Origin of the sequence: Streptomyces sp. SDT5-1, from assembly GCF_052245995.1 — a bacterium.
Lineage (GTDB): Bacteria > Actinomycetota > Actinomycetes > Streptomycetales > Streptomycetaceae > Streptomyces.
In genome coordinates, this window is record NZ_CM125963.1 from 6,360,500 (window position 1) to 6,416,798 (window position 56,299).

Annotated in this window: 48 protein-coding genes (2 of these 48 cut by a window edge); 20 read left to right on the forward strand and 28 right to left on the reverse strand. The window is 72.1% G+C overall.

Going from position 1 to position 56,299, the window contains the following annotated elements:
* Positions 1 to 1,071 carry the 3' portion of a cytochrome P450 gene (locus ACTWJ8_RS29225; RefSeq protein WP_443260687.1) on the forward strand. Its footprint begins 12 nt before the window's first position, so only the last 1,071 of its 1,083 coding nucleotides appear in the window; its start codon lies off the left edge, out of view; it ends in the stop codon at positions 1,069 to 1,071.
* Here ACTWJ8_RS29225 and treY read toward each other — a convergent pair.
* The gene (gene treY, locus ACTWJ8_RS29230) at positions 1,031 to 3,472 is read right to left on the reverse strand and encodes a malto-oligosyltrehalose synthase (protein WP_443260688.1); all 2,442 of its coding nucleotides are present in this window, start codon (positions 3,470 to 3,472) and stop codon (positions 1,031 to 1,033) included. The two genes, ACTWJ8_RS29225 and treY, sit on opposite strands and share 41 nt — an antisense overlap.
* Before the next feature lie 81 nt (positions 3,473 to 3,553).
* Between treY and ACTWJ8_RS29235 the strand changes: the two genes are divergently transcribed.
* Complete coding sequence (locus ACTWJ8_RS29235; protein WP_443260689.1) at positions 3,554 to 4,822, forward strand: MFS transporter; 1,269 nt, start codon at positions 3,554 to 3,556, stop codon at positions 4,820 to 4,822.
* Here ACTWJ8_RS29235 and glgX read toward each other — a convergent pair.
* A complete protein-coding gene (glgX, locus tag ACTWJ8_RS29240) occupies positions 4,797 to 6,914 on the reverse strand; it encodes a glycogen debranching protein GlgX (RefSeq protein WP_356378671.1) in 2,118 nt (705 codons plus the stop codon). The genes ACTWJ8_RS29235 and glgX overlap by 26 nt on opposite strands.
* Positions 6,915 to 7,073: 159 nt before the next feature.
* Here glgX and ACTWJ8_RS29245 point away from each other — a divergent pair, with 159 nt between their 5' ends.
* The 4 genes from ACTWJ8_RS29245 (at position 7,074) to ACTWJ8_RS29260 (ending at position 11,434) form a co-directional block, all read left to right on the forward strand.
* Positions 7,074 to 7,862 carry a Tat pathway signal sequence domain protein gene (locus ACTWJ8_RS29245; RefSeq protein ID WP_356378674.1) on the forward strand — a complete coding sequence of 263 codons (789 nt, stop codon included), beginning with the start codon at positions 7,074 to 7,076 and terminating at the stop codon, positions 7,860 to 7,862.
* A 43-nt stretch (positions 7,863 to 7,905) separates the two neighbouring features.
* Positions 7,906 to 9,225, forward strand: a complete 1,320-nt coding sequence (locus ACTWJ8_RS29250; RefSeq protein WP_356378677.1) for a copper amine oxidase — start codon at positions 7,906 to 7,908, stop codon at positions 9,223 to 9,225.
* A gap of 114 nt (positions 9,226 to 9,339) precedes the next feature.
* Complete coding sequence (locus tag ACTWJ8_RS29255) at positions 9,340 to 10,608, forward strand: SAV2148 family HEPN domain-containing protein (RefSeq protein WP_356378680.1); 1,269 nt, start codon at positions 9,340 to 9,342, stop codon at positions 10,606 to 10,608.
* A gap of 100 nt (positions 10,609 to 10,708) precedes the next feature.
* Entirely contained in the window at positions 10,709 to 11,434 is a 726-nt protein-coding gene (locus ACTWJ8_RS29260; RefSeq protein WP_443260690.1) for a 3'-5' exonuclease, read from the forward strand.
* Between the two features lie 25 nt (positions 11,435 to 11,459).
* Here the strand turns inward: ACTWJ8_RS29260 and ACTWJ8_RS29265 are convergent, their stop codons facing one another.
* Entirely contained in the window at positions 11,460 to 12,332 is an 873-nt protein-coding gene (locus ACTWJ8_RS29265) for a phosphotransferase enzyme family protein (RefSeq protein ID WP_356378686.1), read from the reverse strand.
* Between the two features lie 496 nt (positions 12,333 to 12,828).
* Here ACTWJ8_RS29265 and erm point away from each other — a divergent pair, with 496 nt between their 5' ends.
* The 3 genes from erm (at position 12,829) to ACTWJ8_RS29280 (ending at position 16,155) form a co-directional block, all read left to right on the forward strand.
* Positions 12,829 to 13,620: an ErmE/ErmH/ErmO/ErmR family 23S rRNA (adenine(2058)-N(6))-methyltransferase gene (erm, locus tag ACTWJ8_RS29270; RefSeq protein WP_443260691.1), complete on the forward strand. Its 792-nt coding sequence runs from the start codon at positions 12,829 to 12,831 to the stop codon at positions 13,618 to 13,620.
* A gap of 40 nt (positions 13,621 to 13,660) precedes the next feature.
* Entirely contained in the window at positions 13,661 to 14,881 is a 1,221-nt protein-coding gene (gene mgt / locus ACTWJ8_RS29275; protein WP_443260692.1) for a macrolide-inactivating glycosyltransferase, read from the forward strand.
* Positions 14,882 to 15,087: 206 nt separating this feature from the next.
* A complete protein-coding gene (locus ACTWJ8_RS29280; protein ID WP_443260693.1) occupies positions 15,088 to 16,155 on the forward strand; it encodes a CDP-alcohol phosphatidyltransferase family protein in 1,068 nt (355 codons plus the stop codon).
* Between the two features lie 42 nt (positions 16,156 to 16,197).
* Here ACTWJ8_RS29280 and ACTWJ8_RS29285 read toward each other — a convergent pair whose 3' ends face one another.
* Positions 16,198 to 18,474, reverse strand: a complete 2,277-nt coding sequence (locus ACTWJ8_RS29285; protein WP_443260694.1) for an MMPL family transporter — start codon at positions 18,472 to 18,474, stop codon at positions 16,198 to 16,200.
* 338 nt (positions 18,475 to 18,812) lie between these two features.
* Here ACTWJ8_RS29285 and ACTWJ8_RS29290 point away from each other — a divergent pair, with 338 nt between their 5' ends.
* From ACTWJ8_RS29290 to ACTWJ8_RS29305, 4 genes are all read left to right on the forward strand, one after another.
* Positions 18,813 to 20,018, forward strand: coding sequence for a S8 family peptidase (locus tag ACTWJ8_RS29290; RefSeq protein WP_356378701.1), 1,206 nt, complete (start codon positions 18,813 to 18,815; stop codon positions 20,016 to 20,018).
* Positions 20,019 to 20,092: 74 nt separating this feature from the next.
* Positions 20,093 to 20,659, forward strand: a complete 567-nt coding sequence (locus tag ACTWJ8_RS29295) for a DUF1697 domain-containing protein (protein ID WP_356378704.1) — start codon at positions 20,093 to 20,095, stop codon at positions 20,657 to 20,659.
* Between the two features lie 24 nt (positions 20,660 to 20,683).
* Positions 20,684 to 21,700, forward strand: a complete 1,017-nt coding sequence (locus tag ACTWJ8_RS29300; RefSeq protein ID WP_443260695.1) for a ketopantoate reductase family protein — start codon at positions 20,684 to 20,686, stop codon at positions 21,698 to 21,700.
* A gap of 56 nt (positions 21,701 to 21,756) precedes the next feature.
* Complete coding sequence (locus tag ACTWJ8_RS29305; RefSeq protein WP_443260696.1) at positions 21,757 to 22,341, forward strand: TIGR03086 family metal-binding protein; 585 nt, start codon at positions 21,757 to 21,759, stop codon at positions 22,339 to 22,341.
* A 3-nt stretch (positions 22,342 to 22,344) separates the two neighbouring features.
* Here ACTWJ8_RS29305 and ACTWJ8_RS29310 read toward each other — a convergent pair whose 3' ends face one another.
* The 9 genes from ACTWJ8_RS29310 to ACTWJ8_RS29350 all read right to left on the reverse strand — a co-directional run bounded on the left by ACTWJ8_RS29310 (position 22,345) and on the right by ACTWJ8_RS29350 (position 30,040).
* Positions 22,345 to 23,085: a sirohydrochlorin chelatase gene (locus ACTWJ8_RS29310; RefSeq protein ID WP_443260697.1), complete on the reverse strand. Its 741-nt coding sequence runs from the start codon at positions 23,083 to 23,085 to the stop codon at positions 22,345 to 22,347.
* 21 nt (positions 23,086 to 23,106) lie between these two features.
* Complete coding sequence (locus ACTWJ8_RS29315) at positions 23,107 to 23,622, reverse strand: hypothetical protein (protein ID WP_443260698.1); 516 nt, start codon at positions 23,620 to 23,622, stop codon at positions 23,107 to 23,109.
* Positions 23,623 to 23,647: 25 nt separating this feature from the next.
* On the reverse strand, positions 23,648 to 24,997 hold the full coding sequence (locus tag ACTWJ8_RS29320) for a sulfate adenylyltransferase subunit 1 (protein ID WP_356378718.1): 1,350 nt from the start codon (positions 24,995 to 24,997) through the stop codon (positions 23,648 to 23,650).
* Between the two features lie 2 nt (positions 24,998 to 24,999).
* A complete protein-coding gene (gene cysD / locus ACTWJ8_RS29325; RefSeq protein WP_356378721.1) occupies positions 25,000 to 25,947 on the reverse strand; it encodes a sulfate adenylyltransferase subunit CysD in 948 nt (315 codons plus the stop codon).
* A complete protein-coding gene (cysC, locus tag ACTWJ8_RS29330; RefSeq protein ID WP_356378724.1) occupies positions 25,944 to 26,510 on the reverse strand; it encodes an adenylyl-sulfate kinase in 567 nt (188 codons plus the stop codon). The genes cysD and cysC overlap by 4 nt, the downstream gene beginning before the upstream one ends.
* 5 nt (positions 26,511 to 26,515) lie before the next feature.
* Positions 26,516 to 27,226 carry a phosphoadenylyl-sulfate reductase gene (locus ACTWJ8_RS29335; RefSeq protein WP_356378727.1) on the reverse strand — a complete coding sequence of 237 codons (711 nt, stop codon included), beginning with the start codon at positions 27,224 to 27,226 and terminating at the stop codon, positions 26,516 to 26,518.
* Entirely contained in the window at positions 27,223 to 27,402 is a 180-nt protein-coding gene (locus ACTWJ8_RS29340) for a hypothetical protein (RefSeq protein ID WP_356378729.1), read from the reverse strand. The genes ACTWJ8_RS29335 and ACTWJ8_RS29340 overlap by 4 nt, the downstream gene beginning before the upstream one ends.
* Entirely contained in the window at positions 27,399 to 29,096 is a 1,698-nt protein-coding gene (locus tag ACTWJ8_RS29345; RefSeq protein ID WP_356378732.1) for a nitrite/sulfite reductase, read from the reverse strand. Before ACTWJ8_RS29345 ends, ACTWJ8_RS29340 begins: the two co-directional genes overlap by 4 nt.
* Positions 29,097 to 29,428: 332 nt before the next feature.
* Positions 29,429 to 30,040: a GNAT family N-acetyltransferase gene (locus ACTWJ8_RS29350; protein WP_443260699.1), complete on the reverse strand. Its 612-nt coding sequence runs from the start codon at positions 30,038 to 30,040 to the stop codon at positions 29,429 to 29,431.
* 127 nt (positions 30,041 to 30,167) lie between these two features.
* Between ACTWJ8_RS29350 and ACTWJ8_RS29355 the strand changes: the two genes are divergently transcribed.
* Positions 30,168 to 31,199: a M36 family metallopeptidase gene (locus ACTWJ8_RS29355; RefSeq protein ID WP_443260700.1), complete on the forward strand. Its 1,032-nt coding sequence runs from the start codon at positions 30,168 to 30,170 to the stop codon at positions 31,197 to 31,199.
* A 43-nt stretch (positions 31,200 to 31,242) separates the two neighbouring features.
* Here the strand turns inward: ACTWJ8_RS29355 and ACTWJ8_RS29360 are convergent, their stop codons facing one another.
* The 12 genes from ACTWJ8_RS29360 to ACTWJ8_RS29415 form a co-directional block, all read right to left on the reverse strand.
* The gene (locus ACTWJ8_RS29360; protein ID WP_443260701.1) at positions 31,243 to 32,238 is read right to left on the reverse strand and encodes a hypothetical protein; all 996 of its coding nucleotides are present in this window, start codon (positions 32,236 to 32,238) and stop codon (positions 31,243 to 31,245) included.
* A complete protein-coding gene (locus tag ACTWJ8_RS29365) occupies positions 32,235 to 33,830 on the reverse strand; it encodes a hypothetical protein (protein ID WP_443260702.1) in 1,596 nt (531 codons plus the stop codon). The genes ACTWJ8_RS29360 and ACTWJ8_RS29365 overlap by 4 nt, the downstream gene beginning before the upstream one ends.
* Complete coding sequence (locus ACTWJ8_RS29370) at positions 33,827 to 36,847, reverse strand: hypothetical protein (RefSeq protein WP_443260703.1); 3,021 nt, start codon at positions 36,845 to 36,847, stop codon at positions 33,827 to 33,829. Before ACTWJ8_RS29370 ends, ACTWJ8_RS29365 begins: the two co-directional genes overlap by 4 nt.
* Positions 36,848 to 36,850: 3 nt before the next feature.
* Complete coding sequence (locus tag ACTWJ8_RS29375; protein ID WP_443260704.1) at positions 36,851 to 37,753, reverse strand: hypothetical protein; 903 nt, start codon at positions 37,751 to 37,753, stop codon at positions 36,851 to 36,853.
* 174 nt (positions 37,754 to 37,927) lie between these two features.
* On the reverse strand, positions 37,928 to 40,018 hold the full coding sequence (locus tag ACTWJ8_RS29380) for an MMPL family transporter (RefSeq protein WP_443260705.1): 2,091 nt from the start codon (positions 40,016 to 40,018) through the stop codon (positions 37,928 to 37,930).
* 137 nt (positions 40,019 to 40,155) lie between these two features.
* Positions 40,156 to 40,650 carry a MarR family winged helix-turn-helix transcriptional regulator gene (locus tag ACTWJ8_RS29385; protein WP_443260706.1) on the reverse strand — a complete coding sequence of 165 codons (495 nt, stop codon included), beginning with the start codon at positions 40,648 to 40,650 and terminating at the stop codon, positions 40,156 to 40,158.
* A 43-nt stretch (positions 40,651 to 40,693) separates the two neighbouring features.
* A complete protein-coding gene (locus ACTWJ8_RS29390) occupies positions 40,694 to 41,308 on the reverse strand; it encodes a DUF1266 domain-containing protein (RefSeq protein ID WP_356378747.1) in 615 nt (204 codons plus the stop codon).
* A 55-nt stretch (positions 41,309 to 41,363) separates the two neighbouring features.
* Positions 41,364 to 42,338 (reverse strand): 4-hydroxythreonine-4-phosphate dehydrogenase PdxA, encoded by a 975-nt coding sequence (locus tag ACTWJ8_RS29395; protein WP_443260707.1) that lies wholly within the window; start codon positions 42,336 to 42,338, stop codon positions 41,364 to 41,366.
* Positions 42,335 to 43,867 carry a tripartite tricarboxylate transporter permease gene (locus ACTWJ8_RS29400; RefSeq protein WP_443260708.1) on the reverse strand — a complete coding sequence of 511 codons (1,533 nt, stop codon included), beginning with the start codon at positions 43,865 to 43,867 and terminating at the stop codon, positions 42,335 to 42,337. The genes ACTWJ8_RS29395 and ACTWJ8_RS29400 overlap by 4 nt, the downstream gene beginning before the upstream one ends.
* Complete coding sequence (locus ACTWJ8_RS29405; RefSeq protein ID WP_356378756.1) at positions 43,864 to 44,397, reverse strand: tripartite tricarboxylate transporter TctB family protein; 534 nt, start codon at positions 44,395 to 44,397, stop codon at positions 43,864 to 43,866. The genes ACTWJ8_RS29400 and ACTWJ8_RS29405 overlap by 4 nt, the downstream gene beginning before the upstream one ends.
* Positions 44,394 to 45,368: a tripartite tricarboxylate transporter substrate binding protein gene (locus ACTWJ8_RS29410; protein ID WP_443260709.1), complete on the reverse strand. Its 975-nt coding sequence runs from the start codon at positions 45,366 to 45,368 to the stop codon at positions 44,394 to 44,396. The genes ACTWJ8_RS29405 and ACTWJ8_RS29410 overlap by 4 nt, the downstream gene beginning before the upstream one ends.
* A gap of 124 nt (positions 45,369 to 45,492) precedes the next feature.
* Entirely contained in the window at positions 45,493 to 46,215 is a 723-nt protein-coding gene (locus ACTWJ8_RS29415; RefSeq protein ID WP_443260710.1) for a GntR family transcriptional regulator, read from the reverse strand.
* Between the two features lie 138 nt (positions 46,216 to 46,353).
* Here ACTWJ8_RS29415 and ACTWJ8_RS29420 point away from each other — a divergent pair, with 138 nt between their 5' ends.
* Genes ACTWJ8_RS29420 through ACTWJ8_RS29435 form a run of 4 tightly spaced genes read left to right on the forward strand, consistent with a single transcriptional unit; the run spans position 46,354 to position 50,175 of the window.
* Complete coding sequence (locus ACTWJ8_RS29420) at positions 46,354 to 47,295, forward strand: sugar phosphate isomerase/epimerase family protein (protein ID WP_443260711.1); 942 nt, start codon at positions 46,354 to 46,356, stop codon at positions 47,293 to 47,295.
* Positions 47,296 to 47,300: 5 nt separating this feature from the next.
* Positions 47,301 to 48,986 carry a dihydroxyacetone kinase family protein gene (locus tag ACTWJ8_RS29425; protein ID WP_443260712.1) on the forward strand — a complete coding sequence of 562 codons (1,686 nt, stop codon included), beginning with the start codon at positions 47,301 to 47,303 and terminating at the stop codon, positions 48,984 to 48,986.
* Positions 48,983 to 49,453, forward strand: a complete 471-nt coding sequence (locus ACTWJ8_RS29430; RefSeq protein WP_356378770.1) for a ribose-5-phosphate isomerase — start codon at positions 48,983 to 48,985, stop codon at positions 49,451 to 49,453. Before ACTWJ8_RS29425 ends, ACTWJ8_RS29430 begins: the two co-directional genes overlap by 4 nt.
* The gene (locus ACTWJ8_RS29435; RefSeq protein ID WP_356378773.1) at positions 49,450 to 50,175 is read left to right on the forward strand and encodes a triose-phosphate isomerase; all 726 of its coding nucleotides are present in this window, start codon (positions 49,450 to 49,452) and stop codon (positions 50,173 to 50,175) included. The genes ACTWJ8_RS29430 and ACTWJ8_RS29435 overlap by 4 nt, the downstream gene beginning before the upstream one ends.
* A 3-nt stretch (positions 50,176 to 50,178) precedes the next feature.
* On the opposite strand, the gene ACTWJ8_RS29440 is transcribed toward ACTWJ8_RS29435, so the two are convergent.
* Positions 50,179 to 51,471 (reverse strand): helix-turn-helix domain-containing protein, encoded by a 1,293-nt coding sequence (locus tag ACTWJ8_RS29440; RefSeq protein WP_356378776.1) that lies wholly within the window; start codon positions 51,469 to 51,471, stop codon positions 50,179 to 50,181.
* Between the two features lie 234 nt (positions 51,472 to 51,705).
* A complete protein-coding gene (locus ACTWJ8_RS29445; RefSeq protein ID WP_356378779.1) occupies positions 51,706 to 53,340 on the reverse strand; it encodes an acyl-CoA dehydrogenase family protein in 1,635 nt (544 codons plus the stop codon).
* An 89-nt stretch (positions 53,341 to 53,429) separates the two neighbouring features.
* Here ACTWJ8_RS29445 and ACTWJ8_RS29450 point away from each other — a divergent pair, with 89 nt between their 5' ends.
* Entirely contained in the window at positions 53,430 to 54,599 is a 1,170-nt protein-coding gene (locus tag ACTWJ8_RS29450) for a YihY/virulence factor BrkB family protein (RefSeq protein WP_356378782.1), read from the forward strand.
* Positions 54,600 to 54,617: 18 nt separating this feature from the next.
* On the opposite strand, the gene ACTWJ8_RS29455 is transcribed toward ACTWJ8_RS29450, so the two are convergent.
* On the reverse strand, positions 54,618 to 55,463 hold the full coding sequence (locus tag ACTWJ8_RS29455) for an NmrA family NAD(P)-binding protein (RefSeq protein ID WP_443260713.1): 846 nt from the start codon (positions 55,461 to 55,463) through the stop codon (positions 54,618 to 54,620).
* Positions 55,464 to 55,543: 80 nt separating this feature from the next.
* On the opposite strand from ACTWJ8_RS29455, the gene ACTWJ8_RS29460 reads away from it, so the two are divergent.
* Positions 55,544 to 56,299: the 5' portion of a cupin domain-containing protein gene (locus ACTWJ8_RS29460; RefSeq protein ID WP_443260714.1), read on the forward strand. 177 nt of this gene lie beyond the right edge of the window; the window shows 756 of its 933 coding nt (coding positions 1–756); its start codon is at positions 55,544 to 55,546; its stop codon lies off the right edge, out of view.

The window sequence follows — 56,299 nt, forward strand, 5'->3', positions numbered from 1 at the left end:
ATCGTCGACGACCCGTTCCCCCTGTACCGCACGCTGCGGGCCAGGCATCCGCTGCACCACGACGAGCCGTTCGGCGCGTGGCTGCTCAGTCGCTACGCCGACGTCGGCGCGGCGCTCGCCGATCCCCGCCTGGTGGCCCCGCCGCCCGGCCGCACCCTGACCCATCTGGAATCGGCCACGCACACGGCCCACCGCGCGCTCCTCGCACCGGCCCTCCAGGAACGCGCGCTCGACGCCTTGAAAGCGGGCGTCGAACGCACCGCCTACGTGCTCGCGCGCCGCATCGCCCGCCGCGACGAGGCCGACCTCGTCGAGGAGTTCTGCCACTGGCTGCCCGCCGTAGCCGTCGTCCGCGCGCTCGGCCTGCCCTACGAGGGCACCGCGCACGTCGCCGCCCTGTGCCGCGCGGGCCTCACCCACCTGGGCGGTGCCCCCGAGGCCCTGGACGTTTTCCTGCGCCCGCACATCGTCCGCCGCCGCGCCCACCCCACGGACGACCTCCTGGGCGCCCTGTGCGCCGCGCGGACCGACGGGAGGCCGCTGTCCGACGAGACGGTGTGCGGGCTCGCCGCGACGTTCCTCGGCGCCGGCGGCCACACCACCGGCAGGGCACTCGCCGCGCTCCTCGCCAACCTCCTCGACCACCCCGAGCAACTGGCGCTCGTACGGGCCGGACCCGAACTCGCCGACGCCGCCTGGGCCGAGTCGCTGCGCCGCGACCCCGCCGCCCACATCGTCCTGCGCCGCGCCACGGAACCGGTGCGGGTGAGCGGCGGCACGATACCGGCGGGCGCCACGGTCGCCTGCCTGATGGGCGCGGCGGGCCGGGACCCCGACCGGTTCCCCGACCCGGACCGCTACGACCTGTTCCGCACGGACCCCGGAGGGCTCGCCTTCGGCGCGGGGCGGCACCGCTGCCCCGGCGCCCGGCTCGCCCGCCTCACCGCCGACGCGGGACTGCGCGCCCTGCTGACGGAGCTGCCCGCGATGACCTGGGCCCCGGGCTTCAGGCCCGTCGGCACGGGCCTGCTCACCCGTTCTCCGGCTGCCCTTCGGGTACGTCTGGGGTGAGCGCCGGCACGTCGTCGGCGCGCACGAGGAGGGCGACCGGAAGCCGCTCGAAAAGCTCCGCCACGCGCGCGTGGCCGCTGAAGCGGTGCTTCGGGGCGAGCAGGTCCGCCCACTCGCCCTCGGGGAGCGGCAGTTCGGTGTCCCGCCAGCCCCCGGCGTCCGCGAGCCGCAGCGACAGACGGGTCACCGCGACGACGACACGGCCCGCGCGGGCGTACGCGAGGCAGTGCGCCGCGGCGGGGCCGCGGGCGGCGAGCGGCTCGTAGGCGGCGGCCCCGCCGAACCATTCGGGCCGCGCGCGGCGCAGGCGCAGCGCCGTCCGGGTGAGCGCTTCCTTGATGCTCTCCTTGTCGTCAGAAGCACTCTTCTTGTCGTCCGAAGCGCTCTTCGCGATCCGCAGGGGCGCCCGGTTGTCCGGGTCCACCAGGGCCCGGTACTCGTGCTCGGTCCCCTGGTAGACGTCCGGCACGCCCGGCATCGTGAGGTGGACGAGGGCGCCGCCCCAGATGTTCGCCCGCACGTGCGGCTCCAAGGCGTCCATGAAGCGCAGCACTTCATCGCCCGGTGGACCGCACGGCCCCGCCGCCACGAAGTCCGCCACCGCCCGCTCGTAGTCCGCGTCCTGCTCCGTCCACGTCGTGAACAGGCCCGCCTCGCGCGCGTGCTTGAGCATCGCCTGCTGGACGCGTTCGGGCTCCGCGGGGCCGAGCCCGGCCACCGTCTGCCAGGCGGCCCACGCCAGTTGGGGGCCGGGGGCGTCGGCATCGCCGCCGCGCGCGGTCGGCCCGGCGATCCGGGTGAGCAGCGCCTCCCACTCCTCGGGGCACTGCGTGAGCACGGAGATCCCGGCGCGGACGTCGGCGCTGCGCTTGGTGTCGTGCGTCGAGAGCACCGTGGACGTGCCGGGCCAGTCGCGCGCGATGCGCGCGCAGTACGCGTGGAACGCCTCGGGCGACACGGCGGGCTCGCCCGGCGAGCCGCCCACCTCCAGCGCCGAGAGCAGCGGCGTGAACCGGTAGAAGGCGGTGTCCTCCACCGACTTGGCGTGCAGCGCCGACGCGGTCTGCGCGAACCGGGCGAAGAACCCCGCGCTCCCTTCGCGGCGCCCGAGCGCGAGCTCCCGCACCGTGTCGACCGCGGCCGCCTCTTCGGGCACCGCGAACGCGGCCCGCGCCTCGTCGGCCGCCGATGCCGTCAGAACCGTCTCAGGGGCGTCGCCACCGCGCGCGTAGGGCCGGTACACAGGAACCCGCACCAGCAGCTCGCACAGGGCCGTACGCAGCGCCCAGGGCGCGTGATCGCGCGTCAGTGGATCGGCCGCGCACAGCGCCTGCGCCTCGCGGGTCAGGCGGTCCACCTCGGCCGCCAGATCGTGCGAGACGACCCGCCGCGCGGCCTGCCGCGCCGTCGCCTCCCACTGGCCGCCCCTGTCGTCCGCCGCTCCGGTGAACCGCCGGAAGGAGCCCAGGAGTTGTTCGGCGCCCGCCGGATCCGTCAACAGGCCGTCGACGTGCCGCAGCGCGTCGTACCCGGTCGTGCCGGCGACGGGCCACGCGGCCGGCAGCCGCTCGTCGTCCTGGAGGATCTTCTCGACGACGGTCCACCGGCCGCCGCTCGCCTCGCTGAGCCGCCGCAGATAGCCGCCCGGGTCGGCGAGCCCGTCGGGGTGGTCGATCCGCAGCCCGTCGACCACGCCCTCGCGCAGCAGCCCGAGCACGGTGTCGTGCGTCGCCGCGAAGACCTCCGGGTCCTTCACGCGCACGGCGATCAGGTCCGAGATCGTGAAGAAGCGCCGGTAGTTCAGCTCGGTGCGGGCGAGACGCCACCAGCAGAGCCGGTACCACTGGGCCTCCAGGAGTTCCGGCAGCGGCAGCGAGGCGGTGCCCTCCCGCAGCGGGAACGCGTGCTCGTAGTAGCGCAGTACGTCGCCGTCCACCGACAGGTGCTCCAGCTCCGCGCCCACCGGCCCGCCGAGCACCGGCAGCAGCAGCCGCCCGCCGTGCGCCGCCCAGTCGATGTCGAACCAGCGCGCGTACGGCGACGTGGGGCCCTCGCGCAGCACCTCGTAGAGCACCCGGTTGTGCGACACGGACGCCGCCATATGGTTGGGCACCAGGTCCACGATCAGGCCGAGACCGTGCGCGTGGGCCGTCCGGGCGAGCTCCCGCAGCCCCTCCTCCCCGCCCAGCTCGGCGCGCACGCGCGCGTGGTCCACCACGTCGTAGCCGTGCGTCGACCCCGGCACCGCCTCGAGGATCGGCGACAGATGCAGATGGGAGACCCCCAGGGAGGCCAGCCGGGGCACGGCCGCCGCCGCGTCGGCGAACCCGAAGCCGGGTTGCAGCTGGATCCGGTAGGTGGCGGTCGGCGTCGCGCGCGGCGACGGGTGCGGAGACGTCATGCGAACCTACGTACCCGCACCGCCGCCTTTCGTGTCATCGGCGCATGCGTGCACGCGCGCGTGCCTCGTTAACGTCGGAAGATGCCTGGTACATCCAACAAGGCCGAGGGAACGCTCGACTCGTACCGCAGGGTGCTCGCGGCGACCGGGCGGGCGCTGCCCGTCGTGTCGTTCCTCGGGCGGCTGCCGGTCGCGGTGATCCAGTTCGGCAGCGTCCTCCTGGTGACCCGTACCAGCGGCTCCCTCGCCACCGGGGGCGTCGTCGCCTGCGGCCTCGCGCTCGGCCAGGTGGCCATGGGGCCCTTCGTCGGGCGGCTCGCGGACCGGCGGGGCCAGCGGCCCGTCGTCCTCGCCTTCGCGCTGCTCAACGGGCTCGCGATCGCCGCCTACACGCTCGGCGCGCTGGCCGGGCTCCCGACGGCCGCCCTGATCGCCCTCGGCGTCCTCGCGGGCGCCACCGTGCCCGGCATCGGGCCGCTCGCGCGCGCCCGCGGGGTCGCCCTCGTGCGCCGCGAAGGGGGCGAAGCCGACGAGCGGGTCGTGAACGCCGTGCTGTCGCTGGAGTCGACCATGGACGAGCTCAGCTTCGTCCTCGGCCCCGCCCTCATCGGCATCGCCTCCGTGGTGGCCCACCCCGCCTACGCGTTCGGCGCGGCGGCGCTCCTCGTCGCCGCCTGCGGCACCGCGTTCGCGCTGCACCCGACCGCCACGGCCGTACCGCCCGCGCCCGCCGGCACCCGACCACGCGCGCGTGCCGACAGGCCCCGGCTGCCCCGCCAGGTCCACATAGTGCGCGCCGGGCTCGTCCTCCTCGGCATCCTGCTCGGCGGCTGCGGCGCCGGGATCACCGCGCTGACCGACGAGCTGGGCCACGGCGACCAGGCGGGGCTCGTCTACGCCGCGATGGGCGTCATGAGCGCCGTCGTCGGCCTGTCCATGGCGGCGGTGCCCGCCCGGTTCACGCTGCGGGCCCGCTGGCGCGTCGCCACGGCGGCCGCCGCCGTCCTCTCGTTGCCGCTCCTTGTCACGGACGACATGCCGCTCCTCTACGTCGCCGTGACCGTCTTCGGCGCCCTGTTCGCCCCCAACCTGATCACCGGCTTCGGGCTCACCGAGCAGGCCGTGCCGCGCGAACGGCTCGGCGAGGGCATGACCGTGGCCGTCAGCGCCTTTGTCGGCGGGCAGGCCGTCACGCTCGCCGTCGCGGGCCGTCTCGCGCAGTCCCACGGGGCCGTGGCGGCCTTCGCGGTGGGCAGCCTGGCCGCCGCCCTCGCCTTCCTCGTCGCGCTGCGCGTACGGCCCCTGAGCGCCCCGGGAGAGGCGGCTACGCCGGCCGTTGCAGCACCGTGAGGCTGCGGCCCTCGACCGAGATCCGGTCGCCCGCCTGCACCTTCAGGCCCTCGCCCGGAGCGAGCCCGGCCGGCTGCGCCGTGTCCACGACCGCCTGCCACTGACGGCCGTGGTCGACGGGGACCACGAACTCCGTCGGCTCGGGCGACGCGTTGAACAGCAGCAGGAACGAGTCGTCCTGGATGCGCTCGCCGCGCGCGCCGGGCTCCGAGATCGCGTTGCCGTTGAGGAACACCGAAAGGGAGCGCGCCTGCGCCGCGCCCCAGTCCCGCTGCGTCATCTCCTCGCCCTCGGGCGTGAACCACGCGATGTCCGACAGGTCGTCGTGCGTGCCCTCCACCGGGCGGCCGTGGAAGAAACGACGCCTGCGGAACACCGGATGGTCGCGGCGAAGCCGCACCATCGCGCGCGTGAACTCCAGGAACGGATCGGGCGCGCCGTCCGGATCGGCCCAGCGCACCCACGACAACTCGTTGTCCTGGCAGTACGCGTTGTTGTTGCCCTCCTGGGTGCGCCCGAACTCGTCGCCGTGGCTGAGCATCGGTACACCCTGCGACAACATCAGCGTGGCGACGAAGTTGCGCATCTGACGGCCTCGTAGGTCGAGCACCGCCGCGTCGTCCGTCTCGCCCTCCGCGCCGCAGTTCCACGACCGGTTGTGGCTCTCGCCGTCCCGGTTGCCCTCGCCGTTGGCGTCGTTGTGCTTGTCGTTGTACGACACCAGGTCGCGCAGGGTGAAACCGTCGTGGCAGGTCACGAAGTTGATGGACGCCAAGGGGCGGCGCCCGTCGTCCTGGTAGAGGTCGGACGAGCCGGTCAGCCGGCCCGCGAACTCGGCGAGCGTGCGCGGTTCGCCGCGCCACAGGTCGCGCACGGTGTCGCGGTACTTGCCGTTCCACTCGGTCCACAGGGGCGGGAAATTGCCCACCTGGTAGCCGCCCTCACCGACGTCCCAGGGCTCCGCGATCAGCTTCACCCGCGACACCACCGGGTCCTGCTGCACCAGGTCGAAGAACGACGACAGCCGGTCCACCTCGTGGAACTGCCGCGCGAGCGTGGCGGCGAGGTCGAAGCGGAACCCGTCGACGTGCATCTCCTCGACCCAGTAGCGCAGCGAATCCATGATCATCTGGAGCACGTGCGGGGACCGCATCAGCAGCGAATTGCCGGTCCCCGTGGTGTCCATGTAGTAGCGCGGATCATCGGTCAGCCGGTAGTACGACGGGTTGTCGAGCCCCTTGAAGGACAGCGTCGGACCGAGGTGGTTCCCCTCGGCCGTGTGGTTGTAGACGACGTCCAGAATGACTTCGATTCCGGCCTGGTGCAGGGCCCGTACCGCCGACTTGAACTCCAGGACCTGCTCGCCGCGGTCGCCCCACGACGCGTACGTGTTGTGCGGGGCGAAGAAGCCGATCGTGTTGTAGCCCCAGTAGTTGTTCAGGCCCATCTCGACCAGCCGGTGGTCGTTCACGAACTGGTGCACCGGCATCAACTCGAGCGCGGTCACTCCCAGTTCGGTGAGGTGGTCGATGATCGCCGGGTGGGCCAGCGCCGCGTACGTGCCGCGCAGCTCGTCCGGAAGCGCCGGATGCCGCATCGTCAGGCCCTTCACATGGGCCTCGTAGATCACCGTCTCGTGGTACTCGGTGCGCGGCAGCCGGTCGTCGCCCCAGTCGAAGTACGGGTTGACCACCACCGACGCCATCGTGTGCGGCGCCGAGTCGAGATCGTTCCGCTCGTCCGGGGCGTCGAACGGGTAGCCGTACACCGCCTCGTCCCAGTCGATCCGCCCGCTGATCGCGCGCGCGTACGGGTCGAGCAGCAGCTTCGCCGAGTTGCAGCGCAGCCCGCGCGCGGGGTCGTACGGGCCGTGCACCCGGTACCCGTAGCGCTGCCCCGGCATGATCCCCGGCAGATACGCGTGCCGCACGAAGGCATCGGCCTCCCGCAGCTCCACCGCGGTCTCGGAGCCGTCGTCGTGCAGCAGACACAGCTCGATTCGGTCGGCGGCCTCCGAGAAGACCGCGAAGTTCGTTCCGGCGCCGTCGTACGAGGCACCCAGCGGATACGCCTGTCCAGGCCAGACCTGCATGCTGACGACCTTTTCACTTCCGGCCCGGGGACCCGAGCGACATCCCACAGTCTCTGCCCGAAAGTGAGGCAACCACACGGGAGTTGGAAGGCTCTAACACGTCGACCATGTCGGACCGGCGGTCCTCGACCGGGCCCGCCGGGAGAGTTGGGGGAAGATGTGCGCACTACTGCAAGACGCCATCTCGGGAAGCTGATGGCGGTGGTGGCGCTCGCGGTCGCGGGCGGCGCCGTCGCTGTCGGGACGGCCCTGCCGGGGGACGGCGGGGACGACATAGGCAGGGCGGGGGCGGCGCAGCGCGACGCCGTGGCCCCGGAGGGAACCGTCGAGCCGGCCCCCGCGGACCGGGCGAAGGGCGTCGGCCGCGACCCGCTGACCGAGGCCGAGACGGAGCGGGCCGAGAAGCTCGCGGAGAACACCAGCGGACTGCGGGCGAGCGCGCGGGACGTGGAGGGCGACCGCGGCCCCCAGCACCTGTCGACGAACCTCACGGAGGTCGACCCCGGCCTCACCGGCGCCGCCGCCGAGCAGCGCCGCGCCGACGTCGTGTACTACGACTACAAGGCGGACTCCGTCGTCACCAAGACGGTCAACCTCGACACGGGGAGGGTCGAGGACACCAGGACCGACGAGGGCGTGCAGCCGCCGCCCAGCCAGGAGGAGCTCGCCGAGGGCGCCCGGCTGCTGATCGCCGACCCGCTCGGCAAGGACCTCAAGGGCGACTACAAGGACGCCACCGGCAAGGAGCTCACGAAGCCCGACCAGCTTCAGTTGAGCGGCATGGTGTTCCGCAAGAAGACCGTCGCGAACGTGCCGGCCGACCTGAAGGCATGCGGAGAGCACCGCTGCCTGCGCGTCATCACCAAGGTCGTGAACGGGCCGTGGATCGACACCCGCGCCCTCGTCGTCGACCTGAGCGACCGCAGCGTCGCCCGCCTCGGCCGCTAGCCCCGCCGCCACCGCAACCTCCTCCACGAAGGAGTCCTCACGCATGCACGTCAACAGAGTTCCGCGCGCCCGCAGAAGGCCCGCCGTCGCGGCCACGGGCCTCGCGGTCACCGCGCTCGTCGCCGGCCTCTTCGCCACCGCCCCCGCCGCCACCGCGGCCCCTCCCGAGGCGCCCGCCGCCGCCGCGCCCGACTGCTCGGACGCGTACCGCATCGAGCAGACCCTCGACGGCGGCACCACCTGGCGCATGTGCTGGCACTACAACACGCTGTCCGGGCTCGTCCTCGACGACGTCAGCTACCAGCCCAAGGGCGAGGCACAGCCCATCCGCGTCCTCACCAGCGCCCGCCTCGCGCAGGTCCACGTCCCGTACGACGACGGCGAGGCCGAGTACGACGACGTCACCGGCACCGACTTCGGGCAGGCCCTCCAGAACCTGAAGCCGAACGAGTGCCCCGGCGGCACCATCAAGACCGTCAAGGTCCCCGACATGGGCAACGTGAAGGGGCTGTGCACCACCACGCGTGCGCGCGGGCACGCGTACCGGCTCAGCGACGACTACTCGACCGGCGGCAGCGGCAAGGTCTACAGCGCCCAGGGCAAGGACCTGCTCGTCTACACGGTCAACAAGGCGTCCTGGTACGAGTACATCACCGAGTGGCGCTTCACCTCCGACGGCACCATCACCTCCAACGTCGGCGCCACCGGCAGCCTCTCCCCGTACGACTACGACGGCACCGACGGCAAGGGCTGGCCCATCGGCAAGGGCGCCACCGCCTACGCCGAGAGCCACAGCCACAACGTCTTCTGGCGGCTCAACTTCGGCCTGGACGGCTCGCCCAAGGCCAAGGTCGAGCAGTACGACTCCAAGGTGACCCCGCCGGCCGGCGACGGCTCGCCCACCACGAAGACGACCCGCACCCCCGTCACCAAGGAACTCGCGGGCGACGTGAAGGACATGCGGTGGTGGCGCGTCGTCTCCACCGCGGGCAAGAACAAGGACGGCCACCCCAGGTCGTACGAGTTCGTGCCGGGCCGCTCCAACCGCTTCCCCGGCCGCGCCTTCACCAAGCACGACGTGTACTTCACCGAGTACAAGAAGTGCGAGCAGTACGCGAGCGACAACCCGGCGGCGAACTGCGGGGGCACCAGCGTGAACAAGTGGGTGAACGGGCAGACGCTCAAGCACCCGATCACCTGGGTCAACATCGGGTTCCACCACATCGCCCGGGATGAGGACCAGCAGCCCATGCCGGTGCACTGGCAGGGCTTTTCGCTGGCCCCCAGGGACGTGACCGCTATGAATCCGCTCACTCCGGCCGACCTGGAGGGGCAGAACGGCGTTCCCCGAAACGGCAGTTGAGAAACCGGCGGCCGCATCCGGCTGCATCGCCACCCGCTCCCGGAGTACCCTTCCTTGATCGTTGCTGGGGGAAGTGTTCGACAGGCTCGGGGGGCGGAAGGCGGTGCGGAGCGGGTGAGCTCGGGAGGGCTGGAGCTGCCCCCTGGTGACGACGGTCACGAGGGCCAGGACAGCCAGGAGACAGCCTCCACGGACATCCCGCCCGGAGCCGTGTCGCTGGCCAGGCCCATGGACGTGGCGTCCCAGATCGGACCGGAGCTGGACTGGGGCGCCGACGCCTGGAGCGAGGTCCGTACGCGCGCGCAGCGCGCCGGGCGTGCCTACATCTGGCTGAACCTGGTGGAGCAGCGGCTGCGCGCCGTCGTCGCCGCCGTGCTCCGCCCCGTCTACGCGCCCGTGCACGGCGAGGACTGGGTGGTCGCGGCGGCGGGACCCGCGGGCCAGGAGTGGGTGCAGCGGGCCGTCGCCGTGCGCGAGGTCAGCCGTCGCAAGGGCTATCTCCTCGACCCGGCCGACGACAACGTGCTGTCGTTCCTCACCCTGCCGCAGCTGCGCGAGCTGATGGTGCAGCACTGGCCGTGCTTCGAGCCGTACTTCGACGACCGCCGCGACGTGGAGCTGGCCCTCGACGAGCTGGAGGTCACGCGCAACGTCGTCTCCCGTAACCGCGCGCTCTCGGAGGCGGTCCTCGCGCAGGCCGAGCGCGCCTCCGCCCGGCTCCTGGACATACTCGGCGCCGGCTCCGACGTGCCGTCGGCCCGCAGGCTGCCCGTCGACGCCGTCGAGGACCTGGTCGGCGACCGGTACGCGGACGTCGTGGGCGTGCACTCGGACCGGGTCAGGCTGCTGCGCCAGTTCCCGGCAGAGGACCTCTTCGGCGGGGCGCGCCGCCTCGACGCCATCGGCATAGGCCTCAACCTGCTCACGCAGAACTTCTCCGGCCGCCGCCTGGTCCGCCTCGCCGAGACCGGGTCGCGGATACGGCTCCTGTTCCTCAACCCCGCGTCCAGCGCGGTCAAAAGGCGCGAACGGGAGCTCGGACTCAAACGGGGCGAACTGAGCCGCTCCGTCGAGATGAACATCCTCCACATGCGCCGCGTGCGGGCCCGCCTCAGGGATCCCGGCGCGTTCGAGATCCGGGTCTTCGACGAGACCCCGCGCTTCACCGCGTACCTCGTCGACGGCGACGGCTCGGACGGCATCGCCGTCGTCCAGTCGTATCTGCGCAGGACGCGGGGGATGGAGGCGCCGGTCCTCGTGCTGCGCGGCGGGGGCCGCGTGGTGAAGGCGGGTGCGTCGGCGGAGACGGGGGAGAACGGCCTTTTCGTGACGTACCGCGACGAATTCGAGCAGGCCTGGGCGGACGCCCGCCCCGTGTCGTAACGGCGGGGAACGGGGCGGGGACGGGCGCCCGGCCGGATTGTCAGTGGGGCGTGCGAAGGTGTTGGTCATCGGGGGAACGCACCACGAGAAGGGGGCTGCCATGGGCTGGCACCGCGAGCTGATGATCGGCTTCGACCTGGAGACGACCGGGACCGATCCGCGCGAGGCGCGCATCGTCACGGCCGCCGTCATAGAGGTGAAGGACGGCGCGGTCCTCGGCCACCGGCAGTGGCTCGCCGACCCGGGCGTGCCCATCCCCGAAGAGGCGATCGCGGTGCACGGTGTCACGAACGAGCGGGCGGCGGCCGAGGGCGAGCCGGCCGACCGGGTCGCCGACGCCATAGCGGAGGTGCTCGTCGGGTACTGGCGCACCGGCGTCCCGGTGGTGGCGTACAACGCGACGTTCGACCTCACCCTGCTCTCCGCCGAACTCGCCCGGTACGGGCTGCCGTCGCTGCGCGAGCGCCTCGCGGGCGTCGAGCCCGCACCCGTCGTCGACCCCTACACGATCGACCGCACCGTCGACCGCTACCGCAGGGGCAAGCGCAACCTCGAAGCGGTCTGCACCGAGTACGGGGTGCCGCTCGACGCCGCGCACGACGCGTCGGCGGACGCGCTGGCCGCGGCGCTGCTCGCCCGCGCGATAGGCGAGCGGCACGCGAAGGTCGCCCAGCTCGGGGCGGCCGAGCTGCACCGCAGACAGGTCGAGTGGTACGCCGAGTCGGCGATCGACTTCCAGAACTTCCTGCGCAGGAAGGGCAATCCGGACGCGGTCGTGGACACGGTGTGGCCGATGCGCGTGCTCGACACACCGGCCGCCACGTAACGCGGCGCGCGCGGGGCGGTCCCGGTCAGAACGGGTACCAGCGGACCTCCGGGTCGCCGTCCCGCAGCGAGGCGACCCGTCGGCGGAACTCCGCGAGCGCCTTCGGGTTGGACGGCGCGTGCTGCGACACCCACGCGCAGGACGCCGTCTCCCGCGCCCCGCGCAGCACGGCGCAGCCCTCCCACTCGCGCACGTCCCAGCCGTACGCGGACACGAAGCCGTCGTACGCCTCGGCCGGCAGCCCGTACCGGTCCCTGGACAGGGCCATGACCACCAGATCGTGCTCCCGCAGATCGGAGGAGAACGTCTCGAGATCGACCAGGACGGGTCCCTCGGGCCCGATGTGGACATTGCGCGGCAGGGCGTCGCCGTGGATAGGTCCCGGCGGAAGGTGCGGGGTCAGCGCCGCGGCGGCCGCGGCGAAGCCGTCCCGCCGCTCCCGCAGATAGTCCGCGTCGGCCGGGTCGATGGCGTCGCCCGCGATCCGCAGCCAGCGCTCGACGCCGCCGAGCAGTTCACGGCGCGGCAGCTCGAGACCGGTCGGAGCGGGCAGGGCGTGCACCCGCTTCAGCAGCTCCGCCAGGTCCCGCGGCTCGGCGGGGCGGACGGCCGCGGGGATGCGGTGCCACACGGTGACCGGGTGCCCGTCGACGACCAGCACCTCGTCCTTCGCGGCGCGCACCGCGGGCACGTCGTGCTCGGCGAGGTAGGAGGCGATGGCGACCTCGCGGCGGGCGCGGTCGAGGAGTTCGGCGCCGCCGCGCTCGATGCCGCGGCCGACCTTCACGACGAGGTCACCGGCGGCGAACACCGCGTTCTCGCCGAGCGCGAGCAGTTCCGCCGTGCCGTCCACGACCTCCGCCCGCGCCAGCACGTCCCGTGCCCGTGCCTCGTCCATCCCACGCCTCCCGCGTCCCGCGTCCCACCTGGTACGGGGCCAGTCTCGCACCCGGTCGGGGGCGGGCCGCGCGCCGGTGAGCGGAAAACCGGTGGACGCCGGGCGCGGGCCCAGGACAGCATGAGGGTCATGTGCAGCGCAGCCACGATGGCCGTCTCGGTGACCCGCCTCTTCCTGGGCTGCGCGCACGCCACGCGCCTGCGCACGGCCCCGGCGCTCTGACCGCCCCGGCCTCCTCGACGCACCGCGACCACCGGCACCCGGCCTGATCGGCTCGGGCCGCCGCCCCGGCACGCCGTCTCACGACGTCGTCGCCGCCGGTCGTGGGTTCCCGCCCCCGGCACCGTCGCCCTCGTCCGCTCCCCGAGCGACGACGAGCCCGACCCTGCCCACTCCCGGCACACACCGCCTCGCGGTGCCGCGTCCTTGATGTCCCGGTTCCCGGTCGGAGCCCTCATCCGCCCCTTTCCCGTACGGATGACAAGGACCGCTGGCCATGGCCGCCCGTTCCACCGGCACGTCGCGTTCGCGTGCCCTCTCGCAGAACTTTCTCGCCGATCACGCCGTCGCGCGCCGCTTCGCCCGGCTCGCCGTTCCCGACCTCGACCCCACCACCCCCTTGCTCATCGAAGTCGGCGCGGGCAAGGGCGCCTTGACCGAGCCGCTCGCGCGACGCGCCCCCGAGCTCGTCGCGTACGAGATCGACGGGCGGCTCGTCGAGGGGCTGCGGCGCCGGTTCGCCGGGCGGCACCACGTCCGCGTGCGGCACGCGGACTTTCTGGCCGCGCGGCCGCCCCGCACCCCGTTCGCCGTCGCGGGGAACGTGCCGTTCTCGCGCACGGCCGACGTCGTCGACTGGTGCCTGCGCGCGGACCGGCTCACCTCCGCCACCCTCCTCACTCAGCTCGAGTACGCCCGCAAACGCACGGGCGACTACGGGAGTTGGACCCGCCTCACCGTCCTGACCTGGCCGTACGTCGAGTGGCGGCTGCTCGGCCGGGTGCCGCGCACCGCCTTCCACCCGGCCCCGCGGGTCGACGCGGGCGTCCTCCGCATCGACCGCCGCACGCGCCCCCTGATCACGCGGGCCGAACACCGCGCGTACGAACGGCTCGTGACGCTCGGGTTCTCCGGCGTCGGCGGCAGCCTGCGCGCCTCGCTGAGCCGCGCCCACCCGCGCCGTCGCGTCGACGCCGCCCTGCGCGCGGCGGGCATCCCGTCCGGCGCGCTCGTCGGGCAGGCCGCGCCCGGCCAGTGGCTGCGGCTCTGGGAGGCTCTCGAGAAATAATCAGTTGCACGAGACGTCTCGTCTCGCATACGGTGTGGGCATGACCAACCCGAACCACGGCAAACGTGCCCACATCGCCATGTTCTCCATCGCCGCCCACGGGCACGTGAACCCGAGCCTCGAAGTGATCCGGGAGCTCGTCGCCCGTGGGCACCGCGTCACGTACGCGATCCCGCACCTGTTCGAGGAGAAGATCGCCGAGACCGGCGCCGAGCCGGTCCTCTACCGCACCACGCTCCCCGGCCCCGACGACGACCCGGAGGCGTGGGGCACCACCCTGCTCGACAACGTCGAGCCGTTCCTGGACGACGCGATCCAGGCGCTGCCGCAGCTCATCGACGCGTACGAGGGGGAGGGCGGCGCGGGCGTGCCCGACCTCGTACTGCACGACATCACCTCGTACCCCGCGGGCGTGCTCGCGCACCGCTGGGGCGTGCCCGCGGTGACGCTCTCGCCGAACCTCGTCGCCTGGGAGGGGTACAAGGAGGAGATCGCCGACCCGATGTGGGAGGAGCCCCGGCAAACGCCGCGCGGCAAGGCCTACTTCGAGAAATTCGACGCCTGGCTCAAGGAGTCGGGGCATCCGCAGAGCGCCGACGAATTCTGGGGGAACTACGACCGCACCCTCGTCCTCATTCCGAAGGCGCTCCAGCCGAACGCCGACCGCGTCGACGAACGGCGCAACACCTTCGTCGGCGCCTGCCAGGGCGACCGCTCCGCGCAGGGCGACTGGGAGCGTCCCGCCGACGCCGAGCGCGTGCTGCTCGTGTCGCTCGGCTCCTCGTTCACCAAGCAGCCCGACTTCTACCGGGAGTGCGTGAAGGCCTTCGGTGACCTGCCGGGCTGGCACGTCGTGCTCCAGGTCGGCCGCCATGTCACCGCCGAGGATCTGGGGCCTGTTCCCGGCAACGTAGAGGTGCGACAGTGGGTGCCGCAGCTCGCGATCCTCAAGAAGGCCGACGCCTTCATCACGCACGCGGGGGCCGGCGGCAGCCAGGAGGGGCTGGCCACGGCCACGCCGATGGTCGCCGTGCCGCAGGCCGTCGACCAGTTCGGCAACGCCGACATGCTGCAGGGCCTCGGCGTCGCCCGGCACGTCCCCATGGCGGAGGCGACCGCGGCGACGCTCCGCGAGGCCGTCCTCGCGCTCGTCGACGACCCGGAGGTGGCGCGCCGACTGTCCGCGATCCAGCGGGACATGGCGGGGGAGGGCGGCACCCGCCGCGCGGCCGACCTCATCGAGGCGGAACTGCCGGCGTGACGGAGGGGCTCCGACGCGATTTCTCACAGAACGGTTCCGCCGTTCCGTGAGAAATATGTGCGAAGCGGATAACGAAAAGGAATCGCGTGAAACGTACGACCGATACCCCCCGGAAAAGGTTGCGTTCGTCCGTTCTTGAACTTGGCGAGAACGGATTCTTACCGTGAGGTGAACCTACTTGTGAACAAAGAAAGCTGGCGCGCCTCATGCCCCGAGACATACCGTCGTTGCCCGAAGTGCGGCGCATTACCCAGAAAAAGCGCGACGCGTGGTGGACCGTGCTGCTCGTCGACCCGCTCGCCACACCTCTCGTACGACTGACGGCGCGCTGGACCCGCATCACCCCGAACCAGATCACCTGGGGCGCCCTCATCCTGGGGCTCGGCGCGGCCGGCTGTTTCGCCATGGGGGACTGGCGCTGGCTGATCGCCGGAGCCGTGATCTACCACCTGAGCTTCGTGCTCGACTGCATGGACGGCAAGGTCGCCCGGCTCACCGGGCAGGGCTCCGTGTTCGGCGCCTGGCTCGACTACATCTTCGACCGCGTCCGCGTCATGGCCTGCGCCGTCGCCCTGATGGGCGGCCAGTTCCACCGCACCGGCGATCTGATCTACGTCTGGCTCGCGGTCGCCGTCGTCTTCCTCGACGGGCTGCGCTACATCAACTCGCTGGAGATCTTCAAGACCCGGCACACGATGCGCAAGCAGATCAAGGCCCGCATGCGGGCCGCCCGGCGCGCGCAGAACGCCGAGCGCGTCGCCTTCATGGAGGACCTGCTGCGGGCCAACCCGTCCGCCGACATCGAGCAGGACCTGAACGGGGCGGCCACCGCGGAGGCCGCGGCCGAAGCCGCAGCCGAGGACGACGCGGCCCCGGAGCCGGAGGCCGCGCAGGAGCCCGCGCCGCGCCCCAAGGTCGTCGACCTGCACCAGGAGTTCCGCAGCCGCTTCCCGGTCTATCTGCGCTTCCGGTCCTTCCTGCTGCGCCACCGGATCCGTACGCACCTGGTGAGCGGCATCGAGTTCCAGATGGCCGTCTTCATCGTCGGACCGCTGCTCGACCAGGTGATCGGGGCGACCGTCGCGGCCGGTGTGCTGCTGCTCGTCTTCGAACTCGCCATCGTCTACAAGCTGCTGCTCTCCACCCGCGACTTCGGCCGCACGCTGGCGGCCTTCGAGAAGGACGCGGCCGAGCGGGAGGCCGCCGAGCGGGAGGCCGCCGAGCAGGCCCCCCGCTACGAGGAGAACGAGAAGGGCCTGTCCACCGTCGCGTGACGCGACGGTGGACAGGCCGAGGGGCGGGCGCGGGGCGCGACGTCAGACGCGCACCTGATCGCCGCCCTCGCGCGGCACCGGGGCGGGCTCGATGCCCGCCTCGTCGTCGTGCGTCAGGTCGGGCATCCGCCGCAGCCACGTCGGCAGGTACCAGTTGCGCTCCCCGAGCAGCGCCATCACGGCCGGGAGCAGCACGCCGCGGATGACGGTCGCGTCGATCAGGATCGCCGCGGCCAGGCCGACGCCCATCTGTTTCATGGACTGCATGGACAGCGTCCCGAAGATGCTGAACACGGCGACCATGATGACGGCGGCGCTGGTCACGACGCCCGCGGTGGTGACGACGCCGTGCCGGATCGCGGCCTCGTTCGTCCGCCCCGCGAGCCGCGCCTCCTTGATCCGGGACACCACGAACACGTGGTAGTCCATCGACAGGCCGAACAGGATCACGAAGAGGAACAGCGGCAGCCACGTGATGATGGCGCCGACCCCCTCCGCCCCGACCAGCGAGGCGCCCCAGCCGTGCTGGAACACGGCCACGAGGATCCCGTACGCCGCGCCCACCGACAGCAGGTTGAGCACGATCGACGTGATCGCGACCGTCAGCGAGCGGAACGACAGCAGCATCAGCAGGAACGCGAACACGACGACGAACGCGAAGACCGGCACCACGGAGCCGACGATCTGGTCGTTGAAGTCCTTCGAGCCCGCGACCTGCCCGGTGATCGGCGCCTCGACGCCGTCCACCGCGCCGAGCGTGTCGGGCCGCACCTCGTCGCGCAGCAGCGCCAGGCTCTTCTCCGCCCTGTCCTGATCGGACCCGCCCACCAGCGGTACGTCGACGATCGCCACGTTCTCGTCGCGGTGCACGGTGACCTCCACCGGGCCGCGCGAGGCGCCCGAGCTGACGGCCCGCGCCCGGAAGTCGGCGAGCGCCGAGCGCACGTCCGCGGCGTTGATGTCGTCGGCCTTCACGACCACCTCGGCCGGATCGGAGCCGCCGGGGAACGCCGCGTTGACCCGGTCGTACGTCGCCACGATCGGCAGCGAGTCGCCGAACTCCTGGTCGAGCGTGAGGTTCTGCGTCTTCATGCCGAGCGCGGGCGCGGCGATCGCGAGCAGCGCGCCGACCGCGACGACGACGGAGACGGCGGGCCGCGCGAGCACCACGGTCAGGACCCGGCTCCAGAACCGGCTGCCGGACGTGCCGCCGTTCCCGTTCCGCCGCTTCGTCGGGTGCAGGAACGGGATCCGCCCCTTCTCCACCCGCTCGCCGAGCAGCGAAAGCAGCGCCGGGAGCACGGTCACGGACCCCACCATCGCGACGGCGACCACCATCAGCGAGGCGAGCCCCATCGCCTGGAACTCGGCGAGACCGGTGAACATCATGCCCGCCATCGCCACGCACACCGTGACGCCCGAGACGATGATCGCCCGGCCGCTGGTCGCCGCCGCGACGCGCAGCGCGGTCTGCGGATCGCGCCCCTTCATCCGCTCCTCGCGCTCGCGCCGCAGATAGAACAGGCAGTAGTCGACGCCGACCGCGAGGCCGACGAGCAGCATCACCGAGTTCGCCGTCTCGCTCATCGGCTGGAGATGGCTGACGACGCCCATCAGGCCCATCGTCGCCATGATCGCCGTGATGGCGAGCGCCACCGGCAGCAGCGCCGCGACCAGCGCGCCGAACGCGATGAGCAGGATGCCGAGCGCCACCGGCACCGCCGAGTACTCGGCGCGCTGGAAGTCGTCGCCGAACGCGTCGTCGAACGTCTTGTTCATGCTCGCCGCGCCGATCTCCTCGATGCGCAGCGCGTCATGGTCGTCCGCGACCCCCGCGACGGCCTTCTGGACCGGTTCGACCCGGTCGGCCGCGGTGTCGGGGTCGCCCCGCATGTCGAACTGGACGAGCGCGGTGCGGCCGTCCTTCGAGATCGTCCGGGTGTCGGCGGCGTACGGCGAGCGCACCGCGGTCACCTCGCCCGTGCCCTCGACGGCCCGCACCACGTCGGCGACGGCCGCCCTGAACTCCGGGGCGGTCGCCCGCAGCGCCCCGTTCCTGCTCTGCACGAGCACCGTCTCACCGGCCGGCTCGTCCACGCCCGCGTCGTCGATGATGCGGGCGGCCTGGCTGGTCTCGCCCTTGAGCTGGTCGTCGTCCGAGACGTCGACGCGGCCCGCGACGGACCCCAGGCCCATCGCCACCACGACGAAGAGCACCCAGATCCCCACCGCCGCCCACCTGTGCCGGGCGCTCCAGCCCCCGGCCCGCGCGGCGACCCCGCGCACCCGGTGCTCCCGCCGTTCCCCGTTCCCTGCCATCAGGTCACCTCCGAAGTCGAAGGTATGGGCGGGATAAGTCCGGTTCGTCGTGCTGGTCGGTGAAGTGCGGGTGATGCGGATCCGCGCGGAGGATGACGCAAGTCCCTTACATCTATCGGGGGTTGACTCACCTGGGGATGAACATCCGGAACCGTCCGATTTGTTATTACGAAACCTTGTTGACCATGTCACAGGTGGATGTAGGTCTTGATCTGATCGCGTCAATCGGTCAGGGTTTCGTCTCAACCCCCGGACATCTTCCGGAGTTTGACAACCTTCGCGAGGGTTCGTCCTGGGGCGCTGGCAATCCCCCCACACCACTGAGGAGATCCCTCTTCATGGCAACAAACCAGCATGCGCGCACGATGAAGCTCACCGCGGCGATAGCCACGGCGGCTACGGCAGTGGGCGTCACCATGTTCGGCGGCTTCTCCGCGACCGCGGCGCCCGCCGAGGGCAAGGTCTACGGCCAGGACGCCAAGGGCGCCGTGGCCGGCAGCTACATCGTGCTGCTCGACAAGAAGGCGGGCGCCACCGCCAAGAAGGACCTGGCCAAGGAGTACGGCGGCACCCTGAAGCGGAACTACAGCTCCGCCGTCAACGGGTTCTCGGCGAGCGGCCTCTCGGACACCGAGGCCAAGCGCCTCGCGGCCGACGGCGCCGTGTCGAAGGTCGTCCAGAACAAGAAGTTCCACATCGACGCCACCCAGGACAACCCGCCGTCGTGGGGCCTGGACCGCATCGACCAGGCGGAGACCGCGGGCGACAGCAAGTACACGTACCCGGACAGCGCGGGCGAGGGCGCGACCGCGTACGTCATCGACACCGGTGTCCGCATCAGCCACAAGGACTTCGGCGGCCGCGCCTCCTACGGCTTCGACGCCGTCGACAACGACGACAGCGCCGACGACGGCAACGGGCACGGCACGCACGTCGCCGGCACCATCGCCGGCGAGGCGCACGGCGTCGCCAAGAAGGCGAAGATCGTCGCGGTCCGCGTCCTCGACGACCAGGGCTCCGGCACCACCGAGCAGGTCGTCGCGGGCATCGACTGGGTGACCGAGAACCACCAGGGCCCCTCCGTCGCCAACATGTCGCTCGGCGGCGGCGTGGACGAGGCGCTCGACGCGGCGGTCAAGAAGTCCATCGACTCCGGTGTCACCTACGCGGTGGCGGCGGGCAACGAGTCGACGGACGCCTCCCAGTCCAGCCCCGCCCGGGTCCCGGAGGCCATCACGGTCGCCTCCTCCACGAAGGACGACGAGCAGTCGGACTTCTCCAACTACGGTTCCGTCGTCGACATCTACGCGCCTGGATCGGACATCACGTCCGACTGGAACACCGGCGACGACGCCACCAACACCATCTCCGGTACGTCGATGGCCACGCCGCACGTCGTCGGCGCGGCGGCCGTCTACGTCGCGGGGCACCCGGACGCGGCCCCGGCCGACGTCGCCAAGGCGCTCACCGACGGGGCCACCCCCGACGCCATCAAGAACGCGTCGGACGGCACCGCCAACAAGCTCCTGAAGGTCGTCGAGTAATCGTTTCGGCTCGATGATCGGCGGCCGTCGTGCCCACCCCCCACGGGGCACGGCGGCCGCCTTATCGTGTGCGCATGACTCAGGCGACGACCGAGGGACACGCGGCGCTGCTGCGCGGCATCAACGTGGGCGGCAGCAAGAAGGTGCCGATGGCGCGGCTGCGGCCACTGATCGAGTCCCTCGGGCTCGGCGACGTACGCACCCACCTCCAGAGCGGCAACGTCGCCTTCACCGCCCCGGACGGCGGCGACGAGGACCAGCTGGCCGCCGCCATCGGCAAGGCCGTCGAGGGCGAGTTCGGCTTCCCCGTCGACGTCATCGTGCGCGGCCACGCCTATCTCAAGGCGGTGGCGGAGGCCTGCCCCTTCCCGGCCGCCGAGCTCGAGGGCAAGCAGCTGCACGTCACGTACTTCTCCGGACCCGTCACCGCCGAACGGTTCGCCTCCGTCGACCCCGCCGCGTACGCGCCCGAGGACTTCCGGCTCGGCGACCGCGCCCTCTACCTCTACGCGCCCCAGGGCCTCGGCGTCTCGAAGCTCGGGGCCGCGCTGTCCCGCCCGGCCCTCAACAAGGGGCTCGTCGCGACCAGCCGCAACTGGAACACCGTGACGAAACTGGTGGAGCTCACGGCCCCACGGTGAGCCCGACCGTGAAAAGGTCGGCTCATGCGCTACATCATCATCGGAGCAGGAGCGGTCGGCGGCGTCATCGGCGGACGCCTCGCACAGGCCGGGCACGATGACGTCGTGCTCGTCGCGCGCGGCCGCCAGTACGCGGCACTGCGCGACAACGGCCTCCGCCTGGAGACGCCCGACGGCCCGCACGTCCACCGACTCCCCGTCGTCGAAGGACCCGAGCCGCTCGGCGTGCTGCGCGCCGACGACGTGCTGATCCTCGCCGTGAAGACCCAGGACAGTGCCGCCGCGCTCGCCGCGTGGGGGCCGCGCCCCGTCGAGGGCGGCGGCACGGCGGCGCAGCGGCTGCCCCTCGTCTGCGCGCAGAACGGAGTGGAGAGCGAGCGGATCGCCCTGCGCACCTTCCAGCGCGTCTACGGCATGTGCGTCTGGCTGCCCGCCACGTTCGTCGAGCCCGGCGTGGTCCGCGCCCCGTGCGCCCCGCTCTCCGGGATGCTGCACATCGGCCGGTACCCGCAAGGCAGCGACGAGACCGCGCGGGCGATCTCCGGGGACCTGGAGAAGGGCCTCCTGGAGGCGCCCGTCGTCGACGACGTGATGCGCTGGAAGTACGCCAAACTCCTTGCCAACCTGGCGAATTCGATCGAGGCGGTCTCCGGGGTGCTCGCCGACGACGCGGCCTTCGCGCTCGTCGCCCGCGCCCGCGCGGAGGGCGAGGCCGTCCTCGCCGCCGCCGGCATCGACCACACCTCGCAGGACGAGGAGAAGCGGACCCGGCAGGACAAGGTCGCCTTCGACCCGCTCGACGGCACCCCGCGCGGCGGCGGCTCGTCCTGGCAATCGCTCCAGCGCGGCGCGGGCTCCATCGAGGCGGACTACCTCAACGGCGAGATCGCCCTCCTCGGCCGCCTCCACGGCGTCCCGACCCCGGTCAACGACGTCCTCCAGGAACTCGCGAACGAGGCGGCACGCGAGGGCCGCCCGGCGGGAGCGACGAGCGTGACGGACCTGGTGGCGGCGGTGGACGCGCGCACGACGCCTCGGTAGCCCGCTGTCGCGTTTGTTCAAGAGGCGCGGGTGCGGGCCGCCGTAGCGTCGGCGGCATGAACGAACTCCGCAAGGACACCGTGTATCCGTACCTCGTCGAGAGCGCCGCCGAGGCCGCGCGCGTCGCCGCGGGCGTCAAGCCCGACCGGCTCGACGCGGCCTCGGGCTGCGGCGACTGGGACGTACGGACCCTGGTCAACCACTGGACCGTGTACACCTCGCACGGCATGGAACACCGGGCGCTGCGCACCCGACTGCCCGAGGAATTGACCGCGCGCGACCTCACGACCGAGGAGGACTGGGCGTCGACGTACGCCGCCGACCTCGACCGGGCGGTCGCCGCCTGGTCCGACCCGGCGGTCTGGGACGGCGACATCGACCTCGGCTTCGCCCAGCAGCCCGCCCCCGAGGTCGCCGCCCTCCTCTGGGCCGAACTCGTCCTCCACGGCTGGGACGTCGCCCACGCCACGGGCCAGGAGTTCGCCGTGTCGGACGGCGCGGCGGCGCTGCTGCTCCAGGTCGTCGAGGCGAACGCCGAGCTCTACCGCCAGTACGAGGGCTTCGCCGCACCGGTCCCCGTGGGGGCCGACGCCTCGACGTACGCGAAGGCCCTCGCCCTCAGCGGCCGCGACCCGCGCTGACGCTCACGCGCCGACCGCCACCAACTCCCGTACGCAAGCCACTTCGTAACGGTTCATCAGTACTCGGGCCACCTCGGGGGCCGCGCCCAGGACGTTCGCGAGGACGTCCGCGTCGGACGCGCCCTTCGCGATGCGGTCGGGGAGGCGGCCGGGGGCCAGGACGTAGGGGGCCACCGCGACGCGGGAGCAGCCGAGGGCGCGGAGTTCGCGGACCGCGTCCTCCGTGCGGGGAAGGGATGCGGAGGCGAACGCAGGCCGCACGGCGCACCAACCGGTGTGCCGCCACTCCCGCGCGATTTCAGCGATCACTGCGATCGCCTCCGGGTCGGATGAGCCCGCCGAGGCCAGGACGACCCCGGTCGTGGGCTTGTCGGCGGGGGTGAGCCCCGCCTCGTACAGGCGGCGTTCGAGGGCCGTGACCAGGAGCGGGTCGGGGCCAAGGACGTCCGCCTGGCGGATCCGCAGTCCGGGCGGTGCCTCGCGCAGCACCGCCGGGATGTCCGCCTTCGCGTGGAACGCTCGGGTCAGCAGGAGCGGGAGGGCGATCACGTCGCGGACGCCCTCCGCCGCGAGCGACGTCAGCATCCCGTGCACCGAGGGGACGTTGAAGTCGAGAAACGCCGTCTCCACCCGTACGCCCGGGTGCTGCGCCCGCACCTCGCCCACGAGGGCGTGCACGGTCGCGGCATGGCGCGGGTCGCGGCTGCCGTGGGCTATCACGAGGAGGACGGGGGAGTGGCTCATCGGTCGCTCAGTTCTTGTCGCTCAGTGCTTGACGAGGAGTCCGCGCTGCGTGCGCCGCTCCAGCGGGGTGAGGATCAACAGGTCGACGGCGATTCCGAGGGTCGGGACGAGAAGGGCGGTGAGCACGACCGCAGGGACGGCCGACGTGGCATCCGGCATCGCGGAGGCGATCAGCTGGGCCGCGAGCAGTGCCCGCCAGGTGAACGCCCAGCCTTGTTTGACGCCTGCCAGGCAGCCGGGTTCCGGTGCGGCGACGGCCCGGGCGATCGGTGGGCCCGCGCCGAGCAGCAGCACGGCGTACATCACCGGGGCGCTCAGGCCGAGGCAGAGGACCGCGGCCGGGACCCAGACCACCGCAGGCAGCCACCCAAGGGCTGACAGGACGGGGGCCGCCACCGACCGGACCCCCGGCACGCGTGCCAGGGCGCACCCGAGCAGCGTGCCGGCCGCAAGGGCGAGCAGGAAGCCGAGCAGCCCGTACGAGACGCTCGTCCGGAGCAGGTCCGGGAACGTCTCCTGCCAGGTCGCGGCCACCACGCTCGCCCTCATGCCGGTCCGGGACTCAGAAGTCCCAACCCTCCTCGTCCACCAGCGACTTGGGGTCCTCAGCCGAAGCGAAGGACTCGCCCGCCATGCCCGCGGCCAGCGTCGTGCCGTCCGACGGGTCGATCAGGAGGAACGAGCCCGTGCGGCGGGAGTCCGCGTACGAGTCGATGGCGAGCGCCTCGGAGATGCGCACCTTGACCCGGCCGATGTCGTTGGCGACCAGCTGACCCGGCTCCGGGTGCTGGGAGAGGTCGTCGAGGGTGAGCCGCGACGGGATCTCCTTGACGATCGCCTTGACCGTGCGCGTGGTGTGCTTGAGCAGCACGCGCTGGCCCACGGTGAGCGGGGTGTCCGCGACGTGGCACACCGTCGCCGTGATGTCCTGCGACGTGGCGGGCGCGTCGTGGCTCGGCACGATCAGGTCGCCGCGCGAGATGTCGATGTCGTCCTCCAGGAGGAGGGTGACCGACTGCGGCGTCCACGCCACGTCGACCGACGTGCCGAGCAGGTCGATGCCGACGATCTTCGACGTCCTGCCGGAGGGCAGCACGGTGACGGACTCGCCGACGCGGAACGTGCCGGCCGCGATCTGCCCCGCGTAGCCCCGGTAGTCCGGGTGCTCGGCGGTCTGCGGGCGGATCACGTACTGCACGGGCAGCCGGGCGTGGCAGCCGGTGAGGTCGTGGCTGACCGGGACCGTCTCCAGGTGCTCGAGGACCGTCGGGCCGCCGTACCAGTCCATGTTCGCGGACGGCTCCACGACGTTGTCGCCCGCGAGCGCCGAGATCGGGATGGCGGTGATCTCCGGGACGCCCAGCTTCCCGGCGTACGCGGTGAACTCCTCGGCGATCGCCGCGAAGACCTTCTCGTCGTAGTCGACGAGGTCCATCTTGTTCACGGCGAGGACGACGTGCGGGACGCGAAGCAGCGCGGCCACCGCGGCGTGCCTGCGGGTCTGCTCGATCACGCCGTTGCGGGCGTCGACGAGGACCACCGCGAGGTCGGCGGTCGAGGCGCCGGTCACCATGTTCCGCGTGTACTGCACGTGCCCCGGCGTGTCCGCGAGGATGAAGCGGCGGCGCGGGGTCGCGAAGTAGCGGTACGCGACGTCGATGGTGATGCCCTGCTCGCGCTCGGCGCGCAGGCCGTCCGTGAGCAGCGCGAGGTCCGGCTCGGCGGCGCCGCGCGACCTGGATGCCAGCTCGACGGCCTCCAGCTGGTCGGTGAGGACCGACTTGGAGTCGTGCAGCAGGCGGCCGACCAGCGTGGACTTGCCGTCGTCGACCGAACCGGCCGTGGCGAACCGCAGCAGGGTCGTCGCCGAAAGCCCGGCCAGCTCCTCGGCGGCGTTCGTGGTGGTGCTCATCTCTAGAAGTACCCTTCGCGCTTGCGGTCTTCCATGGCGGCCTCGGACATCTTGTCGTCGGCGCGGGTGGCGCCCCGCTCGGTGAGCCGGGACACGGCGATCTCGGCGATGACCTTGTCGATGGTCGTGGCGTCCGAGTCGACGGCGCCGGTGCACGACATGTCGCCGACGGTGCGGTAGCGGACCTGCCGCGTCTCGACCGTCTCGCCGTCCTTCGGGCCGCCCCACTCGCCGGCGGTCAGCCACATGCCGCTGCGCTTGAAGACCGGGCGCTCGTGCGCGTAGTAGATCTCCGGCAGTTCGATGTTCTCGCGGGCGATGTACTGCCACACGTCCAGCTCGGTCCAGTTGGAGAGCGGGAAGACCCGGACGTGCTCACCGGGGGCGTGGCGGCCGTTGTAGAGCTGCCACAGCTCGGGGCGCTGGCGGCGCGGGTCCCACTGCGAGAACTCGTCGCGCAGGGAGAAGACGCGCTCCTTGGCGCGGGCCTTCTCCTCGTCGCGACGCCCGCCGCCGAAGACCGCGTCGAAACGCTCCTGCTGGATCTTCTCGGTGAGCGGCACCGTCTGGAGCGGGTTGCGGGTCCCGTCCGGGCGCTCCTTGAGCTTGCCCGCGTCGATGTACTCCTGCACCGACGCGACGTGCAGGCGCAGGCCGTGTTTCTCCACCGTGCGGTCGCGGTAGTCGATGACCTCGGGGAAGTTGTGCCCCGTGTCGACGTGCAGCAGGGAGAAGGGGATCGCCGCGGGGGCGAAGGCCTTCAGCGCGAGGTGCAGCATGACGATGGAGTCCTTGCCGCCGGAGAAGAGGATCACCGGCCGCTCGAACTCGCCCGCGACCTCGCGGAAGATGTGCACCGCCTCGGACTCCAGGGCGTCCAGGTGGCTCAGCGCGTACGGGCTGTCGGTCTCCTCGGCGCCCTCGGAGACGGAAGAAGCTACGGTCGTCATGCGGCGAGACCCCTCTCGGTGAGCAGCGCGCGGAGCGCTGCCGCGGACTCCTGCACGGTCTGGTTCTGCGACTCGATGCGCAGGTCGGGCGATTCGGGCGCCTCGTACGGGTCGTCGACGCCGGTCAGGCCGGACAGTTCGCCGGCCGCCTGCTTGGCGTACAGGCCCTTCACATCGCGCTCGGAGCACACCTCCACGGGCGTGGCGACGTGCACCTCCAGGTAGCCGGTGCCGCCTGCCTGGTGGCGCTTGCGGACGGCCTCGCGGCTGTCGGCGTACGGCGCGATGACCGGCACGAGGGCCAGGACGCCGTTGCGGGCCAGGAGTTCGGCGAGGTAGCCGATGCGCTGCACGTTCGTGTGCCGGTCCTCGCGGCTGAAGCCGAGGCCCGCCGAGAGGTACTCGCGGATCTCGTCGCCGTCGAGCACCTCGACCTTGCGTCCCTCGGCGCGCAGCGTGTTCGCCAGCTCGTACGCGATGGTGGTCTTGCCGGCGGACGGCAGACCCGTGAGCCAGATCGTGGCTCCGGTCACTTGGTTCTCCAAAGTCCGTGGTTCGTTCATGGCGGTCAGCCGTGCAGTCCGCACTCGGTCTTGGCCCGGCCCGCCCAGCGTCCGGCGCGCGCGTCCTCGCCCTCCAGGAGGCGGCGGGTGCACGGGGCGCAGCCCACGGAGCCGTAGCCGTCCATGAGGAGCGGGTTCGTGAGCACGCCGTGCTCGGCGACGTAGGCGTCGACGTCGTCCTGCGTCCAGCGGGCGATCGGCGAGACCTTGACCTTCTGCCGCTTCTCGTCCCAGCCGACGACCGGGGTGTTCGCGCGGGTCGGGGACTCGTCGCGGCGCAGGCCCGTGGCCCACGCGGCGTATCCGGCGAGCCCTTCCTCGAGGGGCTTCACCTTGCGCATCGCGCAGCACAGGTCGGGGTCGCGGTCGTGCAGCCTCGGGCCGAACTCGGCGTCCTGCTCGGCGACCGTCTGCCGCGGGGTGAGCGTGATGACGTTGACGTCCATCACGGCCGCGACGGCGTCCCGGGTGCCGATCGTCTCCTCGAAGTGGTAGCCGGTGTCGAGGAAGACGACGTCCACACCCGGCATCGCGCGGGAGGCGAGGTGGGCGACGACCGCGTCCTCCATGGACGAGGTCACGCAGAACTTCTTGCCGAAGGTGTCCGTCGCCCACTGGAGGATCTCCAGCGGCGAGGCGTCCTCCAGGTCGCGCCCGGCCTGCTCGGCGAGCGCCTTCAACTCTTCCGTGTCCGTGGGGGCCTGAGTCGTCGTCATATCCGTTCCCCTCCACCGTCGTTGCGCTGAAGTCCCTTGGTCAGGAGCCCGCGGAACCGGAGCGTGAACGCTCGGTTGCAGGCCCCGCACTCCCAGGCGCCGTGCCCCTCCTCGCCGGGCCTGAGGTCCTCGTCGCCGCAGTAGGGGCAGAAGAACGGCGCGGCACGCTCACTCACGACAGGGCCTCCGCACTCGCGCGGGCCGCCCAGGTCGCGAAGCGTTCGCCGTCCTCGCGTTCGGCCTCGTAGTTCTTGAGGACGCGCTCGATGTAGTCGGGCAGTTCGGCCGAGGTGACCTTCAGGCCGCGGACCTTGCGGCCGAAGCCCGCGTCGAGGCCGAGGGCGCCGCCGAGGTGCACCTGGTAGCCCTCGACCTGGTTGCCGTCCTGGTCGAGGACGAGCTGGCCCTTGAGGCCGATGTCCGCGACCTGGATACGGGCGCAGGCGTTCGGGCAGCCGTTCAGGTTGATGGTGAGCGGCTCGTCGAACTCCGGGAGGCGGCGCTCCAGTTCGTCGATGAGCTGCGAGCCGCGCTGCTTCGTCTCGACGATGGCGAGCTTGCAGAACTCGATGCCGGTGCAGGCCATCGTGCCGCGCCGGAACGGCGAGGGCTTCACCTGGAAGTCGAGCGCCTCCAGGCCGGCGACGAGCGAGTCGACCTGGTCCTCGGCGACGTCAAGGATGATCATCTTCTGCTCGACGGTGGTGCGCAGCCGGTCCGAGCCGTGCTCCCCGGCCAGTTCGGCGATCTTCGTGAGCGTGGTGCCGTCGACCCGGCCGACGCGCGGCGCGAACCCGACGTAGAAGCGGCCGTCCCGCTGCCGGTGGACGCCGATGTGGTCGCGCCACTTCTGCGAGGGCTCCGCGGGCGCCGGGCCGTCGACCAGCTTCCGCTTGAGGTACTCGTCCTCCAGGATCTGGCGGAACTTCTCGATGCCCCAGTCGGCGACCAGGAACTTCAGGCGGGCCCTGTTGCGCAGCCGGCGGTAGCCGTAGTCGCGGAAGATGCCGACGACGCCGGCCCACACGTCGGCGACCTCGTCGAGCGGCACCCACGCGCCGACGCGCTGCGCCAGCTTCGGGTTGGTGGACAGGCCGCCGCCGACCCAGAGGTCGAAGCCGGGGCCGTGCTCGGGGTGCTCGACACCGACGAACGCCACGTCGTTGATCTCGTGGACCACATCCTGGACAGGGGAGCCCGAGACCGCGGTCTTGAACTTGCGCGGCAGGTTGGAGAACTCCTTGCTGCCGATGTACCGCTCGTGGATCTCGTCGACGGCGGGGGTGCCGTCGATGATCTCGTCGGCGGCGATCCCGGCCACCGGGGATCCGATGATCACTCGGGGGCAGTCGCCGCACGCCTCGGTCGTGGACAGGCCCACGGCCTCCAGCTTCTCCCAGATGGCGGGGACGTCCTCGATGCGGATCCAGTGCAGCTGGATGTTCTGCCGGTCGGTGATGTCGGCGGTGCCCCGGGCGTACTGCTCGGAGACCTCGCCGATGGCGCGCAGCTGGGCGACGGTCAGCCGGCCGCCGTCCACGCGCACGCGCAGCATGAAGTACTCGTCGTCCAGCTCCTCCGGCTCCAGGACGGCCGTCTTGCCGCCGTCGATGCCGGGCTTGCGCTGGGTGTAGAGCCCCCACCAGCGCATGCGTCCGCGCAGGTCCTGGGGGTCGATGGAGTCGAAACCGCGCTTGGAGTAGATCGTCTCAATACGTGTCCGTACATTGAGACCGTCGTCGTCCTTCTTGAACTGCTCGTTGCCGTTGAGCGGAGTGAAGTGACCCACGGCCCACTGGCCCTCGCCACGGTGACGGCTCACCTTGCGGCGGGGCGTGGCGGGGGTAGGCGTATCCGGGGTGGCAGCCATGGAGATGTGTCCTTCAGGCAGGCTTTGGGCGGCTCTGACCTGCACACTTCGCGCAGAGGGCGCGGCGGTGCGCAGTGGATCAGGTGTAACGAGGAATCGGCGGTGCTGGAGAGATCAGCGCGCCGGACAGATGGCGCTGGACATGCGGCCGAAGTCGACGTGACGTCGACTCACCAAGGCGGTTCCAGCTGTAGACATGACGAAAGCGTGTCACGGGACTTTGGGCCCGGTCCACCATCGTCCGCAATCTGGACGAGATCGTCTCGAATCGCGGACTACAGTGGTGTCGGTCACAGCGGTGAAAAGGGACTGAACGGGGCAGGTGGGGCGCTTCAGGCGGCCGGGAAGGTGTCCGCGGAGGTGGCCGGGAAGGCGCCGGGCCACGGGCCCGGAGTCGGAACGTCCGGCTCCTCCTCGGACGTCGTGCGGAACACCTTGAAGCCGCGCCGCTCGTAGTTCGCCATCGCGTGCTCGCCGTCCTTGCTGCACGTGTGCAGCCACACCCGCCGCGTCGGCTCCCGGTCGGGCCACCGCTCGGCCAGGTCCCAGGCCCGCGCGACGGCGTACGACAGCAGATGCCCGCCGATCCGGCGCCCGCGGAACGCCGGGATCAGGCCGAAGTAGACGACCTCCACCACACCGTCGTCCTGCGCGTCCAGCTCCACGTACCCGGCGGGCGTCCCCTTGTCGTACGCGACCCAGGTCTCGGCACCCGGACGCGACAGCTGCTCCTGCCACTGCGCGTAGCTCCAGCCGAGCCGGTCGATCCAGCGGATGTCGCCGCCCACGGACGCGTACAGGAACCGGCTGAACTCCGGCGAGGGCACCTCGGCGCGCACGATCCGGACGTCGTCGCCCTCCGGCGGGGTCGCGGGGCGCAGATCGGCGGGCGAGGTCTGCTCGAGCGACCACGTGGTGACGGTGATGGTGTTGCTGCTGCTCATGCGGCTCATCGGATCACGCCCGACGCGCTATGGCCAAGGCTGCCCGCAATGCGGGAAGATCCCGCAGCGCGCAACAGCGCCACCCCCCTCTGCGCCATCCGTACCAGCCCTACCGGAGGTTGTACCGATGTCACGTCGCTTCGCTCGTGGTGCTCTCGCCGCGGCCACCCTCACCGTCGCCCTCGCCACGCTCGCCGCACCCGCCCTCGCCGCGCCGGGATCCGCGCAGGCCAGGGTCTTCATGGTCAACCCGGTCCAGTCGTCCGGTGACCAGTCCCTCACCGACGCCAAGGACTCCGCCACGGCGGTCCCGAGCGCCCAGTACGCCACCGCCGCCCTGCGCAATCTCGACGGCAGCGGGGGTCTGTCCGGAAAGTGGGCCACCGTGAGATCCGAGACCGGCGCCGCCGCGAAGGTCGCGGACGCCGGGACGTACACCCGCCACGACGACCAGTTCGAGCAGGTCATGGCGTACTTCTGGGTCAACGAGGCGCAGGAGTACCTGCAGTCCCTCGGCTTCGGCACCGAACTGCCCGGCGCCAACGACCGCGCCCAGCCCGTCCGCATCAACCAGTGGGGCGCCGACAACTCCTTCTTCACCGACAAGAAGGCCGAGATCCGCTTCGGCAAGGGCGGCGTCGACGACGCGGAGGACGCCGAGGTCGTCGTCCACGAGTACGGGCACGCGGTGCACAACGCGCAGGTCCCCGGCTTCGGTACGTCCCTGGAAGCCGGCTCGATCGGCGAGGCGTTCGGCGACTACCTCGCGGTCGAGGTCGGCGCCGCGGCCGACGCCCGCTACGGCTGGCCGCGCAAGACGGACCTCGCCTGCGTCGCCGACTGGGACTCCGTCTCGTACACCTCGTCGACGCCGCACTGCCTGCGCCGCATCGACACCGACAAGACGTACGCGGACCGGGTGGGCGAGGTGCACGCCGACGGCGAAATCTGGTCCCGCGCCCTGTATGACATCCGCCGCGCCCTCGGCGCCCGCACCGCCGACCGCATCATCGTGAACGCCCAGTTCTCCTTCGCCCCCGACACCAGCTTCGAGGCGGCGGCGAAGTCGACGATCGCGACGGCGCGGCAGATGTACGGGGCCGGAGCGGAGTCCTCGGTCCGCAAGGCCTTCGCGGACCGAGGGATTCCGGGGGTGTGAGTCGCTCGGGCGGCCCCGGAGCACGAGGGTGTCGCCCGCTCGCCTACTCGAGGATGTCGTAGAGCTTGGTGACCTCGGGCAGGTCCAGACGGCCGTTGAAGCGGATGTAGTCGCCGTGCGTCCGGGTCTTGGCGAGATCGATTTCCTGGTTCTTGTACCGCTCGGGGAGTTTGCCCACCATCAAGGTCCGGGCTTCCGGGGCCTCGTTCACGTAGAGGCGCTCGCGCGTCACCTCGACGGTCTCGCCGGTGATGCTGTCGCGCCAGCGGACCTTCTCGGCCGCGGCGACCCGTTCGTCGAAGACACGGAACTGCTTCGTGTCGACATGCCCCTTCTTGATCTCAAGTCGCTGCGACCAGTAGACGCCCCTGCGCACCGCGGGCTGTGCGTGCGTGGTGAAGGCGCTGTACCAGATCGCGTCCGTGGCGGCCTCCCACGCGGTGCCCGTCCAGAACTCCACGTTCTCGCCGCGGCGGGGCGCGGCCAGCTCGCCCGACGGCAGGTCCTCCCAGATGCCCGCGGCGCTCTTGAGTCTCGCCTTCCCCTTGGCCATCAGGTCGTGCACCGCCCAGGCCCCCACGGCGCCTGCCGCGTCCAGGGCTGCGCTGATCTCCTTGTCCGTGAGGAGCAGATGCTGCACGAGATATCCGACGAAGGCTTCCTTGCGGCCCTTGTCGGCGAGTTCGACGCTCGTGTACTCGGTGACGCGGGAGGCGGCGTCGCGCGCCCAGCGCTCCATGAGCGTCACGACCTCCTCCAGGCTCTCGCGACCGAACTTCTTCGGGTCGATCTCCAGCTTCGCCAGGACGTCGACCAACGAGCCGCGCGCGGAGACGAGTTCGGCCAGTTCGTGCGCCGCGTCCTCCACGACCCCGATCAGACGCCGCAGCGCGTCGAGGGGGTGGGTCGGCGCGTGAGCGGGTGGCAGGGACAGACCCAGGTCGGTGACGGCCTTCGCCTTCGCCGCCAGCGAGTGCTCCAGGACGTCCGCCACCGTCACCAGGCCCGGAGCGACCTTGGGGAGCTCGCCGCCGCTCATCGCGCGGGCCCGAGCAGCGTCCGAAGGTCCTGCGCGTAGCCGTATCCGCGCACGGCGTACCGGGCGGCCGCGAGGCGCATCCCCACCAGCTCACCGAGGACGACGAGGCTGACGCCCTTCAGGGCCTCGCCGTACACGGTCAGCCGGAACTGGGCGACGGCGCCGAGCCGCGACAGGACTTCGGCTCCCTGCGCCGCGGCACCGCCCACCATCAGTCGGGAGACCAGCAGGCGCTCGGAGAGCGCCACTTGGGCGTACAGTTCGCCGATCTGGTGGGCCCCCACCACCAGGGCCGCGGCGGCGGCTCCCGCGGCCAGACCGCTCTCCACCAGGGCGAGCAGCGGCACCGCGCCCCACGGGAAGAGCAACAGCGCGGCGATCGACAGACCCGCCGCGACGATCTCCACGAACCGCCAGAACGTCCGCTTCGAGGCCGCCTCCGCCTCGTCCGCCTTCTTCCGCTCCAGGAGCGCGAGCCGGTAACGCGACGCCACGACGTACCCGAACGCGCCCTGCACGAGGCCCGGTTCGTCCAGCATCCGGTCCCACGTCTCCTCGTGGAGCAGCGGCAACCAGGCCGGGTCCTTCTCGACGCCGGCGGCGGCCGCGGTCAGCAGGCGCAGCTCCGGGGCAGGCGTGAAATCGTACGGTGTGGGGTCCTTGCCCACCCGCGTCGGGGCCGCGCCGGGGCCGATGACCCCCGGGGCGCGGGCGCCCAGGGTGTACTTGCGTGCGGCGGTCACCGACGTTGTCAGCAGGGCGAGGACCTGTGCGAGCCGGTGCTCGAACGTCTCCTGCGTCGTATCGATGTCGACCAGGCGGATCCCGAGCAGGCCGAGCGGACACTCCTTGGTGAACAGCGGGGCCTTCATCAGCCGGCCGGCCCGGCCCGCGTACGCCTCGACGCTCGCCCGGAGATCGTCCGCCTCCCTTCCCGCCGGATCCCGGACCACGTCGAGGTGCCGTTGGAAGGCGGCCACGGCCACGAACTCGCGGGCCACCTTGACGAGCTGGGCGTGCAGTCGGCCGCACAGCTCGTGATTGTCGACGCGGTGCACGACCACCGGGTCCGTGTTCAGGTCGTCTGCGCGCTGTCCGACCCGCTCGTAGGTGTCCGTGTGGAACCGGAGCTGCTTCTTGCCCCGGTCGAGCGCCTCGCCGCTCGCCTTCAGCGCCGCCCCGGCGAGTTCCGCGGCCCGGGTCTCCAGGTCGATGAGCGTGCGCTCGACGAGCAGACGCAGCAGATCGCGGGCCGTCGCGAAGAACGCACCGTCCGGGCCCTTCGCGGCGCCGCTCTTCAGCAGGTCCAAGAGGTTGTCGCGGATCTCCTCGACACCGGTCCAGCCGTCGGCGGCATACGCGAGGGCCAGCCGCCCGAACAGGCTTCCGTCCAGGCGGATCGCGGGGCTTCCGGGAAGCGTCACGACGGGGCGGCGGCCGCGTGCCGCGAGGTAGCTCGCCGCCAGGCGGCGGAACTCGGCGACCGCCTTCTCCTCCAGGTCGCGGAAGCCGGGCGAGCGCGGATCGGGTTCGGGGCCCACCATGGGCGGCCGCACCGGCACCCCCGGGTCGAGGACGATGTGCACGCTCACGCGTCGGTCTCCCCGGGTTCCCGCTCCGCACGCTCGGCCTTGAGATCCGGGAGCCGGTCCCCGCTGTGGTGCAGGTACACCAGCGTCGTGGGCACCACGAACGTCCACGGCTCCCCGTCGGGTTTGCCGCCGAGCCGGTCGTCGGTCTGCTCGCGCAGCTCATGGTGGAGCGGGACGAACAGCGGATCGCCGATGACCGGGGTCCTGCCGCCCCGCCACGGCTGGCGGCTCGCCAGGTAGCAGCACACGGCTCGGCGGTAGCCCGGTGTGACGGCCACGAGGACGCGGGCCATGCCCGCTCGGAGGAAGGCCGTGAAGTTCGGATCCGTGTCGTCCTGGCGATCCATCAGATCGAGCCAGCGCGGCTGTTCGGCCCAGAAGTACGGGTAGAAGAGGTACGAAAGGTGCTGCCACTCGAAGGCCTGCTCCAGGAACTGGACGAGCCTGCCCTTCTCCCGCGACGCCTTGAGATCGATGGCCGGCCAGTCGCTCTCCGCCTCCTCCTGTTTCGTCGCGTACCCGGCCGTGGTCGGCGGCACCGGCACCTTTGCCTTGGGATCGATCGTCTCGGTCACCTCGAAGCGCGTGGTGACGGGCTTCACCTTGCGGGTCGCGAGGGCGAGCGGCAGGGGCAGCACGTCGTCCGTGTCGTCGCTGTCGAACTCCTTGGTGATCAGGGTGAGGCAGTGCTTCTTGATCTCCTCGTCCATGACGGCCTTGTTGGCCGCGTCCGAGGTGCCCGCCAGCGCCTCGGCGACGGACGTCGCCTTCAACTCGGCGATCCTGTCGTGGTACTGGGCGAGCCTGCGCTCGTACTCCGCCTTGCGTGCCTCGTTGACGGCGGCCGTCTTCTTCTCCTCCGCCCGCTTCACCACGCGGTACACGTCGGCCTGCCACTTCAGGCGCCGTTCGTTCGTGAGCCGCAGGTGGAGGACCGCCGAGACCGTGTACCAGTGGATCTTCTCGGTGAAGGTCAGACGGAGCGTTGTCTCGTCGGAGGGGAGCACGAGGTCCTCGAACGGAGCTTCGCGCGAGGTGAAGGCCCAGATGTACGAGCCGGGGCGGGTGTCCTCCCAGACGAGCCGATCGGCGATCTCCACGACGACGCGGTTGTCCGGCTTCTGGTGCCAGAACTCGCCCTTGCCGAGGAAGTCCACCCGTTCCGCCCGATACCCCGCGATGCCGTCACCGCGGCATTCGTGGACCGCCACGTGGTCCAGCTCGTCGAGATCCTTCTCCTTGAAGAACCTTTCGTTGGTGACGAGTTGGCGCAGGGCCACGGTCTTCTGCTCGACCGGGACGGGATGATCCTCCAGGTCGTAGTCGGCCCGCAGCTTCTCGTACGCGGCCGCGTCGATCGCATGCTGCTCGTACGGAATGTGCGGCACCTCGTACTCGGGCAGCGGGGGCGGCTGAGGGACGGCGAGCTTCGCGTCGGCCGCCCTGACGCGGGACTGGGCCCAGTAGGCGGCGGGCTGCGGGATCAGGAACTCGAACATCAGGCGCTTGCCGTAGTTGAAGACCTGCGCCTTGTAGATCTTGTCGACCCAGCGGTACATGCCCGACACGTGCGCCTGGCCCTTCACGTTCGTGAAGACCTGGAGGTTGGTCTCCTCGGTCTCGAGGCGGCGGACGGTGCTGCGCTGCACGACGGTCTGCTCGGTGACCCGGCTGACCGCCTTGTCGATGACGTCGCGGGCGAAGTTCTGGGCGGTCTTCTTCGTGTCGTCGGAGGCGCGGTTGTAGGCGAAGCCCGCGCTGAGCGAGGCCACCACGGGGGTGCTCGAGTACGTGACGTTCGCGTTGGCGTTCACGCCGAGCGTGCTCTTGACCACCGCCTCCGCCTCGCTCTTCACCTCGTAGCGGGTGGTCGTCTGCACATCGCGGGTGGTCTCGTCGCCACTGGTCTGCGCGAACGAGAAGGTGTCCTCCGCGTGCTCGGTGCGCTTGTGCTGCCGTGTCTTCGTCTCGCCTTTCAGGACGTTGTGGATGTGCGAGATCTCGCCGGGGCGGTACGCGACGAGCCACTGCCTGACCACTTTCAGCTCGCCGATGCCCAGGGGACGGATCGGGTTGAAGGGGCGCCGATAGTAGAAGAGACAGCCGAAGAGGGGGTGGACGATCGGGTCCGCGAGGCGCCATCGCGCGAGGTCCTGCGCGTCCGCGATCAGCGGGAACCCGGCGGGGCCGCCCTTGAACGGCCAGCCGCGCAGGCCGGGACAGCGCTCCGCCAGGCAGGCGAGCAGCGCCTGTTCACCGGGCGTCGGCGTGCCCCGCATGCGGATGCCGGAGATCGTCGCGTCCACCGCGAGTGCCTCCAGGACGTGCAGTGCGCGCAGTCCGTCGATGAGAGGCTCCAGGTCCACGTCGACCGCCCGCCGCCACACGTACAGCAGATACAGCGCGTCGAACAGTTCGTGCTTGGCGCGGACGAATTCCGGGGTGTGGCCGCCGTCGGTGGTGAACACCGGGCGGGGGAGCGGGGCGCCGAGCAACTTCTGCAGCCGGGTGACGAGCGCGCCGATGTCCTTCACCGCGTCCAGCAGGTCGATGACGCGCGGCAGTTCACTGATCAGCGGGACCTGGGGAAGCAGCTCCAGCCGGTCGGGCAGCAGGTGGAACGTCGATCCGCGCTCGACGACGGTGTAGTCCTCCAGTCGCTCGAAGGGGAGCGGGAGCCGAGCGGGTCCGTGCGTCGAGTACCCGCCCTGCTCGCACGGCCCGGCGCACGGGACGGTCAGCGCCAGCGAGGCGTCGAGGAGCTCGGCGACCCGCACCGGCTCGGCGTCCTTCGCGGCTTCCGGCGCGGGGCACATCACCCGCTGGTGCACGAGCCTTCCGATCGCGGAGGTGCTGCCGGCCGTGTGCAGATCGCGCGGTACGCGGCGGACGGCACCGCCCTCCGCGACGTACAACTCGTCGTGGATGTACGCCTCTCCGAGCACCTGTGGATCGACCGTGTCCGGTGGGCGTACCACCATGAAGTCGAACACGGGCTCCTGATCGTCGCCCGCCATCGCTCAGCCTTCGGGGAGGGCGGGCGTGGAACGCGGCGGGGCCGGGTGGAGGCTGCGAAGGGCCGAGCCCCAGGTGTAGCAGCGGGTGATGAGGCTGGTCAGCTGTTCAGCGGAGCCGTCCTCCGTGTAGTCGATGACCGCGATCAGGGCCTCTGCGCCGCGTACTGCGGCCCGCTGCTGGTGACTGAACTGCTCGCGGGTGAGCGGTGCCCGGTCGCCGCGGAGCTGGGTGGTGATCTCCTCGACGAGTTTGTCGCCGTTGGCGTCGGGGGCGTACGGCCAGCCCTCGCCCGGTGGCGTCGAGACGCCGAAGACGGCGCACACGCCCGGACTGCGCAGAACGGGATAGGCCCGGTCCCGGGCGATCCCCGCCAGGGCCTGCCCCGCGCTCCACTCGAGTGAGTCGCCCGAGAGCCCTTGGAGGTAGTCGCGCAGTGGCCGGTGCTCGGTGCGGACCCGCTCGCGCAGCATCTCCTCCCCGGTGTCGAAGACCCGCTCGGCGTATGCGGCGGCCGCTGAGATCAGCGCGTCGCGCAGCCGCGGGAAATCGCCCTGGCCGTCGTCGCCGGAGTGCGCGGCGCGACCGAACAGGGGGAGATAGATCGCGTCGCGCTGTTCCTGCGACGGGATGCGCTCGTCGCTCCCGCAGCGCGTGTGCAGTTCGGCGAGTCGCGCGCCGAGCGGGGGTGCGCCGAGGTCGGTGTAGAGGTGGGGGCGGGCGAAGAAGTCGGCGGCGACCGCGCGGGCACAGCAGACCAGGCTGTCCAGTTCGAGGTAGAAGTACGCGGCGGCCGCGTACCGCGCGTCCTCGGTGATCTTTCCGAAGGTCGCCTCGTCGGCGATGCGGAAATGGGAATCCGCGGCGGTGTGCCGCGGCCTTCCCTTGGGGGCTGATGTGCCGGCCATGGTGGGGTGCCTCGCCTTCTGCCGAGCGGCCCTCGCTGCCGCATCACTCCGGCATAGCGCCGCCGGGACCCGGGAGGTAACCCGCCGATGGGGCACACGTCGGTCCCGCCCGGGCCCTTGACCCGGGAGCGCCCCGACCGCTAATGGCCGGGTCACCCAGCGGGCGGCCCCCTCTCAGTCGCCGTCCTCGGCGCGGCTGAGGCGGCCCGGCCACCAGGACTTCGGGCCGATGTCGCGGACCAGTGCCGGGACCAGGAGGGAGCGGACGACCAGGGTGTCCAGGAGGACGCCGAAGGCCACGATGAACGCGATCTGGACGAGGAAGGCGAGCGGGATCACGCCGAGGGCGGCGAACGTCGCGGCGAGGACGACGCCGGCCGACGTGATCACGCCGCCCGTCGCGACGAGCGCCCGCAGGATGCCGTCGCGGACCCCGTGCTCCAGGGACTCCTCGCGGGCCCGCGACATCAGGAAGATGTTGTAGTCGACGCCGAGCGCCACCAGGAACACGAAGCCGTACAGGGGGACGGACGCGTCGGTGCCGGTGAAGCCGAACACGTGCTGGAAGACCAGGGACGAAATGCCCAGGGTGGCCACGAAGTTGAGGGCCACCGTCGCCACCAGGAGCAGCGGCATCACCAGCGAGCGCAGCAGGCCGATCAGGATCACCAGGATGATCGCGAGGACCACCGGCACGATCAGCATGCGGTCGCGCTCGGCCGTGTTCTGGGTGTCGTACTGCTGCGCGGTGTACCCGCCGACGAGGGCGTCGGCGCCGTCGATCGCGTGCAGCGTCGTGCGCAGGTCGGCGACCGCCTCCTTGGCCGCGTCGCTGTCCGCCGGGTCCTTCAGCGTGACGTCGACACGGACCGTGCCGTCGACGACGCGGGCCGGACCGCCGCCGGGGCGGCCCTGTTCGCTCAGGACGGTCGCGCTCGCGACGCCGTCGACCTTCTCGGACCGTGAGACGACCTCGTCCGCGTGGTCGGCGTCGGCGATCACCACGGCCGGGTTGCCCGAGCCGCCGGGGAAGTGCTTCGCCAGGGTCTCCTGCGCGGAGACGGACGGCGCGTCGTTGACGAAGATCTCGTCGAGCGGCACGCCCTTCGACGTGAGGGTCGGCGCGAACGCCGCGCACACCAGCAGACCGGCGAGCGCGATGGCCCAGATCCGGCGCGGCGCCCGCTCCACGGCCCGCGCCACGCGCCGCCACAGGCCGTGCCCGGCGCCCGACCCGTCGTCGGCCCGCACCTTCGCGGGCCAGTACGCGGCGCCGCCGAGCAGCACCAGGGCGGCCGGCAGGAAGGTGAGCGTGCTCAGGACGGCGCAGGCGATGCCGATGGCGCCGACCGGGCCGAGCGCGCGGTTGTTGGTGAGGTCGCTGAGCAGCAGCGCCAGCAGGCCGAGCGCGACGGTCGCGGCGCTCGCCACGATCGCCCCGGTGGAGCGGCGCAGCGCAGCCCGCATCGCGGTGAACCGGTCGTCGCGGGTGGCCAGTTCCTCGCGGTAGCGGGCCGTGAGGAGGAGCGCGTAGTCGGTCGCGGCGCCGATGACGAGGATCGACAGGATGCCCTGCACCTGCCCGTCGACGCGGACGACGTCCTGGTCGGCGAGGGCGTAGACGACGGCGCAGGCGGCGCCGAGCGCGAGCACCGCCCCGATGATGATCACGAAGGGCAGCAGCACGCTGCGGTAGACGAGGATCAGGATCACCAGGACCGTCACCAGGGCCACCGAGAGCAGCAGCCCGTCGATCCCCGCGAACGCGTCGGACAGATCGGCCTGGCTCGCCGCCGGGCCCGCGACGTCGACCTTCGCGCCCGGCACCTTCTCGGCGGCGGTCCTGATGTCGTCGAGCGTCGGGGCCAGCTCGTCGCCCAGGTCGGGGCGGAGCTGCACCACGCCCTGCAAGGCCTCGCCGTCGTCGGACGGCAGGGCGGGCGACACCTCGCCGACGATGCCGGGATCGCCCTTGAGGGAGGCCAACGCGCGGGTCGCCGCGCCCTGTTGGCCCCTGCCCAGGTCGCCGCCGCCGTCGGCGGTCCACACGACCACCGCGGGAAGTGTCTCGTCCTCGCTGAAGGCGCGCTGGGCGTCGATCACACGGGTGGACTCGGCGCCCTGCGGCAGGAAGGCGGCCTGGTCGTTCGTGGCGACCTCGCCGAGCTTTCCCGCGTACGGGCCGAACGTGCCGCCGATCGCGAGCCAGCCGAAGAGCAGGACGATCGGCACGAGCCAGCGGGCGCGTCGGTGGGTGCGGGGCATGGTTCTCCCAAGGAAGGCGGCCGGAAAGCTCAATCAGAAAGTATCTCAATCATTGAGCTAAATGGATGGTGGCACACGTCGTTCCTTCGGCTCGCGCCGGGTCCTTGGATGCGGCCTACAGGTGTTGAGGGCAACGCCTAGGCGCGCGGGCTCTCCACCGCGCCCAGCTCCTCGTTGAGCGAGCCGAGGAACCGCACCACGACGTCCAGCTCCGCCGCGCTGAAGTCGCCGCGCACCCGGTCCGCGGCCTCCGCGAGCGGCCCGAAGTACCTGCGCGCCCGCGCCTGCGCCCCCGGCACGTACTGGAGGTGCACCACCCGCCGGTCCGCGCTCTCCCGCACCCGCCGCAGATGACCGGCGCGCTCGAGCCGGTCCACGCAGGCGCTCACCGCGCCGGACGTCAGGCCGAGGCGGCGCCGCAGCACGCTCGGGGTGACGGGTTCCGTGGCGTCCAGGACCACGGCGAGCGCCTGGACGTCCGTGGGGTGCAGGCCCTGCCCGGTCGCGAAGCCGTGCACGACGCGGGTCAGCTCGCTGTTCAGGCGGCGCAGCTCCACCGCGAGGTGCCGCAGGTCCGACGGCGTGGACGCGGCCCCTTCGTCGGTCTGCCCGGCCTGTCCACCCACGCCCACCACGACTTCTCTTCCACTTGATCCTGTACGGGGGTCCGCCAGCTTACTCGGGGCGCCTGTCCGGCCGCCGGATGACGTCGAGCGGCGCCCGACGCCACGGACTCCGCCGGTTCGCCGGGTCGAGCAGCGCCGCCACGTGCGCCTCCGCGACGTCCTGCGCGGGCAGCAGCGCCTCGGACGGAGTGCCCCGGACGCCCTCGCGCCAGACGCCGAGCCCGAGCAGGTAGTGCGCGCCGTACTCCTGCCACGTGTCGTACGTGCCCGCCACTCGCGGCACCACGTTCTTCAGGAGGTTCCAGGCGTCCGCCTCGGGGATCAGGCCCGCGGCGAAGCCGCACCGGACCATGTCCGCGTACAGGGCGATGTCCCACGCCAGCGGCTCGACGCCGAGCCGGGCGCGCGCCTGCCCCCGGAAGCCGGACCTCGCGAGCGCGCCGAGCCGCACGATCAGTTCGTCCCTGCTCCCGGTCTCCCACTGCTCGACGAGCCGCCGCCGCGCCTTGTCCTCGTCGACGCGCGTGAAGGGATGCAGCGTCGTCCGCGACGCGTCCCTCCCCACCCGCACGGGCGCGCTCAGCGACACCATCCACAACTGGTGCGGCGTGAGCGGCGTCCGGTACACGCGCCGCGTCCTCGGCTTGATCCATGTAAAGACCATGGGTGCGGACTGTAGCGAACACGTGAGCGTACGGGGGCGGCCGGCCGCGACCTCGTCAGCGCCGCGCCAACCGCACCGCCAACTCGAACGCGTTCCGGATGGATCCCGTGTTCGCGGCTCCCCGGCCGACCAGGTCGAACGCGGTGCCGTGCGCCGGCGTGCAGATCGGGATCGGCAGCCCGCCCGCGATGGTCACGCCTCCGTCGAAGCCCATCAGCTTCATCGCGATCTGGCCCTGGTCGTGGTACATCGTGAGCACCCCGTCGAACTCCCCGGCCCGCGCCTTCAGGAAGATCGTGTCGGAGGGGAAGGGGCCGTCGACGTCGAGCCCGGCGTCCCGCAGGCCGCGGACCGCGGGACCGATGATGTCCAGCTCGTGCCGGCCGAACGTACCGTTCTCACCCGCGTGCGGGTTCAGCGCGCACACCCCGATGCGCGGCGCTTCGACCCCCGCCCCGCGCAGCACCCGGTCGAGCAGCCGCCCCGCCGCCGTCACTCGCTCGTGCGTGATGCCGGCGGCGACGTCCGCGATGGACACGTGCGAGGTGACACGCGCGGTCCACAGGCCCGGCACCACGTTCAGCTCGGAGGTGAAGGAGTCGACGCCCAACACCTCCTCGAACCAGCGGAGTTCGTCGCTCTGCGTCATCCCGGCCCAGTGCAGCGACGACTTGTTGAGCGGCGCGAACAGCATCGCGCCGACCTCGCCCGCCCGCGCCAGGTCGAGCCCGGTCCTCAGGTGGCCGAGCGCCCAGCGCCCGCCCTCCGCCGTCGCGGCCTTCCGCTGGAAACCGCCCGCCGGGCGCTCCGGCGCGGGTCCGGGGTGCAGCAGCTCCCGCGCCCAGTCCAGGTCCACGCCCGCGTCCTCGCCGGCCGAGCGCAGCTCCTCCTCGTCGGCGAGCAGGACGAGGTCGGCCGACTCGCGGGTCCTCGGGTCGTCCAGGAGCCGGGCCACCAGCTCGGGCCCGATCCCGGCCGGATCGCCGAACGTGACGGCCACACGGGGGCGTTCAGAGGTGTGCGTGTTCATGAGGTCTTCTCCGGGGTCTTGGGTTCGGCGGCCGGCGCGGCGGCCTCGGGGGCGGTGCGGGTCCTGCGCAGCCGCCGCGCCACCGGCGGCCCCGCGACGAGCACGACGGCGAGCAGCAGGATGGAGACGGCGGCCGGGCTGTGCAGGATGAGCAGCGAGTCGTCGCCCGACAGCGCCGACGTCTGCACCAGCGATTTCTCGAACAGCGGGCCGATGACGAGGCCCAGGACGAGCGGCGCGACGGGGAAGTTGAGCCGCTTCATCGCGTAGCCGACCAGCCCGAAGAACAGCACGATCCAGATGCTGAACATGCTGTTCTTCACCGAGTACGCGCCGATCAGCGAGGTCACGATGATCAGCGGATACAGGAACGCGTAGCGCACGCGCAGGAGTTGGGCGAAGACGGGCGCGAGCGGCAGGTTGAGGATCAGGAGCAGCAGGTTGCCGATGAAGAAGGAGACCAGCAGGCCCCACACCAGCTCCGGCTGGTTCTCGAAGAGCAGCGGGCCGGGCTGGATGCCGTAGACGAGGAACGCGCCGAGGAGCACCGCCGTCGTCGCGCCGCCGGGGACGCCGAGGACGAGCGTCGGCACGAAGTTGGCGTTGGACGCGGAGTTGGTGGCCGCGTCCGGGGCGACGACGCCCTCGATGGCGCCCGTGCCGAGCTGCTTGCGGTTGCGGGAGAACCGCTTCTCCGCCCCGTACGCCATGAACGACGCGAGCGTTGTGCCCGCTCCGGGCAGGCAGCCGAGGAGGAAGCCGAGGACGGTGCCGCGCGCGGTCGGCGCAGCGGAGCGCTTCAGGTCCTCCTTGGTGAGGAGGAGGTCGCGGAAGCGGGCGCGGATCGGCTCGGCCATGCCGATGTGCAGCTGGTTGAGCAGCTCGCCGATCGCGAACAGGCCGATCATGACCTCGACGAACGGGATGCCGCCGAACAGATCGATCTGCCCGAACGTGTAGCGGGGCGTGCCGCTGCCGCCGTCCACGCCGACGCAGCCGATCAGCACCCCCGTGAGCCCCAGTGCCATGCCCAGCAGCAGATTGCGGCCAGAGAAGACGACGATCGTGCACAGGCCGAGGATCATCACGGCGAGCATCTCCGGCGGCCCGAAGTCCAGCGCCAGGTTCGCGAAGAACGGGGCGACCGCCATCAGCGCGACCAGCGACACCATCGCCGAGACGAACGCGCCGAGCGCCGAGATCGCGAGCGCGGGCCCGGCTCTGCCCGCCCGCGCCATGCGATAGCCGTCCAAGGTGCTGACCACCGAGGACGCCTCGCCGGGCGTCGCGATGAGGATCGCGGTGATCGTGGCCCCGAACTGGGCGCCGTGGTAGATCCCCGCCAGCATGATCAGCGCGGTGAGCGGCGAGAAGGTGAGCGTGACCGGGATGAGGATGGCCACGCCGGTCGCCGAGCCGAGGCCCGGCAGGATCCCGATGACGGTGCCGAGCAGCACGCCGACGAAGCACCACAGCACGTTCTCCGGGCTGAGCGCGGCACCGAATCCGGTGACGAGATGGTCGATCACAGCTGGCTCCAGACGGCGGGGTCGAAGAGACCGAACGGCAGCGGAATGCTGAGGATCGTGATGAACAGCAGGTAGGACACGGCGAACACGAGCGCCGCGACGAGCACACTGCGCGCGAGTGGTTGGCGCTCCACGACCGCCGTGAGGAACAGCGTCATCAGCGTCAGCGCGGGAAGCAGTCCGAGGAAGGGCACGAGCAGCGCGGTGACCACCATCGTCACCACGACCACGATCAGCTTCGTGCGCACCCGGTGCGCCTCGTCGGCGTCGGCCTCCGCCGCCCCCTCGACGTGCCCGTCGCCCTCCAGCACCGAGCCCGTACGCAGTTCCTGACGCACCAGCAGCAGCCCGAGGACGGCGAGCAGCAGGCCCGCCGTGCGCGGCATCACGCCCGCGCCGATCGTGCCGTCCTCAGGCTGGGTCCACGGGTAGGCGAAGGAGCCGGCGAAGAACAGGGCGCCGAGCGCGGTGAGCGCGCCGTACGCGACGAGGACGGGGCGGCGCGCCCGCGCAGGAGTCGGGGTGGTCACTTCAGGTCCTCCTTCACCTGGGCGTCGTACGTCTTGAGGTACGCGGCGAACGCCGGGCCGCTGCGGTGCGCGGGCGTGAGCATGTCCGCCTTCAGGTACTCGCGGTACGCCTTCGACTTCATGGCCCGGTCGAGCGCCCTGATCCAGTACCTGCGCTGTACGTCGTCGATCCCGGCGGGCGCGAACACCCCGCGCCACAAGGTGACTTCGGCGTCGAGGCCCTGTTCCTTCGCGGTCGGTACCTTGCCGAGCACGGGGTCGTCGTAGCGCTTCGCCGTCATGGTGCACAGCGCCTTCATGTCGCCGCTCTGCAGGTACGGCTTGGCGGAGGAGGCGCTGGAGGGCGCGATGTCGATCTGCTTGCCGAGCAGTCCGGTGAGCACCTCGCCGGTCGAGCCGTAGGGCACGACCCCGAACTTCCCGCCCTGCTTCTTGAACTTGCCGATCACCAGCGCGTCCGCGCCGGTCTTTCCGCTGGACCCGGTGACGACGCGCTTCTCGCGCGCGGCCCTCACCACGTCCGGGCAGGTCTTGTACGGGGAGTCCTTGCGGGCGACGACGATCCGGGAGTCCTCCGCGAACATCATCAGCGGCGTGAACGACTTGTACGTGAACGGCACGTCGTAGACGAGCGGGAGCGTGTTGAGGGCGCCCTCCGCGACGAGCAGCGCGTTGCCGTTCCCGTTCTCGGCGAGGAAGCCGGCCCAGCCGACGGCGCCCGAACCGCCTTCCTTGTTCTCGACGTTGACGTGGTAGCCGCCGTCGAGCTCGTTGAGGCCCTGGGCCATCACGCGCGCGGAGCGGTCGCTGCCGCCGCCGGGCGCGAACGCGACGAGGGCGGAGACCGAACCCCGCGGATGCCAGTCCTTCGGCACTTCGGGGGTGGCGTTGAGCAAGGTGCACGAGGTGAGTGCGGTGACCAGGGCCGTGACTCCGGCGAGCCGGCGCGCCGCACGCAGTGGTGACGTCATCGTCGACCTTCCTGCGGATCCGAGATCCTATGGGATATGGCCGTGACCGTAGGTGCGCCGGACGAGCCGTGACAAGAGGCGTGCGCGAATTGCCCCCGCCGGGCCGGAAGTTGATGTTCCGTGGTTACGCGTCGTCGAGCGAGCGCCGCTGGACGCCTTCGAGGTGCGTGCGCATGGCCCGCGCCGGCGCCTCGGGGTCGCCCGACTCGAAGGCCGCGAGGATCGCCGTGTGCTCGGCGATGGCCTGGTCGATGTCGAACGTGCCGTGGTCCACGGTCTGCCGCATCCGGTGCACGTGAGCGCTCAGGGACTCGGCCATCTGCGCCATGAACCGGTTCTGCGCCGCCTGGATGATCAGCAGGTGGAAGGCCCAGTCGGCCGCGAAGTACTCGCGCAGATCGGAGTTGTCGGTCGTGGTCGCGTCGCCGCCGCGCAGCTTGCGCACCCGGTGCGCGGCCAGCACGTGCCGGGCGTGCGCGGCCTGCAGCTCCGGCACCAGGTCGTCGGCGTGCGCCACGGCCCGCTCCACCGCGCCGAGCTCCAGCATGATGCGGGCGTCGAAGAGTTCGGTGACCTGCTCCGGGGAGAGCGGCGGCGCCACCTTGTAGCCCTTGAGCGCGACCCGGTTGACCAGGCCCGTGTGCTCCATCTGAACGAGGGCCTCGCGCACCGGAGTCGGGGAGACGCCCAGCTCACGGGCGAGCGAGTCGATGCCGAGCGAGGAGCCGGGCGGCGTCGAGCCGTCGAGCAGCTTCTCCAGGATCGCGTCGTAGACCCCGTCGCGCAGCGCGCGGCGTGCCACGAGGGGCGAGGTGGGGCTCTGCGGGTGCGTGCTCTTCGGGCTCATTTCGCCGTCCAGGTTATCCGAGGGGGAGGTGCGGACAGTCTGTCGCGGACCGAATAGATCCTATAGGGTCTACGATTCATCAGGGATTGCCAGCGTGAGTTCTCAGCGTGGATCGCCCGGCCGACGAGGGAGTCGCCCATGCCCCGCAGCACCACCAAGTCCGCACCCACCGCCCGTGACTGGCCCATCGGGGCCGCCCTCCTCCAGTTCCCCGACGCCCACGACGCGCCCGCCGAGCAGTGGAGCGCGGTGCTCGGAGAGGTGGCGGGGGAGGGCTTCGACCACGTCGACCTCACCGACAGCTGGGTGCGCCCCGGCGACCTCGACGCCGACCGCAGGGCCGAACTGGCCCGTGTGCTCAAGGAGTCGGGCCTCGGCGCCACCGCGATCTCCGCGGTCCGCCGCAGCGTGATCGACCCCGACGAGGACGCGGCCCGCGCCCACCTCGCGTACCTGCTGCGCACCATCGACGCGGCGGCCGACCTCGGCACCGGCGTCGTATCGGTGGGCCTGCACCGGGAGTTGACCCAGACCCAGCAGGAAGCCCTGTGGTTCTGGCACGAGCAGGGCGCCACCGACCCGGTCGGCGACTTCCCCACCTGGGAGCGCGCGGTCACCCGGCTGCGCGCACTCGGCGAGCGCGCCGCGGAGCACGGCATCCGCCTCTCCCTCGAAATGTACGAGGACACCTACCTCGGCACCGCGGACAGCGCGGTCAGCCTCGTCACCGACATCGGACTCCCGAACGTCGGCCTCAACCCCGACATCGGCAACCTCATACGCCTGCACCGTCCCGTCGAGGACTGGCGCACGATGCTGGAGAAGACGCTTCCGCACACCAACTACTGGCACATCAAGAACTACTACCGCGACCACGACCTGGCGACCGGCGCCTACTTCACGCACCCGGCACCCTGCGAGGGCGGCCTCATCAACTACCGCGACGCCCTCGCCATGGCCCTCGACCACGGCTTCGACGGCCCGATCTGCGTCGAGCACTACGGCGGCGACGGGCTCGGCGTCACCGCCGCCAACCGCGACTACCTGCGGCGCGTCCTGCGCGCCCGCCTCGGGGAGTGATCCGGATGGCACCGCTGACCAACGACGCCCGCCGCTTCGCCCGCGAGGCCATCGGCGGTTTCGCCGCCGCGCACGCCGACCTCGTACGCCCCGTGCACGGCGGCGTCGTCCGCGCCTCCGCCACCCCGCCGGGACAGGTCGCCGTCGTGCTCGGCGGCGGCAGCGGCCACTACCCGGCGTTCGCCGGCTGGGTCGGACCCGGCTTCGCGCACGGCGCCGCCTGCGGCGAGATCTTCGCGTCCCCGTCCGCCGGGCAGATCGCGTCCGTGGCACGCGCGGCGGAGAACGGCGGGGGAGTCCTCTTCGGCTTCGGCAACTACGCGGGCGACGTCCTGCACTTCGGCCAGGCCGCGCAACGCCTGCGCGCCGAGGGCGTCGACGCCCGCGTCCTCACCGTCACCGACGACCTCGCCTCGCACCCCGACCCCTCCCAACGCCGTGGCATAGCAGGCGATCTGACCGTCTTCAAGATCATGTGCGCGGCGGCGGAACGCGGCGCGCGGATCGACGAGGTCGAGGAGATCGGCCGCCGCGCCAACGCCGCCACCCGCACCCTCGGATACGCCTTCGACGGCTGCACCCTCCCCGGCGCGCCCCGCCCCCTCTTCTCCGTGGCTCCCGGCCGGATGGCCCTCGGCCTCGGCATCCACGGCGAACCGGGCCTCGACGAGGCCGAGTTGACCGACGCCGACACCATCGCCGACCGGCTCCTCGACGGCGTGCTGAAGGAGGCCCCCGACGGGGCGCGGCGCGCCGCCGTCCTGCTCAACGGGCTCGGCGCCACCAAGTACGAGGAGCTGTTCGTCGTCTACCGCAGGATCGCGGAGCGGCTCGCCGCCGCCGGGATCGAGGCGGTCGCCCCCGAGGTCGGCGAGCACGTCACCAGCCTCGACATGGCGGGCCTCTCCCTGACTCTCACCTTCTTCGAGGAGGACGACGAACTCGCGGAACTGTGGCGGGCCCCCGCCCTCGCCCCCGCGTTCCGGCGCGGCCACATCGCGCCGCGCCCCGACCGCACCGACGACCTCACCGAGACCGCCACCACACGGCCGCCGGCCCCCGACCCCGGCAGCCCCGCCTCCCGCCGCGCCGCCGCCCGCGCGGCCGACGCCCTGCGCACCGTCCGCGCCACCGTCGCCGCGCACGAGGAACGGCTCGGCGCCCTCGACGCGGTCGGTGGCGACGGCGACCACGGCATCGGCATGCGGCGCGGCGCCGACGCCGCCTGCGAGGCCGCGGACCGGGCGCTCGCCGCGGGCGCCGGAGTCGGCACCCTCCTGGTCCGTGCGGGCGAGGCCTGGTCGGACGGGGCGGGCGGCACATCGGGCGCGCTGTGGGGCGCCGCCCTCACGGCGGCCGGCACCGTCACGGGCGACCGCGACCCGGTGACGTACGCACAACTGGTGCGCGCCGTACGGGAGTCCGTCGACGCGATCGTGCGGCTCGGCGGCGCACGGCCCGGCGACAAGACCCTCGTCGACGCCGCCGTCCCCTTCGCCGAACGCCTCCCGCACGACGGATGGGCCGCGGCGGCCGCCGCCGCGACCCGCGCAGCGGACGACACCGCGCGCACCACGGCCCGCCTCGGCCGCGCCCGCACCCACGGCGAGCGCACCCTCGGCACCCCCGATCCGGGAGCCGTCTCCTTCGCCCTGATCGTCACGGCACTCACCCCGCAGGAGGACGCATGAGCACGATGCGCGTGGTCGTCGGCTGCGACAGCGCAGGACTCGACTACAAGGAGGCCCTCAAGGCCGACCTCGAGAACAACCCGGAGGTCTCCGAGGTCGTCGACGCGGGCATCACGCCCGGCGGCGAGGACACCGCCTACCCGCACGTCGCCGTCGACGCCGCGCGCCTCGTCGCCGAGGGCCGCGCCGACCGCGCCCTGCTCGTCTGCGGCACCGGACTCGGCGTCGCCATCGCCGCGAACAAGGTGCCCGGCATCCGCGCCGTCACCGCCCACGACTCCTTCTCCGTGGAACGCGCCGTGCTCTCCAACGACGCCCAGGTGCTCTGCCTCGGCCAGCGCGTCATCGGCCTCGAACTCGCCCGCAGGCTCGCCCGGGAGTGGCTCACCTACACTTTCGACCCGCACTCCGCATCGGCCGCGAAGGTCGCTGCCATCAGCACGTACGAACAGGTGGAGAGCGCATGACCCGCTGGATCGGGACCAGCTTCAAGATGACCAAGACCCGTTCCGAGGCCGCGCGCCACGCGGCCCGGGTGCGGGCCGCCGTCGGGGACGGGATCGACGGCGTGCAGCCCTTCCTGATCCCCTCGGCGACCGCCGTCAGCCTCGTCGCCGACACTCTCGGCCCCCGCTCGCCCGTCCTGACCGGCGTGCAGAACGCCCACTGGGAGGACGAGGGCGCCTGGACCGGGGAGATCTCGGTGCCGCAGGCCGCCGACGCGGGCGCCCGGCTCGTCGAGATCGGGCACTCGGAGCGGCGCGCCCACTTCGCGGAGACCGACGAGACGGTCCGTCTCAAGACGGCCGCCGCGCTCCGCCACGGCCTCACCCCGCTCGTCTGCGTCGGCGAGAGCGCCGAGGCCAGGGACGCGGGCCGGGGCGCCGCCGTCGTACGCGCCCAGGCCGAGGCCGCACTCGAAGGCCAGTCGGACCCGGGCGCCGTCCTGCTCGCCTACGAACCGGTGTGGGCGATCGGCGCCCAGGGCCGCCCGCCGCGCCCCGAGGAGATCGCCCCCGCCCTCGCGGCGCTCGCCGAACTCCCCGTCAAGGCCGTCCTGTACGGCGGCTCCGTCGACCTCGGCAACGCGCCGTGGCTGCTCGAACTCCCCGGCGTCGACGGCCTGTTCGTGGGGCGCGCGGCCTGGGACGTCGACGCGTACATCAAGCTCCTGGAACTCGCCGGGTGACGCTCAGGGCCGCTCGCCGGATTCCCGCGCCGCGACCACCGTCGCGGCCAGCGAGTGCGGGAGCAGGTCCCGCGGGTCATCGGGCAGCCGGACCGTGACCTCCGCGTCGTCCGCGAACCGGTACGGGCGGTGGGCCAGCAGCGGGCCCAGGTAGCGGCGGATCCGGGACATCTCGGCGCGCACCGTCACCGTCCGCGCCCGGTCGCCGAAGAGGTCGTCGGCCAGTTCGGACGCGCTGCGCCCCGACGCGTGCAGGGCCAGCACGTACAGCAGTTCGGCGTGGCGGGGGCTCAGCTCGTGGCTCCAGGAGGCCGCGGGCCCCGCCACCTCGAGGGACCAGCGGCGCGGCCTGCTCACGTCGAGGGAGATCCGGGTCGCCTCCAGCCGGCCGGGCTCCTCGTCGACCATCAGGAGCCAGCCGCCCGGCAGCGGCGTCACCCGGCACGTGCCGAGCGCCGGCACCCAGCTGCTGCCCTCCGCCAGCGACTTGGGCAGCGCCACCCGGTCGAGCGGCGGCATCCCGGTGACCGCGGCCGTCCAGCCGAACCCGTCGACCGCGAGCGCCCGCCCCGTCATCCGGGCAAGGACGGGGGAGGCGACCGAGCGCAGCCGCTCCAGGCCCGACTGCAACTGCTCGCGCAGCCGCGCCTCGGCGAGCTGCGCCACCGAGTGCACCCACGAGAGGGTCGCCGGATGCATCGTGTCCATCGGCCCGCTGATGTCGACGACGCCGAGGAGCCGCCCGTCGCGCGGGTCCGTCACCGGGGCGCCCGTGCAGATCCACGGGTGCTGCGACTGCACGAAGTGCTCGGCGGAGAACACCTGCACGGGGCGGCGGGCCACCAGCGGGGTGCCTATCCCGTTCGTCCCGACGACGTCCTCCGCCCAGTGCGCGCCCAGTTCGAAGCCGAGCCGGTCCGCCATCCGCAGCACACCCGAGTGCCCCTCGCGCCACAGGATCCGGCCGTCGGCGTCGCTGATCACCATGATGTGCTGCGCCGCGTCGGCCACCGTCACCAGTGCCTCGCGCAGCATCGGGAGCAGCGGAAGCAGCGGGGACGCCTGCCGCCGCTCCTCCAGCTCCTCCGCGCTCAACAGCCCCACGCGGACGTCGTGGTCCGGGTCGACGCCGCCCCGCAGCATCCGCTGCCAGGAGTCGCCGATCACCGGGCGCGGCCGCACCTGCGGCCGCAGCCCCGAGAGCGTCGCGTCACGCACCCCCTTGAGCAGGCGGGACGAGTGCGCCACGTCCATGGCGGACAACCGTGCGAGGTCGATCGTCGAATCCTTGTTCATGCGGGGAACCTCGGTTTGGGGAGATGCGCCCATCCTGCCCTGAGAACCCCGGCAAGGGTGGTCCTTCCCGAGGAACGTTGCAACCCCCTGCAACCCTGGTGAACAACCGTGCGGGGTTTGAAACTGGGACCAACGCCGCCGATGCGGTGTTCGAGCTCCTCAAGGGGGCCTGATGAGCGGGGATGGTGCCGTGTCGGCGCAGCACCATCCCCGCGTCATCGTCCCCTGAGGGGCTCACAGCTCAGGACGCGCCCGCTCCACCAGCGCCGCCAGGTCGAGCGTGTGCGGCAGCGTCCCGAACGCCGCGCCCCTGTCGCCGCCGAACCGCGCCGCGCAGAACGCGTCCGACACATCGGCGGGCGCGTACCGCGCGAGCAGCGAGCCCTGGAGCACCAGCGCGATCCGCTCCACAAGACGCCGCGCCCGCGCCTCGATGCCGTCCAGGTCGCCGAGTTCGGTCAGCACGTCCTTCACCGCCGCGTCGAGCCGGTGGTCCGCCCCGCGCGACCTGCCCACCTCCACGAGGAACGCGTCGAGCGCGCCCGGCTCCCGCTGCAACGCCCGCAGCACGTCCAGGGCCTGCACGTTCCCCGCGCCCTCCCAGATCGAGTTCAGCGGCGACTCGCGCAGCAGCCGCGGCATCCCGGACTCCTCCACGTAACCGTTGCCGCCCAGGCACTCCAGCGCCTCCGCCACCAGCGGCGCGGCGCGCTTGGTCACCCAGTACTTGGCCGCGGGCACCGCGATCCGCAGGAACGCCCGCTCCTGCTCGCCACCGTCCTCGTACGCCGCCGCGAGCCGCAGCGCGAGCGTCGTCGCGGCCTCCGACTCCAGCGCCAGATCCGCCAGTACGTTGGTCATCAGCGGCTGGTCGATCAACTTCGCGCCGAACGCCTCGCGGTGCGCGCAGTGGTGCGTCGCCTGCGCCACCGCCTGCCGCATCAGGGCCGCCGAGCCGAGCACGCAGTCGAGCCGGGTCGCCGCCACCATCTCGATGATGGTGCGCACCCCGCGCCCCTCGTCGCCGACCCGGCGCCCCCACGTCCCGTCGAACTCGACCTCCGCCGACGCGTTCGACCGGTTGCCCAGCTTGTCCTTGAGGCGCTGGAGCGCGAACGCGTTCCGGGTGCCGTCCGGCAGCACCCGCGGCACGAGGAAACACGTGAGACCGGCCTCCGCCCGCGCGAGCACCAGGAAGCCGTCCGACATCGGCGCGCTGCAGAACCACTTGTGTCCGGTGAGCGCGTACGCGCCCTCGTCGGCCAGCGGTACGGCCCGCGTCGTATTGGCCCGTACGTCGCTGCCGCCCTGCTTCTCCGTCATCGCCATGCCGAAGAGCGCCCCGGCCTTCTCGGCGGCGGGGCGCAGCCCGGAGTCGTACACCGTCGACGTGAGCCGCGGCTCCCACTCGGCCGCGAGCTCCGGCTCGGCGCGCAGCGCGGGCACCGCCGCGTGCGTCATCGACAGCGGGCACAGATGACCCGCCTCCACCTGCGACCACACCAGGAACGCGGCGGCGCGCCGCAGATGGCCGCCCGGCCGGGTCCACGCGGAGGTGAGCCCCGACGACACACCCTTGCCGAGCAGCCGGTGCCACGAGGGATGGAACTCCACCTCGTCGATCCGGTGGCCGTAGCGGTCGTGGGTGCGCAGGCGCGGCGGATTCTCGTTCGCGAGCCGGCCCCACTCCTGTGCCTGGGCGGAGCCCGCGGTGCGGCCGAGCAGCGAGAGGTCGGCCTCGGCCTCCTCGCGCAGTTCGGGGGCGAGATGCCTGCGCAGCCCCTCGGTCAGCGCCCGGTCCGACGAGAAGACGTCGTACCCGGAGAGCGGCGGGACCTGATTGGTGACGGTATGCGTGCTGCCTGCCATGTTCGCGAACCTACCCGCGCCGCCCCAAAGCCCACCACAGGCCGGGCCTGAGGTCGGACGCGGCCGGTGCCGACGGATAACGTTGGGGCGTGCAGCCAGCAAGTGAATCCCCCGAACCGCCGTCCGGCCGCCTCCACCGGGTGCGCGTCCTGTACCACAACGTCTCGAAACGGAAGACGGCCTGGCTGCTCCTGAAGGACACCGTCAACTCCTGCATGGAGTACCGCATCCTCGGCCTCGCCGCCGAGGCCGCCTTCTTCACCCTGCTGTCCGTGCCGCCGCTGCTGCTGTCCCTGGTGGGGCTGCTCGCCTACGTCGACACCTGGACCGGCGCGGACACCATCGCCGGCGTCCGCGACAACATCCTGGAGGCCTCCCGCACGGTCCTCACCGACCAGGGCGTCAAGGAGATCGCCGAACCGATTCTGGACGACGTCATCAAGGGCGGCAGGCCCGACGTCATCTCCATCGGCTTCCTGCTCTCGCTCTGGTCCGGCTCGCGCGCCGTGTCGACGTTCGTGGACACGGTGACCGTGATGTACGGACTCGACGGCGTACGCGGCATCGTGAAGACGCGCCTGCTCGCGTTCCTGCTCTTCCTGGTGGGACTGGTCGTCGGAGCGATCGCGCTGCCGCTGATGATCGCGGGCCCGGACGCGGTGATCGGCCTCGTGCCCTGGTCGCAGACGCTCGTCCAGATCCTGTACTGGCCGGTGGTCCTCGTGCTGTCCATCGCGTTCCTGACGACGCTGTACCACGTGTCCGTGCCGGTGCGCTCGCCGTGGATCGAGGACGTGCCCGGCGCCCTCGTGTCGCTCGCGATGTGGATCCCCGGCAGCTTCCTGCTGCGGCTCTACCTCACCAACACCATCGAGGGCCCCACCATCTACGGCTCGCTCGCCGCGCCGGTCGCCGTGCTGCTGTGGATCGGCGTCTCGGCGTTCGCGGTGCTCGTCGGCGCCGCCGTGAACGCGGCGATCGACCGGGTGTGGCCGTCCGTCGCCACCGGCGCGGCGCGCGCCGCGAACGAACGGCTCCGCGCGGCGGCCGCCGCCGAGCAGGCCGCGGGCTCCCTCGACCCGGACTTCCTCGACGACGACCCCGACGACCCGGACGAGGGCGACGACCCCGGCATGCCGTCGGAGTTCCCCGAGCGCTGGTCCAAGTTCCTGCCCCCGGAGGACGTCACCTCCCGGCTGCGCACGCACGCCCGCAAGAACGGCGACGGCACCACCGGCACAGGCGAGGAAGAGGACTGACCCGGGTCCGGCGGCCGGCTACTTCCACGCGCCGGCCGCCGCCTCCCGCTCAGCGAACTCCCGGAAGGGGCGCGGGCCGCGCCCCAGCACCCGCTCCACGTCCCCGGCCGTCGCCGCGTTCCGCCCGTCGAGCAGCGTCCCGAACAGCTCCACCAGGAACGCCACTTCCTCCGCCGGCACCCCGAGACCGGCGAGCACCGCCCCGTACTCCCGCACCGGCACCGGCACATAGCGCTTCTGAGTCCCGGTGGCCGCCGCGACCTCCGCGAGCGCCGCGCCCCACGTCAGCGGCTCCGGCCCGGTCAGCTCCAGCACCTCGCCCACGTACCGGTCCGTCGGCTCGGCCAGCACCGCCACCGCCACGTCGGCGATGTCACGGACGTCGACGAACGGCTCGCGCAGCCCGGCGGGCGCCGCGAACGCCAACTCCCCGCCCCGCACCTGCTCCGCGAGCGGCCCCTCGCTGAAGTTCTGCTGGAACCACGCGCACCGCAGCACCGTCCAGTCGGCCCCCGACGCGCGCACCGCCGCCTCCGCGGGCAGCGCCTGGTCCTCGCCGCGCGCCGACAGGAGCACGATCCGGCGCACCCCGAGCTCCACCGCCCGCCGCGCCAGCGCCCCCACGTCCCGCGCCGTGCCCGGCGCGCCGATGTCCACCGGGTGCGCGAGATACGCCCCGTCGGCGCCGCGCAGCGCGGCGTCCCACGTCCCCCGGTCGTCCCAGTCGAACCGCACCGCGCCCGACCGGGACGCCGCCCTGACGTCGAGACCGGCGGCGCGCGCCGCGTCGGCGACCGCGCGCCCCGTACGACCGGTCGCCCCGGTCACCAGCACCGTCCCTGTGTTCCGCTCCGTCTGTGTCATGCCTCCACTCCACCGCCGCGCGCCGCCCGCCGACATCGCCGAGCCGCTCACCGCCATACGCGTCCGTCTACGCTGCCCCCATGGACGTACTCGCAGGGCTCCTGGACGGGCCGAGGGCGCGCGGGGCCTTCATGATCCGGGCCTGCTTCGAGCCGCCGTGGTCCGTGCGGATCGCCGACGAGGCACCCCTCAGCGTCATGATCATGGCGGCGGGCGACGCGTGGATCCTGCCGGAGGACACGGGGGACAAGCCCCGGCACATCCGCCCCGGCGACCTCGCGATCGCCCGCGGCCCCGCCCCGTACGTCTGCTGCGACGACCCGGCCACCGCGCCGCGCGCCGAGATCGGCCCGGGGCAGGTGTGCCGCCCGCTCGGCGCCGCGCACGTCGGCCGCTACCGGGACCTCGGCGTACGGGAGTGGGGCGAGTCGCCGGACGCCCCGGCGCGGATGCTGATCGGCACCTACCAGCTGCGCGGCGAGCTGACGGCACGCCTTCTCGACGCGCTGCCGCCGCTGCTCGTGCTGCCCACCGAGGTGTGGCGCTGCCCGCTCACCCCGCTGCTCGCCGAGGAGATCGGCAGGGAGGGGCCTGGCCAGGACGTCGTCCTCGACCGGCTCCTCGACCTGCTGCTCATCACGTCCCTGCGCGCCTGGTTCTCCCGCCCTGAGGCCGACGCGCCCGCCTGGTACCGGGCGCTCGGCGACCCCGTCGTCGGCCGGGCGCTGCGGCTGATCCAGGACGCGCCCGCGCACCCCTGGACCGTCCTCGAACTCGCCGAGCGGGCCGGGGTCTCGCGGGCCGCGCTGGCCCGCCGCTTCACCGAACTCGTCGGC

Coding starts and splice junctions, on each gene's coding strand:
- treY (WP_443260688.1), bottom strand. CDS start 3,472: ATGACGTCTCCGCACCCGTCGCCGCGCGCGACGCCGACCGCCACCTAC.
- ACTWJ8_RS29235 (WP_443260689.1), top strand. CDS start 3,554: ATGCCTGGTACATCCAACAAGGCCGAGGGAACGCTCGACTCGTACCGC.
- glgX (WP_356378671.1), bottom strand. CDS start 6,914: ATGCAGGTCTGGCCTGGACAGGCGTATCCGCTGGGTGCCTCGTACGAC.
- ACTWJ8_RS29250 (WP_356378677.1), top strand. CDS start 7,906: ATGCACGTCAACAGAGTTCCGCGCGCCCGCAGAAGGCCCGCCGTCGCG.
- ACTWJ8_RS29260 (WP_443260690.1), top strand. CDS start 10,709: ATGGGCTGGCACCGCGAGCTGATGATCGGCTTCGACCTGGAGACGACC.
- ACTWJ8_RS29265 (WP_356378686.1), bottom strand. CDS start 12,332: ATGGACGAGGCACGGGCACGGGACGTGCTGGCGCGGGCGGAGGTCGTG.
- erm (WP_443260691.1), top strand. CDS start 12,829: ATGGCCGCCCGTTCCACCGGCACGTCGCGTTCGCGTGCCCTCTCGCAG.
- mgt (WP_443260692.1), top strand. CDS start 13,661: ATGACCAACCCGAACCACGGCAAACGTGCCCACATCGCCATGTTCTCC.
- ACTWJ8_RS29280 (WP_443260693.1), top strand. CDS start 15,088: ATGCCCCGAGACATACCGTCGTTGCCCGAAGTGCGGCGCATTACCCAG.
- ACTWJ8_RS29285 (WP_443260694.1), bottom strand. CDS start 18,474: ATGGCAGGGAACGGGGAACGGCGGGAGCACCGGGTGCGCGGGGTCGCC.
- ACTWJ8_RS29290 (WP_356378701.1), top strand. CDS start 18,813: ATGGCAACAAACCAGCATGCGCGCACGATGAAGCTCACCGCGGCGATA.
- ACTWJ8_RS29295 (WP_356378704.1), top strand. CDS start 20,093: ATGACTCAGGCGACGACCGAGGGACACGCGGCGCTGCTGCGCGGCATC.
- ACTWJ8_RS29300 (WP_443260695.1), top strand. CDS start 20,684: ATGCGCTACATCATCATCGGAGCAGGAGCGGTCGGCGGCGTCATCGGC.
- ACTWJ8_RS29305 (WP_443260696.1), top strand. CDS start 21,757: ATGAACGAACTCCGCAAGGACACCGTGTATCCGTACCTCGTCGAGAGC.
- ACTWJ8_RS29310 (WP_443260697.1), bottom strand. CDS start 23,085: ATGAGCCACTCCCCCGTCCTCCTCGTGATAGCCCACGGCAGCCGCGAC.
- ACTWJ8_RS29320 (WP_356378718.1), bottom strand. CDS start 24,997: ATGAGCACCACCACGAACGCCGCCGAGGAGCTGGCCGGGCTTTCGGCG.
- cysD (WP_356378721.1), bottom strand. CDS start 25,947: ATGACGACCGTAGCTTCTTCCGTCTCCGAGGGCGCCGAGGAGACCGAC.
- cysC (WP_356378724.1), bottom strand. CDS start 26,510: ATGAACGAACCACGGACTTTGGAGAACCAAGTGACCGGAGCCACGATC.
- ACTWJ8_RS29335 (WP_356378727.1), bottom strand. CDS start 27,226: ATGACGACGACTCAGGCCCCCACGGACACGGAAGAGTTGAAGGCGCTC.
- ACTWJ8_RS29345 (WP_356378732.1), bottom strand. CDS start 29,096: ATGGCTGCCACCCCGGATACGCCTACCCCCGCCACGCCCCGCCGCAAG.
- ACTWJ8_RS29350 (WP_443260699.1), bottom strand. CDS start 30,040: ATGAGCAGCAGCAACACCATCACCGTCACCACGTGGTCGCTCGAGCAG.
- ACTWJ8_RS29355 (WP_443260700.1), top strand. CDS start 30,168: ATGTCACGTCGCTTCGCTCGTGGTGCTCTCGCCGCGGCCACCCTCACC.
- ACTWJ8_RS29360 (WP_443260701.1), bottom strand. CDS start 32,238: ATGAGCGGCGGCGAGCTCCCCAAGGTCGCTCCGGGCCTGGTGACGGTG.
- ACTWJ8_RS29370 (WP_443260703.1), bottom strand. CDS start 36,847: ATGGCGGGCGACGATCAGGAGCCCGTGTTCGACTTCATGGTGGTACGC.
- ACTWJ8_RS29375 (WP_443260704.1), bottom strand. CDS start 37,753: ATGGCCGGCACATCAGCCCCCAAGGGAAGGCCGCGGCACACCGCCGCG.
- ACTWJ8_RS29380 (WP_443260705.1), bottom strand. CDS start 40,018: ATGCCCCGCACCCACCGACGCGCCCGCTGGCTCGTGCCGATCGTCCTG.
- ACTWJ8_RS29390 (WP_356378747.1), bottom strand. CDS start 41,308: ATGGTCTTTACATGGATCAAGCCGAGGACGCGGCGCGTGTACCGGACG.
- ACTWJ8_RS29395 (WP_443260707.1), bottom strand. CDS start 42,338: ATGAACACGCACACCTCTGAACGCCCCCGTGTGGCCGTCACGTTCGGC.
- ACTWJ8_RS29410 (WP_443260709.1), bottom strand. CDS start 45,368: ATGACGTCACCACTGCGTGCGGCGCGCCGGCTCGCCGGAGTCACGGCC.
- ACTWJ8_RS29415 (WP_443260710.1), bottom strand. CDS start 46,215: ATGAGCCCGAAGAGCACGCACCCGCAGAGCCCCACCTCGCCCCTCGTG.
- ACTWJ8_RS29420 (WP_443260711.1), top strand. CDS start 46,354: ATGCCCCGCAGCACCACCAAGTCCGCACCCACCGCCCGTGACTGGCCC.
- ACTWJ8_RS29425 (WP_443260712.1), top strand. CDS start 47,301: ATGGCACCGCTGACCAACGACGCCCGCCGCTTCGCCCGCGAGGCCATC.
- ACTWJ8_RS29430 (WP_356378770.1), top strand. CDS start 48,983: ATGAGCACGATGCGCGTGGTCGTCGGCTGCGACAGCGCAGGACTCGAC.
- ACTWJ8_RS29435 (WP_356378773.1), top strand. CDS start 49,450: ATGACCCGCTGGATCGGGACCAGCTTCAAGATGACCAAGACCCGTTCC.
- ACTWJ8_RS29440 (WP_356378776.1), bottom strand. CDS start 51,471: ATGAACAAGGATTCGACGATCGACCTCGCACGGTTGTCCGCCATGGAC.
- ACTWJ8_RS29445 (WP_356378779.1), bottom strand. CDS start 53,340: ATGGCAGGCAGCACGCATACCGTCACCAATCAGGTCCCGCCGCTCTCC.
- ACTWJ8_RS29455 (WP_443260713.1), bottom strand. CDS start 55,463: ATGACACAGACGGAGCGGAACACAGGGACGGTGCTGGTGACCGGGGCG.